Raw genomic sequence first — 57,671 nt, 5'->3', positions numbered from 1 at the left:
TAGATTGGCTAGTTCTGTCCAATCTGACTCATCATCATTAAGACGATACAATTTGTTATAGGCGGCAAAAACTTTTCCTACTGAATTGACTTCTAACGGTGTTACCCACTTTCCTGAAGATCCAGATGGCTGCTCTACAAAATTTGTTAAATTGTTTCCAGAATTGTTTGAAATACACAATAACCTTCCATTTTGAACAAAGCCATAGTATTTATTATCGTCAGTATTATCAATAGCAGTATCCATTCCATCAGCACCATAAAAATTCAACCAATTTCCGTTTTCGTTATAGGCATGACCACCATTATCCTGAAGCCCACCTACCATTTTATTGGCATCGTTTTTAGAAATTGCAATTTTATAGAATTGGCTTGCTTGTATACCAGCAGTGTAGTCTGTAAAATTAATTCCGCTATCTGTAGTTGAATAAATTCCGCCATCAGAACAAACAAATATCCTGTTGTCAAAGGCTCTTATCGTATGAATATCGGCATGGGTATAGGCGTTTGAATTTGGTTCGTTCCACTCATTAACCTTGGTAAAGGTGCTCCCTCCTGTGGTTGATTTCCATACATTTAGACAGCCTACAAAAATCTCTTCAGCATTAGTGGTAGATGCTCCAAGAGCTAAATCATAGTAAGCTTGCTCGCTTTCAATTACATCTGTACTTGTATTTCTAGAAGAAAAGGATGCTCCACTATCTATAGATCGGTATAGTCCATTAAATGTTTGATCATTTTTAACACTTAAAAGGTATACATAAGCAGTATTGGCAGGAGTAACGTCGATTACCATCCTACTACTGTTTTGAGGTAATCCTTGTGAAACTTGGGTAAATGAATTACCAGAATTAATGGATCTAAAAAAACTATTAGAGGTTACGGCATATATGATATTTGGATTACCAGGTTTTAATTTAAGGTCTAATACATTTCCGTGCATTGTGCGTGTCCAACTAGTCCCTGCATTTGTCGATTTGTAAACTCCTCTATTAGAAGCAATCCATAAAATATTCGAGTCAGATGGGTGGATATATATCTCGCTAATTATAGATGGTGTATTGCCTGGATGTAACCCTGTAGGATTCCAGGTAGTTCCTCCATCTGTAGATATGTAAACTCCTGCACTCAATGTGTCAGAAGCATCATCATCACCAGTAGCTATATAAATAGTATCCGAGTTTGAATAATCGATCGCAATTGCCGAAACTCCAATTTGGGGTAAGTTATCGGTTATAGGGATCCATGTATTCCCTGCATTGGTTGATTTCCATAGACCTCCTGCAGGAGTACCAATGTACCATACTTCGCTGTTATTTGGATCTACAATAATGGCATTAACCCTTGCTTGACCCGAAGACCAGGATCCTGTATTTGTATGAGATTGTGGTCCCATAGCAAACCAATTACTTTGATCTGTTGTATTTGACTTGTTTTGTAGTTTTTGTTTATTTTGCCAAGCATCCCATTGATCTTTTGTGGTAGGTAAATACCCTTTGTCATTTGCAACATCTTCCCATATATACTCCCATCGTTTAAAAGGTTTGTAACCACTCCCTTTTTTATTAGGATCTTTATTTTTCCAATATTCATTAAAAGCATTTTGAATCTTTTCGAATGTAATATCACCTTCTGAATTGCTTTTATTTTTAAATTGGTTTAACCAGGGAGCATTTGGATTAAATTGAGCGTTACTGGCTGCTATCATACAAAAGAAGGCAAATGCTATTAGGGGTGATTTTTTATGCATACTATGTTTTTGATTTTCAGGGACTGATTTGGGAAGAGATGAGGAGCAAATGTAATATTTTTATCTAATTGTTTGATATTAATTTGTAAGAATTTTTGAAAAAAAGTGTTTTTAATCTATTTTTTTTGTTTTTAAAAGTGTTTTTTGATTCTTTTTTAGTGTTAATGTAAGAAAATTAATTCAATATTAAACCAAAATTCACCGGTATCTTACAGGTTTACATGTAAGTTTTTTAGACTTTTTTAATTCTCTGAGGCTTGCCTAGAAATGTTAAAATTGTTTATCCGGCGGATGCCTTGAGCTTGTTTTGAGGTAGTTGACTTAGAATTCCCCGACGCTTGTATGGCTGGATAAGAGAAAAGTTTGAAAGCCTTAGGTTTTCATAAAACAAAAAATAAGTTTTTTCCCGTTAAATGTCTTGAGGGCTTGTCCCAAGTATCATGTACTTTGTTTTTTATGCTAGTTTACTTGTTATTAGGTGTTTTTCTGAGTTATTTCGCTTGCCAATTTTGTTCGTTTATTGGGATTAAAATACCTCTGTAAAACACCACCTTTTACATTGTTAACATCAAACTCTATTACAAAAGCGTTATGGTCTATTTTTTCGAGTAAGCGATATGTTTTTCTAATATCTATACGATTTACAATGGTGTGTATAATTCTAGTCTCGTTCTGTTGTCCCGATGTGCCGTAGCCAGAAACACCTTTGTATACCGTGACACCAACACCTATTTTTTGAGTAAGTCCTTTTTCAACAAGTTCTGCTTTACGCGAAATAATTGTAAATCCTATAAAATCCTCAAAGCCTTCGATTACCAGATCAATTACTTTTGCTGTAATAATATAGGTTAATATAGAATACATCGCGATTTCTTTAGAGATAAGAAGTGCAGTAATTCCAAAGAGTACTATATTAAATAAGAGTATTGTTTTTCCTATGGTCACACCAAATTTTTCGTAAATAAAAATACCCAAAATCTCTGAGCCATCTAGTACAGAACCGTTTCTTATAGATAAACCGATTCCTGCCCCTAAAAAGAGCCCACCAAAAATAGCTATGAGTAATTTATCCTCTGTAATTATAGGAAAGCTTTCTAGGCTGATTGAAATAGATAAAAGAACTATAGAAATAATAGATTTTATGAGTATCTCTTTTGAAATTGTGAATGCTCCAAGAATTAAAAAAGGAATACTAACCAAAATCAGAATTATGGCTATGTCCAAACTGATTTTTTCACTTAGTAGTATGGCAATTCCGGTTACTCCCCCGTCTAAAAATCCATTGGGTAATAAAAAAGCTTTCAAACCAATACTAGCAAGAAGAATACCGATAATGATTTGAATATATTCTTTAATAAAGTTAAGTATTGCTTTCTTTTTCATAGTTGTGGTGAATTCTAAATGAATAACAACATATGTGTTTTGATGCTGTTATAAATTCAAGATTATTTTGAGTCAAAAAATATCAATTTATAGAAGACTATCTAGCAATGATACCTATGACCTTTTTTTAGTGATTTACTGTTTTCTATAGGCGTTTTGTTTTGTGGTATTATCATACATTTTGATTTTTTAATTCATTATCTCTGGTTCTGAAATGCCCAGGGCGTTATACAAACTGGCATTTGCTTTTAAAAATTTAATTTGTAATGTATTGGCTTTTAATTGGGCTTCGATAAGTTTTTGCTCTCGTGAGTTTACTAAGAAAAGTGAACTCTCACCTAATTCAAACTTGCGTTCTTCTGCGGTAAGCATAGTTTTATAACTGATCACAATTCCTCTAATTAAGCTATTTTGTTCTTGTAATGATACAATCTCGGCATTTGCTTCAATAATTCTATTCTGAAGTGTAAGAGAGGTAGCTGCTCGTTCGAAATTTGCATCTTTTAATTTTAAATCTGCAAGTTTTACGTCACCTCGCTCTTTTCGTAAAAATAGCGGGATGCTAAAATTAACTCCTGCTTTATAATTTGCTGTATTAAAGCTATTAAGTTGGTCACCGTCGGGGGTGATAAAATTATACTGAAAATCCAATTTAGGTAATAACTTATTTCTTTTGAGTGAACGATCTATTCTTACTCCGTTTATTTTGGCGGTAATGGTGCGTATTTTGGGATGGTTTTCAAGAATTTTGAGATTATTTGTAATCCCTTCCAAATATAATGAATTTGATATCGCACTGCTATCTGGAAATACTGGGCTAACATTTTCTTTTATCTCTAGAGGTACGTCGTTTAGCCATAAAAAAGTACCAACTTTTAATGCGGCTTTTCTAGTTTTTAATCTTGCTGCTTCAAGATTAAGCTTTCTTGTTTCATACGTTATTTTAGCCTCTGTAGTATCTATTGATGCTTTGTCCCCCGATTCGACACTTCGTTTTATACCTTGAAAACGAAGCAGAGCATTGCTTAAAAAATCAGCATAAATTTCTTGTTCGGTATTGGCTTTTACCCATTTAAAATAAGCTAAGCTTGCTTCAAAAATTAGATGGTTAACGAGTAATTCTCTTTGTGCTTTTGTCTGATCTATAAAAAACCTGGCTTTTTTAAGCATGGCCATTCTTTCATTAATTAAGAAGCCTTGAGCCAATGAAAAAGAAACCCCTGCACTATATAATCCTCCGTCAGGTACTGTAAGGTTCGGATTTAAGAATTGGCCTGTGTTTTCTTCAAAATTAGCTTTAAACTCTATACCGTACCAAGTAGGTATTTTAAAGGTTGCATTGAGTTGATCATAGTATTCTGTTTGTTTAAATTTTTTACGGTCATAATCTACCGATACTTTTGGATCAAACCCTCCTCTGGCTTTCAATAAATTTGCTTCCCCAATACTGAGCTGCAGATTGGCTTGTTTTACTAATGGGTGGTATTGTTTTACATAGCCTAAGTATTCTTCAAAAGAAAGTACTTGTTGCGATGAATTTAGTTCGTTTTGGGCGAATGTAGTTTTCGCAAAAAGAAACAAAATTAATGCTGATATGTATTTTGTAGGTGCATTCATTACTGATTTACTTTGTCTTTTTTGTGCTTTCTTGAGGTGTATAATAATTTGGAGGAAAACCATTAAGCTGTCGCCAGATCTCATACCAAATAGGTACATCTTCTAGAAGGGCAATAGTCATAGCTCCTGAGCCAATACGTATATTTTTTGGCCATGCTTCGGCTTCTTTGTCTGGCGCGATCAATACCCTAAATTTTCCATTATCACTTATAAATGTCTCGATAGCGATGACTTTACCAGAATAGGTTCCGAAAGAAGCTCCTGGCCATCCGCTAAATACTATTGCAGGCCATCCATCAAATTGAATACGTACACTTTCATTGATATGAAGTAATGGTAAATCTATGGGTTCGACAAAAGTTTCTACAGCCAAATCATAGTTTGAAGGCATTATTCCTACTAGTTTTTCTCCCTCTTTAAAAGTTTCTCCAATACCATTTTTTATTGCCTTATTGATATATCCATTTTGTGGTGCAGTGATATACATCATTGCATTTCGCATTTCATAGTTTGTTGATTTGTTATCTAATTTGCTTACTTCTACTTCTGCTTCATATTGATTGGATTCTGCGGTAAAACGATCACTACTGGCTTTAGCGATCTTGTCGGCATAAGATGCGGCGATACGGCTTATCTCTACCTCGGCATTGATCACCTCGTTACGAGCAGCTAATAATTTATTCTCTTGCGATACAAGTTTGGCTTGGGTTTCCTGTAGTTTTAATCGTTTTTCTTCTACATCTTTCATTGCTTTTAAGCCTTCTTGTTGAAGTGTTTGGGTACGATTAAACTGTTTTTCGGCAATATTTTTGTTGGTACGTGCGGCCTGTAAATCGATACTGTCACTTTTAACCTTGAGACGCGATTGAATTACCTTGTTTTCGGCTTGTTGTAATTTTAGGGTACGCTCTCTGTTAAGTGCCGTAATCTGACCTTGCAATGCAGTAATTTTACCTTGATACGATGCAACAGATCTGCTCTTGGCTTCTCGCTGTAATTTGGTTCGTTCTACTAATTTGGGATCTTGATATTCATTTTTTATTTCAGAAATAAATAGAATGGTATCTCCTTTTTTTACAAAATCACCTTCTCTTACATACCATTTTTCAATACGCCCAGGAATTGGTGATTGTATTGTTTGTGGCCGTTGATCTGGTGTTAATGTGGTTAGATATCCTTTACCAGATACATTTTGAGTCCAAGGTAAGAATAGTATAACCATACCTAAGATGGCAAATGCCAATAAAAATCGATTAAAAACTTTAAAGTGGCGATTTTTAAAAGCTTTCGTAAAAGCACTATACCCCTCTAATGTGACTTTTTGATTAAGTTTATTATGTGAGATATTAAGCATTATTAGTTGTATTTAGGGTTCCTTGATGTAATTTTATGGTATGTGTACAATGTTTCCTCCATAATGGATTGCGAGACGATACAATAATCGCCCAAGGTTGTGATACATCTGTTAGATAATCGATAATTGATTTTGCATCTGAGCTTTCAAAATATTCTAAAGGATCTTTAAGCAATAGCATTTCTGGGTTGTGTACAATGGCTCTGGCAAGCATAATACGTTTTGAAATGGTGTAAGGTATTTGCTGCCCTTCTGGATATAACATAGTCTGTAAACCATTGGGTTGCTTCTTTATAAAAGGTAATAAACCAATATTGTGTAGTACTTCGTTAACTCTATCTCTAGATATATCAGGATCACCAAATGTTATGTTTTCTAGTATGGTTCCTTCGAATGGAGCTTGTTCTGGAAGTACTTGTCCTATTTTTCTTCGATAGCGATTAGGCCATATTCCTTTTATCGAAAAGTTATTGATATATAACGAACCTTGTGTAGGTAATAGTAATCCAGACAATAATTTTAGCAATGTGGTTTTGCCTGAACCCGATGTGCCATCAAGCAATAAACGATCTTGCTGACCAATAGTAATATTGATGTTTTTGAGAATAGAAATACCATCAGATGTTGTATAATCTACATCTTCTAATTCGACTTTTAAAGGTTGGGGCGTTTCAAAAGGATCTATTCCTTCTTGAGCTTCTAGTTTTTTATCGACTACCTGTCCAATTTTTTCGAGTGATGTTAGTACATCGTAGAAGGTCTCCAATCCTTTAATCAGCTTTTCTACAGAGCCTATTACCAAAAGTATAATGATTTCGGCTGCTACGAATTGCCCGATATTCATTTGTTGATTTAAGACTAGTAATCCACCTATTAATAAAAGCCCGGCCGTAACTAAAATTTTAAAGCCTATCATCTGGATGAATTGAGTGATTAACACCTTAAAATGACTCTCTCTTGCTTCCAGATAATCGGTAGTGAGTTTGTCATTACGAAGCATAGCAAGTTCTGTGTTTCCTGATAGCTTAAAACTTACCAGAGACCTTGATACTTCCTGAATCCAGTGTGCTACTTTATACTTCTTTTTTGATTCTAGTAAACTTGTTTCTAATCCCTTTGATGCTGTAAATTTAAATACGATATATATCAACAATATGAGTAGGATACCATAAATAATAAAAAAGGGGTGATAAAAAGATAATAGAATGATCCCAAAGATGATTTGAAGAAACGCCGCAGGAAAATCAATTAATATTTTTGATAATCCTTTTTGAACGGTTAGCGTATCAAAAAACCTATTAGCTAATTCAGGAGGGTAGTAGTTGCGAAGTTCATCGGCTTTTATTTTAGGAAATCTAAAAGCAAATTCGAAAGAAGATCGGGTAAAAATCTTTTGCTGGATACTCTCTAGAATACGAATTTGCATTAATTGAAGACCACCTTGAAAAACTACGCCCAAAGTCACCAGAGATACAAGTACCATCCATGATGAAGAAATCTGCGCGCCTTGAATCAAATTAATTATTGCTTGGATTCCTAGAGGTAATGACAAAGCCACCAAGCCCGCAAAAATAGCATAATAGAATATTTGCCTGATATCTCGTTTGTCAAGTTGTAACAGTCCAATAAGTCGTTTCCAAGGTGACATAATTTCTTTCATTAATCGGTTGTTTTAAGTGATGTAAATACAAGATTTGTATAAAAATCTGTAGGTGTTATTGTTTTATTACAATCTGTAATGGTTGGAAAATGCTCTTTTAAAAAGTGTTGGTGTAAAGAGCCTTCTATTATTGTACTCGCAAGCGTTGTTGGGTATTTATAGTTTGGATTTACAGCAGTTATAGCTTCCTTTATTCGGGTAATTAAGCGTTTGTAAATAAAGAAATACCCTTCTTTATTATCACTATCTACTTCTTTAGTAAGGAATGATTTTGAGTATTCGTTGATGACGATTTTATTTAATTTTACTTCGTCTATATGAGAGAAATTAGAATCAGATTCTATGGCTCGAGTGGTAAGCAGAATAATTTCTTCCAGCTTTTTCTTCGGATCAGAAATGCTAAAGGTTTTAATAACAATATGATATTCTATCCAGGCCCAATACCAAGCAGTGAGGTATAGTAAAAGTTTATGTTTATTCTCAAAATAACGATAAACAGAACTCTCGTTAGAATTTATTAATACTCCTAACTTCTTAAAAGTAAACGCTTCAAAACCTATATCATTAATTAAGGTGATACTATTTTCAATTATACGCTTACCTAAATTAGAAGATTCTGGATCTTTAATATAGGTCTTTTCATTCACCTTGATTTGTAAATTTCTAAGTAGCTCATGCATAATTATATATTTACTCTCAAAATTAATAGTATTACTTTTAAATACAGATAGTTTAACTTTTATTTGTGAGTGTATTGTGGTTGTTTTAAAAATGGTTTTTAGTACATAAATTTGGTAGTGGTATCAAGGTAGCTTTAAAAGGATCCCTTATGGCATTTAAAGGTCATAAACTAAATCGATTGAATATGTTTGCCATAATATACTTTCTTCTAAATGAGTGATATTTGTATGTAATAACTACTATGGCAAGTAAAATTACAAATATCAAAGACCACAAAATTTCTAAGTTCAAATGGTTATGTAATAACTCTAGCGCTCTTTTAAATACTGTTAATAATAGATAAAGAGCAATGAACTTAGAAGAATTTTGTGGTATACTCAGGTCACTTTTTAATTGAACGCTGACTAATTCTAAAAAGAAATATAGTAAAGTTGAGTTTGCTAAAAAATCAACCAAAAAGTGTACATCCATAAGTATATTATTTCTACGTTTTTACTCTTCAATAGCAATATCGATGATGCTGTTAATCTTAAGCTTTTTGCCTTTTATGTTCTTAAAGAAATCTTTGACAGTTTCTTGTTGAGTTAACAACTCGTTAATACGGTTATTATCATATTCACATAAATCGTCTGCATTTCCTTCTGTTATAGAAAGACGATGTAGTTTGTGAAAGTTTATTTTAATATTTAATACACTGTTTATGATGTCGCAAGCTTCAGCAGTAGTAAAGCATCCATCAATTAAATTTATTCTTTGTTCTGTAATTATTTTATTAGATATTTTCAAGGTTTCCATAATTGCTTTTTTGTTTTTTATTTGCCTGTTATGATATCAGGGACATCTGCAGTATGCCTTCTGAAACAAAAATTTATTTCAAAAAAGGGCTATTATTAATAACACTTAAAAACGCTAGAAGCACGTATGTTAACATCATAATAGCCCTTCAAAAAAAAGGGAGGGATAGTTTTGGCTTTAACTTATGGGGTAATACAATCACTTTTACTTGATTCTTAGTTATCTTTTTACTGTTAAAGCTTATCCCGTCTTTTTTTACAAAGATGAGGAGTATTGTTTATATATTTTTATTTATATTTATTATGTAATACATTAATATATTTTATGAACTATACATTGCACCAGTTAGAGATATTCAAAAAAATAGCTGAATTAAAAAGTGTTACGAAGGCTTCTGAGGCTCTTTTTTTAACTCAACCAGCGGTTTCAATCCAGCTTAAAAATTTTCAGGAACAATTTGATATCCCTTTATTTGAGGTAGTAGGAAGGAAGTTATATATTACCGAGTTTGGAGAAGAAATAGCGCTTGCGGCACAAAAGATTTTGGACGAAGTAAAAGCAATAAATTATAAATCCTTAAACTATCAAGGTAAGCTATCTGGAGCTTTGAAAATTGCAATAGTATCTACTGCCAAATATGCAATGCCTTATTTGCTTTCAGGTTTTTTAGATAAAAATGAAGGAGTAGACTTGACGATGGATGTTACTAATAAAGCATCAGTTATAAGAAGTTTAGAAAATAATGAGGTGGACTTTGCAATGGTTTCTACTATACCTAAAAAACTTGCCATAGAACGTATCGAACTTATGAAAAACAAACTGTTTTTGGTGGGTAGCAAAGAGAATATAGATGTTTCAAAAAACATTTCGAAAAAATCTTTTGAAAAATTACCGCTTATTTTTCGTGAAAATGGTTCTGCTACGCGATTAGCAATGGAAAACTATATAACAAAAAGTAAAATTAAAGTTTTTAAGAAAATGGAGCTTACTTCTAATGAGGCTGTAAAGCAAGCGGTAATTGCTGGTTTGGGTGTGTCAGTAATGCCTCTAATAGGTATCAAAAACTCTTTAAACATGTTTGAGCTGCAAATCATACCGGCAAAAGGATTACCAATTCAAACTAACTGGAATCTAATTTGGTTAAAATCAAAAAACTTATCAATGGTGGCAAAGTCATTTGTCGATTATATAAATGAAAACAAAGAATCTATAATAAACGAGCATTTCGGATGGTTTGAAAACTATTGATTGCATCTTTTTTACGGTTTGTTAGCACTTTTAGAAATCTCTTATTTTTATCTTGATGATTTTATATGGAACTTAAAATTAATCAATAAAAAAGAGGGTGCTCGAAAAACCAAGCACCCTCTTTTTACGAAATATTATAAAAATATTTACTTCACCAAAATATTAGGTTGTAAGTGATGATACATATTTAAATTACTTCATCACTTATTGTTTTATCTTCTATGATTGTATTTGTTGTATCAATTTCTTCTGTTGGTACAATTATTTCTTGTATTTCTTCCTTAGCTTTTTCTACTTCAACTATTTCTTTTGTTGCATCCACTTCAGAGCTTTCTTTTTCTTCAGATGTGTTTATTCGTAATGCTTTAAACTTATCTAATTGATCTTCTTCTCCTGTAAAATACGGAAATACATCCATGATCGGTGACTCTGCTATGGCAGGTATTGTATAATCGCCTGTAGTCCCTTTCATCGCAGCATTTGTATTGTCAAAAGCTTCTTTTACATCATTTGCTTGCACTAATAAGTACATATTTGTTTTTCTTTCCTTACCACTTTCTTCGTCATATGCTATTAACGAAACTTTGGATTTAAACCAACGATCAGAATTCTCTACCGGATGTATTTCTGCATAGTTCGCCACTTTGATATTCGTGATTTTAAATTCTTCACTTATATATGCAGACATTTCTTCGTTTATTCTTGTTTCTGCTTCCGTATAGGAGATGGCATCTACCAGATAAGGTTCTGTTGTGACCTTTTGCACTCCAGATTCATTTATTTTTCTATACTTTACTTTACATTCGTACCAAGTTGCGCTCATAGTTTTTTTTAAGGGTGTCAAATATAGATTTTATAATAAGTCCTTACATTACTATTTTGGAATAGATATTCACAAATTTTTAAATTATTGCAACTTAATGGTATCATAATTAATTTTCTGTTTCGACTAATTCGTCGGTTGGTGAGTTAGATGATGGTGTTGTTTTTTTCTTTCTTTTATGTTTATTATTAAAGTTTATAGGAATTGTTATGGCAGCTTGAAAAGCTAATCCTCCAACAGCATTTGCTCCCATGTCTCCCCAGGATGCATTACCTGATGATGCACTATCGATCATCTCTTTTATCGATCCAACCAACATGGTGGTAGAGAGAGATATGAGTCGTTTTTTGAGTTCTGGAAATTCTTTGTATTTGTTATGTATTGATAAAAATGTATAGGTTGCTGTACTGATACCGAAAGAACCAATACTGTGTTTAATTTTATCTTCTTGCCAAAAATCTGTGCTAGTTATGTTTTGGGCTTTTGCGCCAATGCAAATTATTAATGCGATAAATAGTACTGTTCTCTTCATAATTGTTGGTTTTTAGAATAGAACAATGGGGGTATTGACCATTGTTTTAATGTGTTTACTAAATATTGTTACGGTAAAACAGTTGTTTTTATACTGTTTGAGTGTCGAAAATACTTTTTTAAGACTTTGTTAAGAGTAAAATTTCGATGAAATGCAGATTTGTGTCGTTTAATGGTAGTTTTGTTCGATGAGTGGTAGTTGAATGATAGTTGTTAAAGAGTTTTTTTAAGAATATTTTATGGGTTCAAAAAAGTGAGGAAAGACAAAATAGATAATTGCTCTACCGATTTTTAGCATTGAACAGGGAGAGTTAAGTAGAAAGGCAGTGTGGAGAGGGGTATTATCAGGTTTACTAATGTAGTATACGTTCTGTAAGCCTATCTTTTTTTTAGATATATAAAACAAAAGACCGTAAAGAAATAAACTTTCTTTACGGTCTTTATTGGTATTGTTTTAAAAGCTCTTTAGCTGTTGCAAGCTTTTAAACAAGCGTCTCTTTCTATATTGCATATAAAATGAGAATTTTGCCACAGGCATTGAAACCAGCGTAGACCACAAAGGTCTCCGCATGATATATCACCTTGTCCATTGATTTTTTGTAGCTCAGATTTGCTAAGCACTTTTCCAAAAGAAGAAAACTTTTTTTTCATGTTTTAAGAGTTTTTTGGTTAATGATTTTTTTAAAAATAATTAAAAATCAAACGCTTAACTTCAGATTCGTTCTCTTAAAGGTTATTATTTAGATTTTCGCAATAATCGATCGATTCTTTTGTCATAAACGTACTTTTTAACAAACTTTTTGATCACGGTTTTCTCTTTATAATCAATGGATCTGATTTTTAATAAGAATCTAATTGACCAAAGAATTATAAAGGTAAAAAGGTAGTGTATTCACAATAGGGTAATTATTAGGCGCCTTTACTAATAATATCAAAAAACTCTTTTCTAAAATGAGGTTCTAAGAACTGTCCTCCGTATTCTATGGTAGTGGTAGAACTACTCTTATCCTTAATGCCTCTGGAAGAAACACATAAATGCTCGGCGTTGATAACAACAATTACATCTTGTGTTTGTAAAGTGTGTTGCAGGTCTTTAAGGATTTGTAAACAGAGTCGTTCCTGTACCTGAGGGCGATGCGCATAGTAATCTACTAACCTATTAATCTTGGATAATCCAACCACTTTGTCTCTTGGGATGTATCCTATATGAGCAGTTCCTACAATGGGTAAGAAATGATGCTCGCAAGAAGAATCGATCGTGATATTTTGTTCGACCAATATCTTTTGGTATTCGTATTTGTTTTCAAAAGTAGATACTTTTGGTCTGTTTTGAGGGTTTAAGCCATAAAACAATTCTTTTACATACATTTTGGCAACTCTATAAGGTGTTCCAGAAAGGCTGTCATCTGTCAGATCAAGTCCCAACTCTTCCATGATTTTTGAAAAGTGATGTTGAATGTTTTTAATCTTTTCATCATCAGGTTTTTCAAACGCATCTGTTCTTAATGGAGTTTGACTGTTGGTAGAAATATGTGCATCTCCAATCCATTCGATTTGATCTTTACTCATAATAAGGTTTCTAAAGTGTTTTGTTACTACAACATTTTTGATTTTGACATCTGCAATATTTCTGATTATAAAAATGTAAAACAACCAAAAATAGAGTGACTCCATAGATTATCTTTTCTGGTAAAAAGATAATGTGTAATTTTTCATTGATAATAATGAGGAGTAAAAGAAACCAGCTTATCCATAAAGCATATTTTATATGAGTTTTCGAAGTAGTTTTTACAGACCATCGAACTGCCATGAAGGATAGTACTAAGAAGACCATATCCAAAAGACCCCACCAAACCGGATGTTCACTGCTAAGTATACCTGTTCCGGTGGGCGTCAGAAAAAGAATAGGAGTAGCTAAGCAGTGTAGAAAACATAAGCTACTTGCTATAATCCCAAGAGTATCCGATTTTCGAGTTATGCTTGATATGTTCAAATCAAAAAATTGTTTACAGTAAGTTGCAAAGATAGTATCTTTTTTAAACGCAACAAAGTTGCGTTTAAAAATTTTGCCTTGGTAAAATTATTTTGAGTATTCGAGGGACTTTTTCTATTTTTTACATTTGTTACAGATACCGATTACCAAAAACTGAGTTTCAATTGGTGCAAATCCCGGTAGGTTGGGTATGGCTATTGTGTTTGGGAGACAAGTTACTTCTTCACATTCCTGGCATTCAAAATGTATATGGTTATGCATTTTGTGTGAATGGCCACAACCATCATTACACAATGCATAATAGGTTTTGCCATTTTTGCCAGTAACAAAATGAACATCTCCTTTTTCTATAAAACGATCTAGTATTCTGTAAATAGTAGTTTTATTAACTTTTATTGGCATTGCTGCCAGGATATCATCGGCAGACATTGTATGTTCTACTGTGGAGAGTATTTCTTTTACCAGCTTTTGTTTTTCGGTATTTCTCGTCCTTTTAGAGTTCATAATAGTTAACGTCAAAAAATAATAGCAAACATTAGGATTTATCTTCTCTATTTTGTGTTAAAAACGGATACAAATTAGTTGTTTTCTAACTTTGGAAGATGGATCAAACTTAATAAATATTATGAAATGAGCAATAAATTAATCTTGTCTTTATATAGAGAACTTGATAGAGAAGGTTTGATTTATGCTTGTAAGTATATTATAAAAGCAAAAAAGTCCAGTATTGCTACCGGACTTTTGCTCCCCCTCTTGGACTCGAACCAAGGACCCTCTGATTAACAGTCAGATGCTCTAACCAACTGAGCTAAGGAGGAATTTTAACTTGCAAATGAAAAATGTTTTTCTCGTTTTGCGAGTGCAAATATATACTATTTTTTATATCTCAAAAAGTTTTTTTTGATTTATTTAATCACATTTTTAAAATATTTTTTTCTTGATACTATAGATTTCTTGGTATGTGTTTGTGATATAGGGTTTTGTTGTTTTTTTTAACTCATTAGTTTTTTTTAAGAATTTCTAGAATTTTTAAACTTCCATGCTATTTCACAAAAAAGCCTTCCCAAATAGTAGAAGGCTTTTGTAAAATTGTATGTAACTGTATTTACTTAAATATCGCTCGATAAATATCGTTACCATTTGCAAACAACAGTAGTGAAATAAGAATAATAAATCCTACCAATTGTGCATACTCCATAAATTTATCATTTGGTTTTCTACCAGCAATGATTTCGTATAATAAAAACATTACATGTCCACCATCTAATGCCGGAATAGGCAATATATTCATAAAGGCCAAAACGATAGAAATAAAAGCAGTGATCGACCAAAAAGATCTCCAGTTCCATTTTTCAGGAAATAGATTTCCTATAGCACCAAAACCACCTACTTGTCCGGCTCCTTTTTTGGTAAATAGAAAGGGTAATTGAGCTATGTAATCTTTAAGTGTCCAATACCCCAATTCAAAACCTTTAGAAATGCTCTCTGCAAAACCATAGTCCATATGTTGTATTTTGATAGCATCTTTATCAGTAGGAGTCATGATAACACCAATTTTTTTGTCTTCATCTAATACAAGATCTACTTCATTTACAATACCACTACGTTCATATTTGATTACTGCTACACTATCATTTTTTCTATGATTATTAAGTGCATACCCAAAATCGGTTTGGTATTTAATAGGGTATCCACCTATTTCAATAATCTTATCGGTTTTTTTAAACCCTGCTTTTTCTGCAGCTCCACCTTCTACTATCGAATCTAGTTTAAAAGGATATCGATAGCTCATTGCCATCATTTGTCCAGATTCGAATATTTTGCTTCCTAAATCCTCTGGTAAGCTTAGAGTTTCTCTTTTTCCGGTTTCATGCTCTACTGTAATGGTTTTGATATCACGCATTAAAAGATGCTTCCCAATTTCGGTCGCATCAAACATAGGTGTTCCATTTACAGTAATTATTTTATCACCTTGTTTCAGTCCAAATTCTTCTAAGGTTTTGCTTACCCCAAACCCATACTTTACATCTTCGGTTTTCACATAGTCTTGCCCCCAGGTAAATACAATTGCGATATAGATCAAAAAACCTAATATGATATTTACGGTGACTCCTCCTAACATAATAATTAATCGTTGCCAAGCTGGTTTTGATCTAAACTCCCATGGTTGTGGTGGGCCAGCCATTTGCTCCTTATCCATGCTTTCATCAATCATACCAGATATTTTAACATACCCACCTAATGGTAACCAACCTATACCATAAACCGTTTCTCCAATTTTTTTCTTGAATAAAGAAAACTTTACATCAAAAAATAAGTAAAACTTCTCTACTCTGGTTTTAAATAATTTGGCAGGAATAAAATGCCCTAGCTCATGCAGTACAATAAGAAGAGATAAGCTTAATAGTAATTGAATAGCTTTTATAAAGAATGGACTCATATGTCGGTTTTCAAAATTAAATGACGCAAAAGTAACCTTTTAAGAGAGTATTTAAAAAAAATCTGTGATGCAGTTCGAGATATTTATAGATTTTTTAATAGAAACGATCATATTATATGATATAATCCTTGTAATTTTGTGGCCTCAAATGTAAGAATGCTTCAATTTTTTTCTAAATATAAATTTTTTGCAATTGTACTTTTCGTGCTTTCTGCAATCATTATTTCTATCATTTATTCGATTCTTAAGCCAAATAGGATATTGCCAGTATATGAGCCTAATATGGTACACACAGATTTAGTAGATTCTACGGTTCAATACGTACGTAAATATCATAAAATAGCAGATTTTAGGCTGATTAATCAAAATGGTAAAACAATAACACAAAAAGATTACGAAAACAAAATTTATGTAGCAGATTTTTTCTTTACCACCTGTCAAACGATTTGCCCAATTATGACAGATCATATGAAAGAAATTCAGAACCAATTGCAAAATGATCACGAGGTGCTATTGTTATCACATTCGGTGACACCACAAATTGATAGCGTAGCACGTCTGAAAAAATATGCAATTCAAAAAGGAGTCGATGATGCAAAGTGGAATTTGGTTACGGGAGATAAAAAAGAAATTTATGATCTAGCTCGTAAATCCTATTTGGCGGCAAAATCAGATGGAGACGGAGGCAAATATGATATGGTACATACCGAGAACTTTGTATTGATCGATACTAGAAAACGTATTCGAGGGTTTTATGATGGTACCAACCCAGAAGATATTGATCGATTATTAGAGGATATTGCTGTTCTGAAAAAAGAAAATAAGTGAAAACTATCGTTTCACAACGGTGTGATTCTCTTATTTTAAGAGTTTAGAGTTTTTCAGTAAGGTATTTTATCCTATTTTTGCGTTGTTTAAAATTAATCTAAATAAATACTTGAAGACTACAATTGCTAACCTCGAGCTTGGTCAGCGTGCGCTGATAAAAGAGGTTGATACAGATGCTGTTCCGTTAAAACTTCTAGAAATGGGATGTTTGCCTGGTAATGAAGTAGAATTACTGCAAATGGCTCCTTTTAAATGCCCCATGTACCTAGTTATAAATGGAAGTCATCTTGCCATACGAAGAGAGATTGCAGCCCGAATAGAAGTTAAGATTATTTAATAGTATTTTATGGGGAAGCAGATAAAGGTCTCACTTATTGGAAATCCTAATACCGGGAAAACGTCGGTTTTTAACTTGCTTACAGGTTTAAATCAGCAAGTGGGTAATTATCCTGGTATTACTGTTGATAAAAAGGAAGGTATATGTAAATTATCTAGAGGGGTTAAAGCACATATATTAGATCTACCAGGAACATATAGTCTTAATGCATCATCGCTTGATGAGAGTGTAGTAATTGAATTACTACTAAATAGAAACGATAAAGATTTTCCTGATGTAGCAGTGGTGGTAAGTGATGTAGAAAATCTTAAGCGAAATTTGTTATTGTATACGCAAATTAAAGATCTTGAGATACCTGTCATTTTGGTAATTAATATGGCAGATCGTATGAAACGAAAAGGGATTTCGCTCGATATCCCATTACTCGAGGAACAGCTTAATACTAAAATAGCATTGATTAGTGCACGTAAAGGTGAGGGGATAGACGAGTTAAAAAAACTTATAGAATCTTATACTTTATTGTCTAAAAAACCCTGTTTGGATGCGTTGTCTTTTGCTCCCGAATATTTTGAGAGGTTACAAAAAGTATTTCCTGATCAATCGATCTATAAACTTTGGTTGGTAGTAACTCAAGATGTTAACTTTAGGAAAGTTTATAAGCAAGAATTAGATGTTGCTCCTGATTTTAAGATTAAATCAGAAAGTGAACTAAAAAGATTACAACAAAAAGAAACCATAAAGAGATATCAATTTATAAATACAGTTCTTAAAAAAGGGCTTGCCATTGATAGTAATGCAGCGACAGGAACCAGAGAACGATTGGATAGAATTCTTACACATAAATTCTGGGGGTATTTTATATTTTTAGCAATACTCTTAGTAATATTCCAAGCAATTTATGATTGGTCTTCATATCCGATGGATCTTATCGATGAAGCTTTTGCCTGGACCAGCGAAACTGTAAAAGAAATGTTGCCTTCGGGACCTTTTGTAGACTTAATTACAGAAGGAGTTATTCCTGGGTTAGGAGGGGTCGTTATTTTCATTCCGCAAATTGCATTTTTGTTTTTGTTTATCTCTATACTAGAAGAAAGTGGGTACATGAGCCGTGTGGTTTTTTTGATGGACAGAGTGATGCGAAAATTTGGGCTGAGTGGTAAAAGTGTTGTACCGCTTATATCAGGTACAGCTTGTGCAATACCTGCGGTAATGGCGACGCGAAACATCGAAAACTGGAAAGAAAGATTGATTACAATTTTAGTAGTGCCATTCACAACCTGTGCTGCGCGACTACCTGTATATCTTATTATTATTGCATTGGTCATTCCCGATAAAAAAGTAGGGTGGATCTTTGGTTACCAAAGCCTAACCTTAATGATGCTTTATTTTTTAGGCTTTATAACTGCAGTAGGGTCGGCATGGATATTAAACAAAGTACTAAAAATAAAAAGCACTTCTTATTTTGTAGTAGAAATGCCAGGTTATAAAATACCGTTGTTTAAAAATGTAGCGATTAATGTGATTGAAAAAACAAAAGCTTTTGTTTTTGGAGCAGGAAAGATAATCCTGGCAATTTCGATTATACTTTGGGTATTGGCAAGTTTTGGACCTAATGATAAATTCGAAAAAGCTGAAGAAATAGTTGCCAATAACTATAGTGATTTATCGCAAGAAGAACGTGATAATAAGATTGCTTCCTATAAACTAGAGTATTCTTTTATAGGGTATGCAGGAAAAGCCATAGAACCTATTGTAGCTCCTTTGGGATACGATTGGAAAATAGGTATAGGAATCATTAGTTCTTTTGCGGCAAGAGAAGTTTTTGTTGGGACATTGGCAACTATTTATAGTGTGGGTAGTGATGAAGATGAGACAATTAAAAACAGAATGGCTGCCGAAATAAATCCAATCACAAGAGGACCTTTGTTTAATTTAGCAAGCGGAATCTCTTTACTTTTGTTTTATGCATTCGCAATGCAATGTATGAGTACATTGGCAATTGTAAAAAGAGAAACTAATAGTTGGAAATGGCCAATGATACAACTTGTTTTTATGAGTGTGTTTGCCTATGCGACGGCTCTTGCCGCATTTCAAATTTTAAAATAGTACCATGATTTGATAGCATCAAGTCAAAAAACAAATGATAGCTGCTTAGTAATTCGTATTTTTGTATTGTAATGAGTATCCTGATTCAGAATATATTAGTTTTTTTCGCGTTCTTGTTGGCCGTTGGTTTTTTGATTAAAAAATTCTTTTGGAAATCTACTGTCAAGAAGAAATCAAAGTCTTGTGGTAGCGGCGGTACTGATTGCGGGTGTCATTAGAAGTTATTTTTTAAACCAACGAAGTGGGGCACTACTTATTAAATAAACACCGCCAAAAATCAAGATACAACAAAGAAGTTTTACAATGGTAATATCTCCTTTATATTGACTGTCTACGATTAAATAGGATATAACAGCAACCAAAATCATCGCTACAGCTGGCTGTACATAGATATAACTACTGGCAACGGTTGGTTTTACATGTTGCAGGGCATACATGTTAAGAAAGTATGCTAAAAAAGTGGGACCAATCACTACATAAAATAATGAAACCCAATTAAAGGTAGCAAAAGCCGTAAAATCTGTAGATACCAATTTTTCTATGCAAAAAGGAAATATGTATATAAAACCAAAGCAAAATGTCCAGGCAATGACGGTTACTGGTTTGTACTTCGACATTAAAGGTTTAACAATTACAAGGTAGAATGCAAAAGATAATGCATTTATACAGATAAAAACATTTCCTAGTAATGAACCGGTTCCTAGACCAGAGTTTCCTAAATAAATAAGTAAAACTGCACCAGATCCCCCTAATATAACCCCTAGGACTCTTTGAAGGGTAAAAGGTTCCTTTAATAAAAAGTAACTAATTATTACCGTAAAGATAGGCATTGCGGTCACAATAATTGCAGCATCTACAGGAGAAGTAAGACTTAGTCCATTCATAGAAAAAAATTGATTGGTCGCTACTCCAAGAAGACCACATAATGCAAGTCTTGGAATATCTTTTTTATCTACAGGGTCCTTGATAAAATATTTAATAATGAGAAATAAAATACCTGCTCCGCTAATTCTAAGAAACACTAGTGCAGAAGCTTCTATTTTTCCAGGCATTAGCCCTTTGGCGACAAGATAATTTGCTCCATAAATTATATTGGTACTTAAAAGGGATAGATGCGCCTTTACTTTGTTTGAAGACATCTGACAAAGTAAAGAAATCTTTGGATCAATTATGTGTAGCTCACCTATTAAGTTTATGTTAAAGCCAAAACACTGACCAAACAAAAATTACTTAAACAATGCCACGTTCTTTTTTGATTAAATCATACGCATTTTGTACTTCTCTAAACTTGGCTTCGGCTCCTTTAATATAGATTTGATCCATGTGTTGTATTTTGTCTGGATGGTACTTTTTTGCCATCGCTCTAAATGCTTTCTTTACTTCGGCATCTGTTGCTGTTTTTTCTATTTCAAGTATTTTGTAAGCATGATCTCCAGTTTTAAAAAACATAGCTTTAATACTCTCATAATCTTTGAGATGTATACGTAAAAAACCTGCAATTTTTCTAATCTCTTCTGCTTCAGAAGTACTGACCATTCCATCGGCATTAGCAATTCCAAAAAGAAAATGTAAAATTTGTAATCTAGACGGGTATCGCGTATGTTGATTAATGTACATACAGATACGTTGTGCAGAGATTTCTCTGCTCTTTATAATCTCATTAAAAGTTCTAAACGTTGCATTTGCGCGCTCTTTTCCATAAGAACTTACAAAATACTGTCGAACATAATCAAGTTCTGTTTGATTTACTTTTCCGTCTGCTTTAATAACAATAGATGATAACGATAACAGATTAAGTTCGAAATCGGCAGGAGTTACTTTGGATTCTTGAGAAAAAACGGTTTTAAAACCTTCTCCGTTACTTGAACTTATCTGACTGTCAAGAAGACTACCCAGTATAAAACCTAAAATGGCACCGGGAACTCTAAAAAATATATACCCTAATATGGCAATAAACCATTTAATCATTCAAATCAATTTTTTGGCTGTAAAGATAATCGAATTATTAAAAGATAATTTTATGTTTTACGTTATATATAAAATGGGTTGCAATAAAAGCAACGTTTTGCAGAAAATCACTTTTAAAAATTGTAACACATGAAAAATCGAAATCTTATTTTGATACTCTGTCTGATACTAATGTCTTGTGATAACGATGATGACAATTCTTCTATTACAGAAGATAAAATTATAGGACGTTTTGTACATCAGATTCCTGATTGTATGGTTGGTCAAGATTCATTGTTAAATTGTACAGAATTTGTGGATTTTATAGATGATACCAAAGTAGATATCTTGATAGGAAGAGGGGATATTGTAAGAGAAACAACCTACGTTCGTGAAGGAAGCAAAATTACGTTAGATAAAAAAAATGGTTTGGGTAGTGATGTTTCATTTATGCTACAAAACGCAAACACATTAAAGCGAATTGAAGATAATACAATCTGGGTAAAATCAGATTAGAAAGCTTTTGTTCTTCTGAGACTTATGTCATTTTGTGATGTCATGAATAAGCAGAATATGGTCTTTGTTTAAAGACTACTTGTCAGGTGTTTTTATGTGGTACATAATTTGTAACTTTGCATAAAATTGTAATAAGAAAAAATAAAATATATGTATCCAGCAGAATTAGTAAAACCAATGCGAGAAGATTTAACCAGTATTGGATTTGAAGAATTGCATACGGTAGAAGCGGTAGATAGTGCTATTGCAAAAGAGGGAACTACATTGGTAGTAGTAAATTCGGTTTGTGGTTGTGCAGCAGCCAATGCAAGACCAGGAGCAAAAGCTTCTTTAGAGAATGAAAAGAGACCTGATAATTTGGTAACTGTTTTTGCAGGTGTAGATAGAGAAGCAACAGATAAGGCAAGAGGTTATATGGTTCCTTTTCCTCCTTCATCTCCTTCTATGGCCTTGTTTAAAAATGGAGAATTAGTGCATATGTTAGAGCGTCATCATATAGAAGGAAGACCTGCAGATATGATTGCAGAAAACCTTAGAGATGCATACAATGAACATTGCTAAATAATACTGGCTTTTATGCTAAAAAGAATTTTAAAAACCGTTTGTTACTACAGACGGTTTTTAATTTCTTAAAATTAAGATTTGCTAATAGTAAATGTTAGCATCTTTTTCAAAGGTTTTATATTTCAGTTAAAAATGAATAATGCCTTTGAAATCACACAAGTTGAATGAATTAATTTTTAGGAAAAAATGGGAGCAATTAAGAAGGTATTAAGTTATCCGCTTTCTATAATTTTTTATTTATGTTTTGGATTAACATTGGTTATTTTTCACCCATTACAATGGTTGGGTAAAAGGATCGGAGGAGAGTCTGGACATAGAGGGGTTGTCAATATTATGAATTTATGTTTGCTACGTTGCTTACACGTTCTTGGGTCAACTGTTAGTTTTAAAAATACTCATAAGTTACCTTTAGGCAAACCAATGATATTAGTGTCTAATCATCAAAGCATGTTTGATATTCCTTTAATATCTTGGTATTTACATAAATATAGGCCTAAGTTTATTTCTAAAATAGAATTAGGTAAAGGGATACCTAGTATTTCTTTTAATCTAAGACATGGTGGGCATGCATTAATAGATAGGAAAAATCCTAAGCAATCAATCCCTACACTATCAAGATTTGGTAAATTTATAACCCAAAATAACTTTTCTGGAGTTATTTTTCCTGAAGGAACCAGAAGTAGAGACGGGAAACCAAAAAGCTTTGCACCAACAGGGTTAAAAATTCTGTTTAAATATGCTCCTGATGCTGTGGTCGTCCCTCTTACCATTAATAACAGTTGGAAACTGTTGAGATTTGGTAATTTTCCTTTAGGAATAGGGGTGCATTTATCGTTAGAAGTACAAGAACCCATGTTAATTGATAAAGAACCAGAAATATTACTGGAAAAAATAGAAGAAAGGATTACTTTAGCAGTCAGAACTTAACACACAAGATAATGGCATTGGATAATATACGATTAGAGGTAATGCAACTACTAGAAAAGAAGGTAGACTCTTATATAGATAAATTTTTAATTCCAGTAGATAAGATATGGCAACCTACCGATTTTTTGCCTGATTCTCAGAATGAAGATACATTTTTTGATGAGGTAAAAGAATTGAGAGAGTTAGCCAAAGAATTACCGTATGATTTTTGGGTGGTGCTGGTAGGAGATACTATAACAGAAGAAGCATTACCAACTTATGAGTCTTGGTTAATGGATGTAGAAGGTATCGATCAACATGAAAAAGGAGGAAATTCATGGTCAAGATGGGTACGATACTGGAGTGGAGAAGAAAATCGCCATGGAGATGTGTTAAACAAATATTTGTATCTATCGGGAAGAGTGAATATGATTGAGGTAGAACGTACAACTCAATACCTGATTAATGATGGTTTTGATATTGGTACTGATAGAGATCCTTATAAAAATTTCGTTTATACTAGTTTTCAGGAACTGGCAACCTATATATCACATAATAGAGTAGCAAAATTGGCAAAGCAATATTCTAATAAGTCTCTGGCCAAAATGTGTAAGATAATTTCTGGAGATGAAATGCGTCATCACAATGCCTATAGCGAATTTGTAAGTAGTATTTTTGAGGTAGATCCAAGCCAAATGATGATTGCATTTTATGAAATGTTAAAATTTAAAATTGTCATGCCGGCACATTTTCTAAGAGAAACAGGAGGTGCGATTGGTAGTGCTTTTGAAGATTTTTCATGGTCTGCACAGCGTATAGGAGTATATACATCACAGGATTATGTTGATATTATGCAACGGCTTATTGATAGATGGGAAATTGACAAAATAATGAATCTTACCGACGAAGCAGAGAAAGCTAGGGATTACATTATGAAATTACCTGCAAGAATGCAGCGTATTAGTGAACGATTAGTAATTCCTGATGAGATTCATGAGTTTAAATGGGTACAGCCAGCTTTGATAAAATAGTACCGATTAGGGTATGAATCAAGAACTGATATTATCCAAAACAATTGATTTTGTAAAAGACACCCTTAATAATGCAGAGGGTGGTCATGATTGGTTTCATATTCAAAGAGTATATAAGAATACAAAGTTAATAGCCAAAGACGAAGCCGTCGATATACTTATTGTATCATTAGGAGCTTTACTACATGATATAGCAGATTCTAAATTTTATGATGGGGATGAAACTATAGGGCCTAGAATGGCTCGCGAGTTTTTGGTCGACCTACAGGTACAAAGTAGTGTTATTGATCACGTTATTAAGATTATAGAGAATATTTCTTTTAAAGGAGGCAATACGAAACAACATTTTAGATCCCCAGAACTAGAAGTAGTACAAGATGCTGATCGATTAGATGCGATAGGAGCGATAGGTATCGCAAGATGTTTTAATTACGGAGGGTTTAAAAACAGAGGCTTATATGATCCCCAAATACGTCCTAATCTTTCGATGAGCAAAGAAGAGTACAAAGCTTCGACTGCTCCCACAATCAATCATTTTTATGAAAAACTACTCTTACTAAAAGATAGAATGAATACAAAAACAGGTAAGAAAATTGCAGAAGAAAGACATCGTTTTATGGAGCAATACCTGGATCAGTTTTATAAAGAGTGGGAGGGAGAGCGATAACTAAAATAATCGTAATTGACTTGTTTTGTGGTGCTTGTGTAAGTCACAATTTAAATGAATTTTTTCTGATGAAGAAAAGTATTTTTGACGAGCAATGGTAAATTGTTGATGAATCTGATTGGCGATTGCTCCAGAACCTTTCATTCTTCTACCAAACTCACTATCGTTTAGAGTTCCTTGATGACATTGCATGATTTGGTTTAATATCTTATTTTTTCTTTCGGGTAATGTGTTTTCTAACCATTGAGTAAATAACCCGCCAATAGCACCATTCAACCTTATAACGGTATAACCAATCCCGTTTGCTCCTCTTTTTGAAACTTCTTGTGCCAATGGTAGTATTTCATGACTATTGATCGAAGGGATAATAGGAGCCATCATAACACCTACTGGTATCCCCGATGCATTCAAGGTTTCTATTGTCTCGAGTCGCTTTTTTATACTGGCAGTTCTTGGTTCCAGAATTCTTCTTATTTCTTCTTTTAACGAGGTGATCGAAAGAAAAACAGATACCAAATTGTCGTTCGCTAATTCTGAAAGGATGTCTAAATCTCTTGTGATTAATGAATTTTTAGTAATAATACCTACAGGATGTTTATACTTTAAAAATACCTTTAGTAAATCTCGAGTAATTTTTAGTCTACTTTCTATAGGTTGATAGCAATCTGTATTACCCGAAAGCGAGATGGGATATGCTTCCCATTTTTTGTGTTGTATTTTCTTTTCTAAAAGATCCGCTGCATTTTTTTTGATCAGTATTTTACTTTCAAAATCTAACCCTGCTCCATACCCCCAGTACTCATGGGAGTTACGTGCATAACAATATATACAACCATGTTCACATCCTTGATAAGGATTAAGAGAATACATCATTCCAACATCAGGACTAGTTACTTTGTTTACAATGGTTTTAGGAAAAGTTTCTATATACGTAGTTTTGACATCATTTATTGGGTCCCCCTCTTTAAGGCAATGGTTAATAAAATCATCTCTCAACTCATATTTATTTTCTGAAAATCGATTATGGATTTTACTTTGTGCTCCTCTTCCTTTAATGTGTTTTTGTGTTTTCATATTCTGAGTTGATTTGAAAATCAAAAATACCACTATATTGGAATAATTCCTTATTGTATTGGAAATATTCCAATAAAAAAGAATAAAGAACTAAAAAAAGACTGCCAATGGGCAGTCTCTTCTTTTAAAAACAAATTAGTAAACATTGTAATCAGACAAGTTTTATCTATAAGATTTAGATCTATTATTAGTGCGGTGATATTATAGAAATAGCTCTTTAAGTTTAAACTAAAACTAGTCAATAAATTTAGATTTTTGATCGATAATTGTATGAACGGTATGTTTCAGTGTATATAGTGTAGAAAATCACATTTAATTAGGTGTTTGTAAAAAATGTCGAGTAAAAGAATTGTGTTATTTTACTTACAATTTGTGAGTTATAATGGTGGTTTGACAATGGATTGTCTGTGTTTTATGTGATTATGATTTTAATTAACTTTTTTTTAACATATTAGAGTGTAAGGTTTAGTGTAAGGTTGCGATAAAGACTCTGACTTATACTAATTATCAATTGAAATAAACTAACTAAACTTGTTCATTAATTTTTTAGCATTCAAACTTAATTTTTTTGCTCTTAAACAAAGAGTAATCTGAAGCATTAAATAAATGTAGTTCCCCCCTCTTTGGTGTATTTTAATAAGTAACTAGTATTAAAATAAGTATTCACACATTTTAAACTCTAACTCAATGAGAAAGTTATTTCTTAAGGTCTTTCTATTTATGCTTGCGCTTACAGCATATGGCCAGACAACAGCGACTTATGACATCGTTTTTACGAGTAATTGGGAGGCACATGGACCATTACCCAATAATGCGCATTTTACAAGATTAGTGGGAGCTGCGCATAATAGTAACGTTACCTTTCTTGAAATGGGAGGTTTTGCAACTCCGGGTGTCGAACTAGTAGCAGAACTTGGATCTAATGGGCAATTTTCTAACGAAGTAAGTAGTGCCATTAATGCAAACAATGCAGATCAATTTATTAATGGCCCTGATTTATTTTTTAATGGCTCTGGAAGAACCATTACAATTAGCGATTTACAAATCGATGCTAATTTTCCCTTGATTACATTAGCATCTATGATTGCGCCCAGTCCAGATTGGTTTATAGCAGTAAACAGTGTTTCCTTGCTTGATGCTAATAATCAATGGATTTCTGAAATTACAATGGATATTTTTCCATATGATGCAGGTACAGAAGAGGGGAATTCGTATAGTCTTAATAATCCTGCTACGAACCCACAGGAACGTATATCAAGTTTAAGAGGCATAGCACCTTTCAATTCTCAAAAAATAGGAACGCTTGTTTTTACCAGAAAAAATATTCCACCAGTAGTGGAAGGTGGTATAGTATCTACTACAGATAATCAGACAGAAGTAACGATTACTGTTGGCGATGGTATTGCCGATGTAATTAGTTTTGCAACCACAAGTACTGCTACAGCAAATTATACGTATATCATTACCGATGGTTCAGGAAATATTCTAACAAACAATGATGTTTCTAATGATTTTGAGCCAGCACCAGCAGGAACTTGCAGAGTATATGGTATTTCATATAATGGCGAGTTAGCTATTACTGGTAAGAATATTGCAGATACAGGCTTAGCTACAGGAACGTATGATCTTTCAGACAACTCGATTACGGTTATCAGAGAAGCAGCTCCACCGGCAGTAGAAGGCGGAATGGTATCTACTACAGATAATCAAACCGAAGTAACGATTACTGTTGGCGATGGTATTGCCGATGTAATTAGTTTTGCAACTACCAGTACTGCTACGGCAAATTATACATATATTATTACTGATGGTTCAGGAAATATTCTAACAAACAATGATGTTTCTAATGATTTTGAGCCAGCACCGGCAGGAACTTGTAGAGTATATGGTATCTCTTACAATGGAGAGCTTGCAATTACCGGTAAGAACATTGCAGATACAGGCTTAGCTACAGGAACGTATGATCTTTCAGACAACTCGATTACGGTTATCAGAGAAGCAGCTCCACCAGCCGTAGAAGGAGGAATGGTCTCTACTACAGATAATCAAACCGAAGTAACAATTACTGTTGGTGATGGTATTGCCGATGTTATTAGTTTTGCAACTACCAGTACCGCTACGGCAAATTATACGTATATCATTACTGATAGTTCAGGAAATATTTTAACAAACAATGATGTTTCTAATGATTTTGAGCCAGCACCGGCAGGAACTTGTAGAGTATATGGTATCTCTTACAATGGCGAGCTTGCAATTACCGGTAAGAACATTGCAGATACAGGCTTAGCTACAGGAACGTATGATCTTTCAGACAACTCAATTACGGTTATCAGAGAAGCTACTCCACCAGCCGTAGAAGGCGGAATGGTCTCTACTACAGATAATCAAACAGAAGTAACAATTACTGTTGGCGATGGTATTGCCGATGTAATTAGTTTTGCAACCACAAGTACAGCTACTGCAAATTATACGTATATCATTACTGATAGTTCAGGAAATATTCTAACAAACAATGATGTTTCTAATGATTTTGAACCAGCACCGGCAGGAACTTGCAGAGTATATGGTATTTCATATAATGGCGAGCTTGCAATTACCGGTAAGAACATTGCAGATACAGGCTTAGCTACAGGAACGTATGATCTTTCAGATAACTCGATTACGGTTATCAGAGAAGCAGCTCCACCGGCAGTAGAAGGCGGAATGGTATCTACTACAGATAATCAAACCGAAGTAACGATTACTGTTGGCGATGGTATTGCCGATGTAATTAGTTTTGGAACCACAAGTACAGCTACGGCAAATTATACATATATTATTACTGATGGTTCAGGAAACATTTTAACAAACAATGATGTTTCTAATGATTTTGAGCCAGCACCGGCAGGAACTTGTAGAGTATATGGTATTTCATATAATGGTGAGCTTGCAATTACCGGAAAAAACATTGCAGATACTGGCTTAGCTACAGGAACGTATGATCTTTCAGACAACTCGATTACAGTTATCAGAGAAGCAGCTCCACCAGCTGTAGAAGGAGGTATGGTCTCTACTACAGATAATCAAACCGAAGTAACGATTACTGTTGGTGATGGTATTGCCGATGTTATTAGTTTTGCAACTACCAGTACTGCTACGGCAAATTATACGTATATCATTACTGATGGTTCAGGAAATATTCTGACAAACAATGATGTTTCTAATGATTTTGAACCAGCACCGGCAGGAACTTGTAGAGTATATGGTATCTCTTACAATGGCGAGCTTGCAATTACCGGTAAGAACATTGCAGATACAGGCTTAGCTACAGGAACGTATGATCTTTCAGATAACTCGATTACGGTTATCAGAGAAGCAGCTCCACCAGCCGTAGAAGGAGGTATGGTCTCTACTACAGATAATCAAACAGAAGTAACGATTACTGTTGGCGATGGTATTGCCGATGTAATTAGTTTTGGAACCACAAGTACAGCTACGGCAAATTATACATATATTATTACTGATGATTCAGGAAATATTCTAACAAACAATGATGTTTCTAATGATTTTGAGCCTGCACCGGCAGGAACTTGCAGAGTATATGGTATTTCATATAATGGCGAGCTTGCAATTACCGGTAAGAACATTGCAGATACAGGCTTAGCTACAGGAACGTATGATCTTTCAGATAACTCGATTACGGTTATCAGAGAAGCAGCTCCACCAGCCGTAGAAGGAGGTATGGTCTCTACTACAGATAATCAAACAGAAGTAACGATTACTGTTGGCGATGGTATTGCCGATGTGATTAGTTTTGCAACTACCAGTACTGCTACGGCAAATTATACGTATATCATTACTGATGGTTCAGGAAATATTCTAACAAACAATGATGTTTCTAATGATTTTGAGCCAGCACCGGCAGGAACTTGTCGGGTATATGGTATTTCATATAATGGAGAGCTTGCAATTACCGGAAAAAACATTGCAGATACAGGCTTAGCTACAGGAACGTATGATCTTTCAGACAACTCGATTACGGTTATCAGAGAATCCTCTGTACCAGACCCTACATGTAATGATGGTATCCAGAATGGAGATGAAACTGGAGTTGATTGTGGTGGTTCTTGTGAGCCTTGTAGTACCGTTGTGTATTGTGAGTCAAGTTCTAATACTACGGTAGACGAATATATTAGCAATGTTCAATTAGGAACAATAAATAATTCAAGTGCTGGATCGGTAAATGGTTATAGTGATTTCACTTCGATGACAACCAATTTATCGACGGGAACGTCTAATACGATAACCATTACCCCAAAATGGGCAGGAGTAATTTATAGAGAAGCATATAGTGTTTGGATCGATTACAACCAAGATGGTGATTTTACGGATAGTGGGGAACAGGTATGGAGTAAATCTCCATCAACAGACTCAGTAGTAAGTGGCACTTTTGTAGTTCCTGACAATGCCAAAGAAGGTAGTACTCGAATGAGAATATCTATGAAGTACAATGGTATTCCAACCGCATGTGAGTCTTTTAGATTTGGTGAGGTAGAAGATTATACCGTTGTGATTGGAATGGAAACAGATCCAACTCCAACATGTACAGATGGTATTCAAAATGGAGATGAGACAGGTGTAGATTGCGGCGGTTCTTGTGCTCCTTGCGAAATAAATGACGATAATGTTGTATATGTTGATATAGCTGATAAAACAGTAAGTTCGTCAAACATATGGTCACCTTTTCAGATAGAAGTAGGAGATTCAAGATATTTTGGACCATGGTTCTCAGGAAATATACTTCGATTGGTAACGTATGGAAAAAGTTTGGTAACAGAAGGAAATACCAATAATGTAACCGTTATTGCAGAAGGGACTCAAGTAGGTGCTTCTAGTGATTTCACTTTTGAGAATCATAGTTTTGTAGTAAGCTCAACTTCCTATACCAATTGGAATGGAAAATCTGGATATATTGGATTTAGCTTTAAAATAAAAGGAGCAACTCACTATGGATGGTTATATGCCACAGTAACAAATGATGGTAGGTCTTATACCATTACAGACTATGCATACAATACCAAAGCAGGAGAAAGTTTGATAGCAAAAAGACCTTCAGGAACTAAAAAATCTGGTGAGATAGGAAGATTAAGTGCTTTCCCAAATCCATTTAACAATCAACTTACAATTGACGTTTCTAAATTAAGTAGCGATACATTTACCGTTGAAATATATGATGTATTAGGAAAACAAGTATTCTCTCGAAGTTATACTAAAAACCCAGGTAGTTTTGAGTTAAAGGGTCAATTAAGAAGACCTGGAGCATATTTTGTGAAAGTAGTAACAAATACCGACTCTTCAACTTTACAAGTGATCAAACAATAACAATAGTTTTATAAATGATGATTTTAAAAAGACTGCCAAAAAAGGCAGTCTTTTTTTTGTTGGTAATATCACATTGTCTAAACGGATTAAATTCGATTTTTTTAAAACTTTTTTATACCTATTTGTTTTACATGTGTTTAGGTTCTTTATTACGGTTTAAAAGTAATTTTTTTGTTGGAATTTTTCCTATCATAAATGGAAATATTCCAAATAAAGAAAGTAATTTTGTAGTAGAAATATTTACAAGAAATTAGTCGGTTTTAGGTTAAAGGAAAAAGAGGTCAGTGATGAATAACAAGAACTATGAATATGATGTAGCTCTTTCTTTTGCCGGAGAGAATAGAGCATATGTAGAGGAAGTTGCAAATACCTTGAAAATAAGAGGTGTAAGAGTGTTTTATGATGTGTTTGAAGAAACAAATTTATGGGGTAAGAACTTATATGAATACTTATCAGAAATTTATCAAAACAAAGCTAGATATACAGTTATGTTTATATCAGCTTTTTATAATCAAAAACTTTGGACCAATCATGAAAGAGTGTCTATGCAAGCAAGGGCATTTCAGGAAAGTCGAGAATATATATTACCAGCCCGTTTTGACAATACGGAGATTCCTGGGGTATTAAAAACAATTGGATACATTAATTTAGAAAATAAAACACCAGAAGAATTTGCCGGTTTGATAGAACAAAAAATACAAAAAGAAACACCTTATTTAAAAAGCAGATGGTCTAAAATCACCACCCTGGTTAGCCCAAAGCCTTTTATTTTTACTATAAAAGTAATCAATGATAAAGAAGAGTTAATCAAAAATGCCAAAATAGTATTAGTGGCAAATAATGCTACGTACCTCGAAGGGTTTTCTGATGAAAAAGGATTGATACATTTTATAATTCGAACACGTAAACTTTATACGGTACTTATAGCTCATCCAGAATATCCTGCGGTTATGTTTACCGAAATTAATCCAAAGCAGGATATAGAAGTAACCATGGAAAAGGTAAAAAATACAGGTTCTATGATCCTAAATAAATCTGGGATGATACCTGGAATAACAGGGGCCATAGAACCACATAGTACAAATGGAGTGATGTCATTATATGCAGATAATATTGCAATAGAAGGAGGGACCTATCAGCCATACAACTTTGAGTTAAATAAATCTTTAACAATAGAAGATAATGGTGGAAATATTATACATTTAACCTTTAGGTTCTTTCAAGGAAGAATCGCATTAATAGATTATAGTAAATGAACGCTATTATACGTTTTGATCAACTCAAAAAAGTATAAAAGGGTTCATCAAAATCAGTATAAATCATGCAACGAATACTCATTTTTTTAAGCTTTATAGTGTTTTTGGCTTGTAAAGAACAGCCTAAAGAGACTACCGAAATTTCTAGCGTAGAAACTATCACGCAAAACACCGTAAAAAAGGGAGAAAATTTTGGAATAGTACTACATGGTGGAGCGGGAACAATTCTAAAAAAGAATATGACCCCAGAAAAAGAAGCGGCGTACAAAGCAAAGCTCGAAGAAGCAATAAAGGTTGGACATACGATTCTTAAGAATGGAGGAACCAGTCTCGAAGCAGTAGAGAAAACAATTAATATTTTAGAAGATTCTCCATTATTTAATGCAGGTAAAGGAGCTGTTTTTACAAGCGAAGGTACAAATGAGCTTGATGCTTCTATCATGGATGGAAGTACTTTGAATGCAGGTGCCGTGGCCGGAGTTAAAACGGTTAAAAATCCTATTAACCTGGCAAGAGAAGTAATGATCAATTCTCCGCATGTAATGCTTTCTGGTGATGGAGCAGCACTTTTTGCAAAAGGAAGAGGTCTCGAAATTGTAGATCCGGCCTATTTCTTTACCGAAGAAAGAATGAAAACTTTAGAAAAGGTAAAGGAGAAATTAAAAAATAAAGAAGCAAATAAAACTACAGCTTTTTATGATCCTGTTATCAAGGATTCGAAGTTTGGGACCGTGGGTTGTGCGGCATTAGATAAAAATGGTAACTTGGTAGCAGGTACTTCGACAGGTGGTATGACCAATAAAAAATGGAATCGTATAGGTGATTCACCTATCATAGGAGCAGGGACTTATGCAAATAATGCTACTTGTGCGGTATCCAGTACAGGATGGGGAGAGTATTTTATAAGAGGTATGGTAGCTCATGATATCTCTGCAATGATAGAATATAAAGGTGTTTCCTTACAAGAAGCAGCGCAAGAAGTAATCCAAAAAAAACTAACCAATTTAGGTGGTACTGGTGGAATTGTAGCAATTGATAACCAGGGAAATGTAACCATGGAGTTTAATACAGCAGGAATGTATAGAGCTACTATGAATGCCGAAGGAGAACTAGTGATTGGGATTTATAAAAAATAGTAACAACTAAAAATATAAAAACCCCAAAGGTATAGAAGCCTTTAGGGTTTATATTGTACTTTAAGATAAGATGTAATTTAATAATACACTTAACGACTTCTTTTATCTAGGAGCAGGACATTCAGGAGTTGCGTAGCAACATTGATACCTATAATGCCAGCAACATCTCATTTGAGGTCTTGGATTCCATTCGTAGTCTTCTGGACAACCCCCTACCGGTTCGTGCCCCCCTTTTACTTTTTTCTGTTGTGTTTTACTCAGAATCTTTCCTAGGGTAGAAATTTGTTGAATCATATTGTTGGTTTTAAGAGTGTTATTCAATTTAAAGATATGTATTTTGATTGGTATAATCTTTTTATTAACAGTATATTATAATGATGGATGTTTTTTTGAAGATTAGGTAATAGTGACATTACAAGGCTTAAAAAAAATAGCTTACATTTATAAAGTCAACTAAAACCAATCTTTCATGAATGTATCAAGAGTTCTATGTTTGTTACTATGTGTAACATTCCTATTTTCCTGTAAGAAAAAAGACCCAAGAGAATTAGCAGAAGAAAATGTTTCCACATTAAATAAATATAGAGCCTACATTTCCGATGTATCTTCAGGAATGATTTCTGTTTCAGATAAAGTATATGTTGTCTTGCAAAACCCTATTCAGGGTTGGGATGATAATCAAGAATTATCAAAAAAATTGTTTACTGTATCTCCTGGGGTAAAAGGAAAAGTAGTAGCAGTTAATAACAAAACAATTTCTTTTCAGCCAGACGAAAGTTTCGAAGAAGATACCGTATACACTTTTACGTTAGATTTAGAAGATTTAATCGAAGACCTTGAAGAAGGTTTAGATGATGAGTTTGTTTTTACAGTAAGAACGTTGAAACAACAATTTTCTGTTCTTACAGACAATATACAATCATATAGTAAAGACTGGCAATATCTCGATGGTACTATTAATACTAGTGATCAGTTAAGTTTTGATATTGCAAAACAACTTATTACCGCAAGTCAAAAAGGAAAAAATATTCGTGTAAAGTTTGGTGAGTCAGTAGACACAAGTAGACAATTTAGTTTTAGAATTGATAGCATTCAACGATTCGAAGAAGATTCTGAAGTATCGATTAGTTGGTCTGGAAAAGAGTTTGATATTGATACAGAAGGAGATGTCGTACTTTCAGTACCAGGAAAAAATAATTTTTCTGTAATGAGTGTTTCGGTTTCGAATGCAGAAAATCAATACCTTGAAATTAACTTCTCTGATCCACTAAAAAAGAACCAGAATTTTAACGGCTTAGTTACAATAGCAGGAGTAAGAAATTTAAAGTATACCGTAAACGGAAATGTATTAAACGTATATCCTAATAAAGAGCTTAAGGGTACATTAGAGGTAACTGTTTTCGAAGGAATCCAGAGTGAGGATAACTACAGATTAAAAAATGCTTATACAGAAAAGGTGTCTTTTCAACAACCAAATCCAGAAATTCGTTTGCTACAAAGCGGGGTGATTTTACCGACATCAGAAAATCTTAAATTTAATTTTGAAGCGATTAATCTGCGTGCTGTAGAAGTTCAGGTTGTTAAAGTTTTTGAAAATAACGTATTACAGTTTTTGCAAAATAATAATTTGGATGGATCAGGAAACCTAAGAAGTGTAGCTAGACCGGTTGCCAAAAAACTGATTAACCTTCAGGAAAACCCCTCTCTAAATTTAAGTAAATGGAATGCTTTTGCGGTTGATTTAAAAGAATTAATTACACCAGACCCGGGAGCCATTTATAGAGTAGAACTCGACTACCGTAAAGCATACTCCTTGTATAAATGTACAGGAGAGGCTGCCAGCGATACTCCAATTACAGAATTGGTAGCAGATTATGATCAGGAAGAAGAACCAAGTTTCTGGAACAGCTCACAATACTATTATGATGACTATTATGATTATAATTGGCAAGAAAGAGATGACCCCTGTAGCAATTCGTATTACAGAGATAAAAAAATTAGCGCGAATATCCTGGCTTCTAACCTTGGTGTAGTGGTAAAAAAAGGAGAGAATCATGCCTATATGGTTACCGTTAATGATATCCTAACTACGAACCCCATCGGTAATGTAGAGGTGACTTTTTATAACTATCAGCAGCAAGAAATGGGAGTAGCTACTACCGATTCTCAAGGGATGACAGGTTTTGATGCAGATCGACCTGCTTATTTTGCAGTAGCCAGATCAGGAAAACATCAAACATATGTAAAACTTAATGATGGAAACGTTTTATCTGTTAGCAAGTTCGACGTGTCAGGAGTATATCTGCAAAAAGGAATTAAAGGTTTTATATACGGAGAAAGAGGAGTTTGGCGTCCGGGAGATACCTTGTTTTTATCTTTTATGTTAAATGATAATGCGAACAAGCTTCCTCCAAAACACCCGATAAAATTCGAATTACGCGATCCATATGGTAAAGTTGTGCATCAGGAAACAACCAACGAAGCGATTAATAATTTTTACAAGTTTGTGGTAACCACCTCAGAAGAGGCTCCCACAGGAAATTGGCAGGCAAGCGTAGATGTAGGGGGTGCTAAATTTACCAAAGCACTAAAAATAGAAACAATTAAGCCGAATCGATTAAAAATCAAAACAGTTTTTGATGACGAGGTATTGGGAATAGATAAAAGCAGTAGCGGTAATCTAGAAGTCTTATGGTTGCATGGGGCAATTGCCAAGAATTTGCAAACCGATATCAATGTTAGATTTACAGCAAAGAAAACAAGTTTCAAAAAGTATCAGAGCTATGTCTTTGATGATCCATCCAGAAGATTTGGTACCGAAGAACAAGAAGTATTTAACGGAAAACTTTCTGAAGAAGGGAAAGTTGGTTTTTCATTAACACCGCAGTTAAATAATAGAGCAGCAGGAATGTTAAGAGCTTCTTTTATTACCAAGGTATATGAAAACGGAGGTGATTTTAGTACAGATGTAGTTTCAAAAGACTTCTCACCTTATAATACTTATATAGGGTTAAATGTTCCGAAAGGAGATAAAGCGAGAGGAATGTTACTTACAGATACCCAACATAATTTTGATGTAATTTCTGTTGATAAAAAAGGAAATCCTATTGCTACCAAAGATCTCGAAGTTTTCATTTATAAAGTCGATTGGAAATGGTGGTGGGACTCTTCTGATGATAATTTATCTACTTATAATAGAGGTACGCATAGAGATGAAGTGTTTAGGACAAAGGTGACTACAAATAGTAGTGGTAAAGCAAACTTTAAGTTTGAACTAAAATACCCAGAGTGGGGTAGATACCTAGTACGTGTGGTAGATCCAAATGGCGGACATGCCACCGGAAAAATAATGTATATCGATTGGCCTGGATGGGCAGGTAAATCACGAAAAAATGATCCATCTGCCGCGACTATGTTATTGTTTTCTACCGATAAAAACACATATTCTGTTGGAGAAAAAGCAATGGTTACTTTTCCTTCGAGTATAGGAGGAAGAGCATTGGTTACTGTAGAAAATGGGACAGAGGTATTATCGTCGCAGTGGGTGTTACCTCAAAAAGGAGAAACCAAATTCGAACTACCCATAGAAGCAATTTATACTCCTAATGTTTATATTCATATTACGCTGTTGCAACCTCATAACACTACAACAAATGATTTGCCAATACGTTTGTATGGCGTGGTACCAATTTCTGTCGAAAATCCAGACACACGCATTGTACCTACTATAACGATGCCCGATGTATTGCAGCCAGAACAGACAATTACCTTAAAAGTGGGAGAAAGCAAGGGCAAACCCATGACGTATTCGATTGCTATGGTAGATGAAGGACTGTTGGATCTAACCCGCTATAAAACTCCAAGCCCCTGGAATAATTTTTATGCCAGAGAAGCCTTGGGCGTAAAAACTTGGGATATTTATGATGACGTGATAGGAGCTTATGGGGGTAGCATAAATCAAATTTTTGCAATTGGTGGAGACGCAGAAGCAGGAGGTAGCAGTTCAAAAAAAGCCAATCGATTTAAACCCATGGTAATCTATAAAGGACCTTTTGAACTAAAAAAAGGAGAAACACGAACACATAAGATTAATATTCCTAAATATATTGGATCTGTACGAACCATGATTGTAGCTTCAGATGCCGATAAAGCAGCTTATGGTAAAGTAGAAAAGACAACCCCAGTTCGTAAACCACTCATGGTATTGACTTCGATTCCTAGAAAAATAACTCCGGGCGAAAAAGTGACCATACCAGTTACGGTTTTTGCAATGGAGAATAAGGTCAAAAATGTAACTGTTACTTTAAAACCAAATAAAGGGTTTAAAGTAGTAGGAGAAACACAACAAAGTTTGTCATTTTCGCAACCAGATGAGAAAATGGTATATTTTGATATCGAAGTGCTTGATGGGGCATCAATTACCGATATAGAAGTAATTGCCAAGGGCAACGGCGAAAAAGCATCGTATAATACACCAATTAATATTGTGAATCCAAATCCAGTGACTACCGAACTAATTTCGGTGGTGGTGGACCCAAATGGTAATCAGGAAGTAGATTTTGCCTCCTTCGGAATCAAAGGTAGTAATAGTGCTATAATAGAACTATCTTCTTTACCTCCCATGAATTTTGAAAGTAGATTACAATCGCTGATTCGCTATCCACATGGATGCATAGAACAGACGACTTCTGCGGCGTTTCCTCAGCTTTACTTAAGTGAAGTTTTTAGTATTTCTTCAGAAAAGAAACAGAAAATCCAAAAGCATATAGAAGCGGCTATTTATAAGTTGAAAAGATTTATACAACCAACAGGCGGATTGTCCTATTGGCCTGGATATAGTAACCCAAATGATTGGGGTACTAGTTATGCTGGGCATTTTTTATTAGAAGCCAATAAACAGGGATATGTATTACCTATTGGGTTTAAAAGCAATTGGATCAATTATCAACAGCAACGGGCCAAAAGATGGCGTAGTAATAATAACGACCTTGGGCAGGCCTATCGATTATATACCTTGGCACTTGCAGGAAGTCCAGACTTATCGTCGATGAATCGTTTGCGAGAGATGCCCGGTTTGTCAAATGACGCCAGATTGAGATTAGCCGCTGCTTATGGGTTGATCGGAAAAGAAAAAGCGGCAAATCAACTACTGAATAAATCAACGATCGATTTTGCAGTAAGAAGAAGTAATAGATGGACCTATGGCTCTGTAAATCGCAATCGGGCAATGGCTTTAGAAACGCTTATTGCTTTAAATCAAAAAGACAAAGCACAGAAAGTAGCCGTAACACTGGCAAAAGAAATGTCTTCAAAAAAATGGATGAGTACACAAACCACTGCATATGGACTATTGGCGATGGCCAAATATGCAAGTTTTGTAGGAGGAAAAGGTGTTGAGGTAAACTATACATTAAATGGTAATACAACCACCATTAATACAGAACGAGCAATAGCAACTTCAGGAGAAGTTGTTTTACTAGAAAACAATAAACTAGTCGTAAAAAATAATAAGGATAATACCATTTTTGTACAGATTACTGCCAATGGAATTCTACCCGTAGGAAAAGAGAAAACAGTTCAACGTGGGTTAAATGTGATCGTAGACTATAAAAATCGCGATGGTAAAATTATTAACGTTTCTAAACTATCACAGGGCACCGATTTTGTGGCAGAGGTTACCATTACAAACGCTTCTGGATCTGAAGTAAAAGATATTGCTTTGACAGAAATTTTCCCCTCTGGATGGGAGGTCGTAAATACACGTTTTACTGATTTTGGATCGTTTAAAGCTAATAAAGTAACACATACTGATATACGTGATGATCGTGTTAATTTTTACTTTGATTTAAAACCAAGGGAAAGCAAAAAAGTAACACTTTTATTAAACGCCTCTTATTTAGGGAGCTATTATTTGCCAGGAGTACAATGTGAAGCCATGTACGATTATGATTATTTTGTAAGAAACCAAGGAAAATGGGTTGAGGTTGTAAAATAGTTGTTAAGGCATAAAGGCTTTACTTATGTATAAACTTAACAGTCGAAATGGATAATGAAATTGGAATAAGGAATATTAGTAAAACAGATTCTCTTAGAATGGTTGAATTTTCTAAATAATAGAAAAGTAAAGTGAAAAACCCATGATATGAAATCATACCGATGGGTTTCAAGAGTATACTATAACTCAATGATTAATCCTTCCTAAATTGTTGGTTAAAGGATTAATTATAAATAGCTATATCAGATATTGGGGCATAGGCTTTGATTCCTCCGTCAAAAGATGCAAGAACTGTTAATTTGCGCTCAAGAGCTACCAAAACAAACTGTTCAAGATTTGCAGGAACAACCACCGTGTAATAAGTTTTGGGTTGACCACTTGGGTGAAAATTTGCAATTATTTTACCGTATGCGGTTCCAATACATCCAAAGGTTCCCCAAGGTCTGTCATTAGTGGTTGATTTTACTGCGTCACTTACCTGTGGAATTACTTCCTGTGCTATTGTATTACTCATAATATTTGGTTTTAATAGATATTCCTACTCTCTTTTATATAGGCTTTTCGGATTCGACCCTCATATAATCAAAATCGTATTGTAGCTACCCAATCGAAAAATGATGCTTTTGATTATATAATTTTTGTCTGTTGATACATAATTTATATATCGTCGACAATTCAAAATTGAGAAATTAAATGAGTGAATTTCTAGAAAATACCTTGAGCGTAAAATTTTTAATCTCTAGCGTATAAAATTGATATTCAAGCGTTGTTAAAGTATTTTGAAAACCGTGCAGAATTACAAGTGTTTTTTTTAAAATAGACCGTTACTTTTGAAAAGTATATAAATGTACTTAAGAAGTTAACAAGATGATATTAGAACAAGCAATTTTAAATATTAAGCCAGATCAATCAAAGACTTTTGAGGAAACTTTTAAAGAAGCTCAAAAAATCATTTCTTCTATGAAAGGATATATAAGACACGATGTTTTAAAATGCATAGAAGAGAAGGATAAATACCTGCTTCTTGTAGAGTGGGAAACCCTTGAAGACCATGAAATAGGCTTTAGAAAATCTGCAGAATACCAGGACTGGAAAAAATTATTACATCATTTTTATGATCCTTTTCCGGTTGTACAACATTATGAGTCTGTACTTAGAAATGGTTTATAAGGTAAATATTATTTTGAAGAAAGAATGGTATTATTCTTCACAAATGACCTCAATTGGATTAAAGCTTTAGAAATTAATCCAATTGAGGATAAACAGAGTTGTTTCTTTGATGAAATTTAGTTTTTAAGGATTTCACCACATCCAATTCTAGGCCCTGCAGCACCAGAGGGCTGAGAAGAAAAATCATCGGGACCTTCGTGAATAATGATTGCTTTACCTAAAATGTTCTTGGTTTCATCATCACAACCAATACACCATAAATCTGTTTTTCTTTCGATACTCCCATGACCATTACGACTAACAACGATATTTCCAATATCTCCAATATGAAAAGAATCTGAACCCCAGGCTCCGTGAGATACATTGGTAGGGTTCCAGTGTCCACCTGCAGAAGTACCATCGGCAGCGCTGCAATCTCCTTTTTCATGAATGTGTATTGCTTTATGACCGCTACCATCATAGAAAACATTAGCTACCATGGTTACAATTCCGTCTGTTTCAGAAAACACGACATTACCGACAAGGCCACTATCATTTTTCGAAACAATGATTGCAGTCGCTTTTAGTTCATCCGTGTCATCATCACAATCGCAAGATGTGAATAGTAAAAAGCAAAAAATAATAAGTCCAAAAATGTGTAAAACTTTTTTCATAATAAGTTGGTTTTAAGTTATTAATGTGGTGTATATAAGTTACAAATTCCCCGTTTTAAGAACTAGATTTTTATACAAACTTTAACCATGTTTTCATAGATTTATCCTATGATTTTTTTTAAAAGAGTAAATTCGTTTACTATAAAGTAAGTCTAGGGTTTGATTTAAATAGCATGTGTCATTGCTTATAGGTACATTTGATCAAAGAATGATAGCGAATAAACAATTAGAATATATATTGAGACATCCCAAACGTTTTATTGTTATTGGGGCAGTATGTATATGGTATTATTTTTCATTACCCAATCCATTATTTAACGATCCAACGGCAACGGTGTTAGAAACAGCTAATGGAGAATTATTAGGGGCAAAAATTGCAGCAGATGGACAATGGCGATTTCCAGAAACAGAGTGTGTTCCCAAAAAATTTAAGGCTTGCATTATTGCTTTTGAAGACCAACAGTTTTATAGACATCCTGGGTTTAATCCTGTGGCTATGTTGCAAGCAATAAGGGATAATATAAAAGCAGGAACCGTGGTAAGAGGCGGTAGTACAATTACCCAACAAGTAATTCGCTTGATTAGAAAGGGAAAGAAAAGAACATATGTCGAAAAATTTAAGGAATTAATACTTGCCACCCGATTAGAGATAGGTACCTCAAAAGAAAACATTCTAAAATTATATGCATCTCATGCTCCTTTTGGCGGAAATGTAGTGGGAATTGATATGGCCGCCTGGCGTTATTTTGGATTACCAGCATCTCAATTATCATGGTCAGAATGTGCTACATTGGCTGTATTACCAAATGCACCTTCATTGATTTACCCTGGAAAAAATCATACGAGATTATTGCAAAAGAGAAACCGGCTTTTAAAAACACTTTTACAACAAAAGACAATCGATTCTCTAACCTATGAATTGTCTATTAGCGAATCATTACCCCAAAAACCATATCCTTTACCGCAGATAGCACCTCATTTGTTACATCGAGTGACAAAGAAACAAGAAGGTAAAAGAGTACAAACCAATATTGATTTACTATTACAAAAACAAGTCAATCAAATTGTTGCAAAACACTATGAAATACAGTCGCAAAACGAGGTGCATAATATGGCAGTTTTGATCATTGATATTGATACCAGAAAAGTGCTATCTTATATAGGAAACACTTCAACCGATAGGGGACATCAAAAGGATGTAGATATTATTATGGCACCACGTAGTACAGGTAGTGTTTTAAAACCGTTTTTATATACCGCGATGATGGATAAAGGGGAGCTGCTACCCGAACAACTGGTAGCAGATATTCCCACAACTATTGCGGGATATACACCAGAGAATTATGATGAATCTTATAACGGAGCAGTGCCAGCAACAAGAGCATTGGCACGTTCGCTTAATATTCCTGCCGTTAGGTTGTTGCAGCAATATGGCTTGCAGCGTTTTAGAGATGAGCTAAATTCTTTTCAAATTAGAGATATACGATATAGTGGAGATCATTATGGATTGTCACTGATTGTAGGAGGAGCAGAAGGAAACCTTTGGGATTTGTGTAAAACATATAGTGGTTTGGCCAGTACTTTAAAGCATTATCAGAAATCCTCGGGAATGTATTTCGAAAATGAGTTTATGAATCCAGTTATTCATAAAACTGAAAAGGTTGATTTTGGAAAAAAAAGAAAACAAAAAAAACTATATGGAGCAGGAAGTATATGGTTGGCTTTTGAGGCTATGAAAAAAGTGAACAGGCCTTCTGAAGACGAAGCATGGGAATTTTATGACTCCTCTAGAGAGATTGCCTGGAAAACAGGAACTAGTTTTGGTAATAGAGATGCCTGGGCTATAGGTGCCAGTAGCAAACATGTTATAGGAGTTTGGGTTGGTAATGCTGATGGAGAGGGGAGACCCGAACTAACAGGTATTAATGCTGCTGCTCCCGTACTTTTTGATGTGTTTAATTTGTTACCTAATGCGAATTGGTTTCCTATACCTTATGATGATTTGACGGCAGTTACCGTTTGTACAAAAAGTGGTTTTCTGGCGAGTAATGAATGTCCTCAAAAAAATATATATGTTCCACCGTTGGGAGCAAAAGGACAACATTGTCCATATCATCGAATGGTACACCTGGATCAACAAAAAAAATATCGGGTAAACTCTTCTTGCGAACAGGTATCGAGTATGGTTCATGAATCCTGGTTTGTGTTACCTCCCTTGCAGGAATATTTTTTCAAATCAAATAACGCAACCTATCGCTCTTTACCTCCCTATAGAGAGGGTTGTATTAAAGAGAAAGAAACACCGATGGACTTCATTTTTCCGAAACCCAATAGCAGTGTATATCTACCCAAGGGATTTGATGGTAAAGCAAACGAGGTTGTTCTTAAAATTGCCCATATAAATCCAGAAACTACCGTATTTTGGTATATTGATGATCAATTTGTTGGAACAACATTACAATTTCATGAAATAGCAGTTTCTCCAAAGATAGGAGTACATCTAATTACAGTTCTGGACGAAAAAGGAAACGAATTAAAACGTAAAATTGAAATAAAAGAATAGTAGATTATCGTAAAGGGAACCCTTTTGCCGCCCACCATGGGTGTATTTCTATAACCAAACGATCCGCTTTTACCATAGGATCTGCATTGGCAAGACTATCGGCCATTTCTTGAGTAGGTGTATTATAAATAGTAATTCCTCTAATGTCTCCATCATCACCAAAAGGTCCGGAAATATCGGCATATCCTTTTTTGTACATTTCTCCCAGATGTGCCAGATGTAGATTTTGAAGACTATCTGTTTCTTCCTTGTTTTGAGATCGATTCCTACCTCTTTTCAAAAATGCGATAAAGTATTGTTGCATGATCACTGTATCACCTGTTTCCTCATCGACATAATCAAATATCTGGAAACCGTCTTTTTTTAGTTTTTCCTTAATCAATTTTACAGAAGGCTTAGTTTCTTTTTTAGGTGTTTCTGTGGTAGAAGTATCTTTAGGTTCTGTTATTTCCTGTTGTTGCTGACAGGCAAATAAGAAAAGCAAAACAAGCAATAATAATAGATTTTTCATGAGTTACGATTTTGGTTGTTTTCGAAGTTAAAATAGTGATTTTTAAAAGAAAATAACGGTTAACTAGCTTAACCTATTTTTTGAATTCAATTTTTATATGATGGTCTGTTTGTATACGTATGTTATTCTTAATGTCATTCCGAATTTATTTCGGAATCTAGCTACGGTCATAAGCAATAACGTATGATCAGAACCGGAAACTAGTTCTGGTTGATATCTACTTTTAGGTGTTCATTTTTTATAATAAAACACCCTGAAAGTACTTTCAGGGTGTGCTTAAATATCGATAGGATGAAATATTCAATAATAACTATTCGATTAGAAAACGTTTATTGATGGTATCGATATTTAATAGGTAAAAACTGGTTTTTAAGTTATCTATGTTAATCTGATGGTTAAAAGAGCCTTTTTGCACGGTTTGCCCTAGCATATTGATAATTTTATAGGTTTTAAAATCAAAGTTTTGAGTTTGGATTTGCAATCTTCAGTTTTTAATAGGGTTTAGGCTAATCGTAAAAAATATGTCTACATCAGTATTTTTGACATTGGCTTTTACAAGCCCTTAATCCTGTTGTTTTGTTATAGTAAAGCTAGGAAGAATATATAGCTTGTTTAGCAGATTTTACATAAACGACATGTTTAATTGTATAAAAGGTGTTTATTGATACATAAAGTGCAATATTAGGGGTAATGTAAAATAAAAAATCCTCTGTCTTAAAAAATCCTCTGTTTTTTTTAAGACAGAGGATAAAATGTTATACAACAAATAAAGTTCTGTTTTCTTAATTTGCTTTATATACGACTCCTACAGAAAATCCTGAATCTCTATTTTGGTTCCTACCCGTCATGTTTACTGCATATCCTCCAGAAATTCCAAAAGATTTATGGAAAGGAACATAAACATCAAAAAAGGCAGTAGCATAATCTACTTCTGTCTGAGGTAACCCAGCGGGGCCTCCTCCATCAACAAATTCTGGAGTTCCAATATCATATCCACTTAAAGAATTTTGTATTCCTATTTTGGCATGTGCATAGAACCATTTATTATAATATCCTAGCTTGGCACTATATAATAAGGCATTTGGAACATCTAAATCGTGATCAGGGTTTATGTTGTTCCTAAAACTATATAGCGCTTGTAACTCTAAGAAGAGATTAGATGCGGTTTTATATTGAGCAATAGCTCCGCCATCAACGGCAATAGCACCATTACCAATAGAAAGAATCCCTCTTTCTTCATAACCTCCTACAGGTACAGATGTTCCTAAGGTACCTCCAAAAGTAAATTCAGCATTGTTTTCGAATTGTTTTTTAAAAGCCCTTGCTTTTACAAACAAACTTAGGTCCTGCAAGCTATTGATTTCACTTTCTTGGTGAACTGGATCAGGTACATTGTTTTCGTTTTCTAGAGTAATATAAGGAAGTGTAGCAGTGGTAGATAACCAGTCTGATACACAGTATTCTGCATAAAGGCTATAGATGTTTGAAGATATTTTTCCCATCCCTGCTGGATTTCCAGGCGTAAGTTCTTTACCCCTATAAAAATTCTCAAAACTTTTACTAGCGTAAGAAACAGCTATTGTTAAATCGTTTTGTTTGTTGAAAAACCCGTTTAAAGGAGTTTGAGCAGAGGTTGTTAAAAAGACAAATACAACCATTACAGCTCCTAAAAGAGCTGTTTTAGATTTGTGTGACATTGATTTAAGATTTAAGTTAATCGAGCGCTTTAGTCGCAACTGAATCACCTTACCTTACTATCGAAAAAGTTAAAAATAAACTAAAAAAACAGCTATAATGTTAAAGTTTAAGCTAGTTTTTTCAAATTACCAATTTTTATATGGGTTTCTGCTAAGTTGAGCATTATAATAACGTGGATCTCCTGTAACTTCATTTCCTAACCAGTTTGGCTTTACAAATGTTTCGTTTTCATGTTGTAATTCAATTTCGGCAAGAATTAATCCTTTATTATCACCAAAAAATATGTCCACCTCGATGATATGCTTACCCATAGAAATTTCATGCCTGATTTTGTCAATAATACCTTTTTCACATAAATTAAGTAATTGTTCGGCTTCTTCTATTTTAAGTTCCTTTTCCCATTCAAAGCGAGAGGTGCCGGTATTGTTACTTTTTCCTTTAATGGTCAAAAAGCCTTTATCACCTTTAATACGTACCCGTACTGCACGTTCTGGATCAGAATTAAGATACCCCTGCACAATACGAGTACTTTTTTGTGCTTCTTTTATAAAAATATCAGAGGTTACCAGAAATTTACGTTCTATTTCGATCATTAGAAATTCTCTTAATTGAATTTCAAAAATATTCTTTTTTAAGGAGATAGTATATTCGTATACAAAGGTTCTATAAATTTTTGTTAACCTATTTGTGATGTATATTATTGCGATAATGCTTCAATCAATTTTTGATTTAGGCGTACAAAATCTTTGTTTTTTGATTTCTCAGACAGCTGTAAAGATTTTTGAGCTGCTGCGAGTGCTTCTTTTTCCCTATTCAGATCCTTAAGAATAAGAGCTTCTCTATATACCTGGAAAAATCTGGGATTAGACCCTTTGGTTACTTTCTGTATATAGGTAAGTGCGCTGTTTAAATCCTGTTGTGTTTGATGTAAGTATAACGCAGCTCGAAAATATTCACCATTACTGGGGCCAGACATCACTGTTTTAATGTTTTTTAAGATGCTATCTTTGTTTTGAGTAATAATAGGGATGGATATACCCGTGTTTTCCCAAAGAATACTAAGTTTTGCGCTATCCAGAGTGACATCATTTATTGCAATAGTAAAGCTTTCGGTTTTTTTAGGAGTTGTAAAGCTTTCGGTTGGTATAGTAGCAACTGGGGTATTGGTAATATAACTATTCCAATTTCTGGATTCATATGGATAAAAGTAAAGTGTCCAGGCATTTTCTTCTGGTTTGGTTAGGATAGTATAAGTCCCTTTTTTTAGAGGTGTATTAGCAATTACAACAGGATCAGAAAAAGTAATTTTGGTTGCCGCATTGGCACCGGTTCTCCAGAATTCACTGTAAGGTACTATGCCATCATCTCCAAAGATGATTCGGTTTCTGATATGAGGTCTTGAGTAGGTTACTTTAACTTCAGTAAGACCTATCATTTGGATGATTGTTGCTTCCGGACTAAGAGCAGGAGTGCGTAACTGTGCTTTTAATGAAGTAGTAAGAAAAATTCCTAAGAAGCAAAGAGTATATAGTTTATTCTTCATTTTTGATGATTTAAAAATTGTTATATTAGTTTTTGATAGATGATTGATTAAAATAAGCTTTGGGCGTAGCTCCCATTAGGCTTTTAAATGATTTATTAAAGGTGGTTTTTGAATTGAAACCAGCTTCTTGTGCTAAGCCAAAAAAAGTCATGTTTACAGCTTTTTCTGTTTTTGAAAGCGATATAAACTCTTTGATTCTATAATAATTGATATATTCAAAGAAATTCATGCCTATTCGCTCATTGAGTAAACGAGCCATTTCAGGATTGCTAACACCCAGCATTTGTGCCAATTCTGATTTTAATAATTTTCTATTCAGATACGGTTTCTTATACTGCATTAAGAGCTCCAGCCGCTCCTTTAAATCATCTAACTCTTTGTTTGAAAGTTTAGATAGAGCATATTTTTTAGAAACAAGAAGTGATGTAACCTTAAACAACTGTGGTTCTTTTATACTATAAAACGAAATGAAAAGAATAAGGATTGCAATACTAATCCATATTATTTGCCAGCTTATTTTGGTAAAAAAACCATAACCTATTACCCAATTTAAGAACATTAATGACCAACAAGACAGACAAATTCCGATAGCTATTAAAAAATTCATGAAAAACCTAGATTTTACCGTATAACTAAGTTCGTTTTGAATATTTCGTTTGAATTTTAAAAATATTCTTAAGCTTAATACCCAATAGGAAATGTTAAAAAGTAAACCTACGGCAATGAATAGTAATATAATTTTAAGTTGTATTCCACTTTCGGTTCTTTCTTTAAGGATCTCATCTGAAGGGATTATAAAAGCCACAGTAACAAAGAAATTATATATTAATGCAGGTAAATAATGAATCAATTCTTGATATGAAAAAGGTTTGTTGGATATACTAGATCGCGTAAATAGGTAAATCGTTGCACCAAATAATAAAGTAGCAAATTCTGAAAAAATAACCCAACGGTAATTATTAGAAACAATGCCAGAGAGATAAAGTGCACGGCCTGTCAAGCCTATTGCAAGCGCAAACACCAAAACAACGAGGTAGATATTTATGTTTTTCCTTACTTTAGAAAAAAAGTAAATAAATAGTAAAAACAAACTTTGAAAATATGCAAAATAAACAAGTTGATTTAAGAAGGTCTGCATAGTTTAGAATATCGTTTTTGTTCAAGATACTAGTTTAGGATAAATTGATTGACATGTAGTACCCCTTTATGATTCATTTTTAGGTTTTCTTTTCTAAAAGCTTCAAAGTCTTTTTTGCTATTCCAATGGGTAATCAATAAAATATCAGGGTTGTAGTGATACCCCATGGTGGATTTTCCGTTGGTTAATTGAAGGATGGTTGTGCCTCCTGTCAATTTTAACTTCTGTAACCAAAGCGTCATGAAGTTTTTGAATGAGCTATTTTCTTTTTTCCAATAAGCAGTTACCACATTGTATTTATCTTTATTAATAGTAAAAGAAATATCGCTAGGCATTTCATAATAGGTTAAATTGAATAAAGTCCATATATTTCTACGTTGCAGGTGAAAATCAGGTACAACACCTTCAATTTCTTCAATAAACTCTTCCCTGTTTTTTAAATTACTCCATTTGCTAAATATAAATGATGAGGGGTGTATATTACCTTGTGCATTTTCGACAATTTTAAAACTAGTTAAGGGTTGATATGTTTTTTTGAATGCAAATGGGAAAGCAGTTTTTTTATATTTTTCAAATGCTTTTTCAGTATCTGTTTTGGTTGTAAATAATAGAATGTCTAATATTTCACCTTTTTTTAAACTGATTGTTTTTATGTTCGATTGTGCGATAAGATCCGAGGTTAATATAAAGTAAAAGAATAGCGAAGAAAAGATTTTTAAATGCCTCATAAATTTTGATTTATAAATATTTGCAAAACAAAGGTAGAAGCGACCTACGAAAAAATGAAGGAAAACAAGGAGTTATAGGTATTGATACTGTATGCGTACTTAATTTATAGGCTATTTTTCATTAAAAGGAGTGTTGTGCTAGTTCTTTTATTTTTTCTGAAGAAATTCGGGTATCTAAAAATTCATTATTTGCTAGCCAAATCATACTCGAAACGATAGTTTCGGGTGCTATGGTTCTATATTTTTTGAAAGCGCCTATCAAAATAGGATTTAATAGTTTCATAAGTAATTTAAAAAAATACTCACCAGTTCTTTTTTCTTTACGATTTCCTCCGATAAGCGAAGGTTGTAAAATATGTGTTTTAGGAATAGGATAGTTTAACACAGCTTCTTCCATTTCGCCTTTGGTACGATTGTAAAATATGCTGCTTTTTGGGTTGGCTCCCAAAGCCGATACTACCAACAAAGTATTAATATTATTTTGAGAACAAAGTTTGGCTGCGGTAACAGGAATACCATAATCAATTTGATGATACAAGTTTTTGTCTGGTGTTTTTGAATGGGTCGTGCCAATACAGCAAAATACCTCATCGGCAACAAAGAGTTCTTTACTGTCTTCTAAGCAAAGAAGATCCACGATATATTCTGTAACTTTTGGATGTGATATTCCAATACTTTTTCTAGAAAACAGTTTAATTTTGCGATATCGATTATCCTCTAGTAATCTATCCAGTAGCATACCACCCGTTAATCCTGTTGCTCCTAGTATGATAGCTTGTTTCATGAGATGGTATGATGAGTTTATTGATACGATATAAAGATATTACAAATTAGAATGGCATTATCTGTTATTTTTGTAATGTGGAAGAAATGCTACCTCATAAAAAAATTATTCATGTCGATATGGATGCGTTCTACGCTTCTGTAGAGCAAATGGATAATCCAGATCTAAAAGGAAAGCCACTGGCCGTTGGAGGAGGAGGTAAACGTGGGGTGGTAAGTGCTGCCAGTTATGAAGCGCGTAAATTTGGAGTACGATCTGCTATGAGTGGCGCAATGGCAAGACGCCTTTGTCCAGATTTGATATTTGTTCGTCCGCGTTATGAAAGATATCAGGAAATCTCGTCTAAGATTAGAAAAATATTTTTTGAATATACAGACTTAGTAGAGCCTCTATCGTTGGATGAAGCGTATTTGGATGTTACTAAAAATAAAAAGGGAAACCCTAGTGCAACTTTAATCGCACAAGAGATAAGACAACAGATTTTAGAGAAGGTGGGTCTAACTGCCTCTGCTGGGATTTCGATCAGCAAATTTGTTGCTAAAATCGCAAGTGATTATAACAAGCCTAACGGGCAAAAGACAGTGGACCCAGAAGAGGTTATCGAGTTTTTGGAAGAGCTGGATGTTAAAAAGTTCTACGGAGTGGGGAAGGTAACCAGAGATAAAATGTATCAAATGGGGATTTATACGGGTAAGGATCTAAAATCTAAAACCGAAGAATTTCTAACCCAACATTTCGGTAAATCAGGAGGGCATTATTTTCGTATTGTTCGGGGGATTCATTTAAGTGAGGTAAAACCTAATCGAGAACGCAAATCACTGGCTGCCGAGCGAACATTTACAGAGAACATCTCTTCAGAAATTTATATGCTTGAACGATTGCAAAGCATTGCAGAAGAACTACAAAAACGTCTAAAAAGAAGTAAAGTTTCAGGTAGAACGGTTACTTTAAAAATTAAATACAGCGATTTTAGTCTGCAAACCAGAAGTAAAACCTTACCCTATTATGTAAGTGATGCCACCATTTTATTAGAAACGGCAAAAGAGCTATTGTATCAGGATACTATGAAAGACTCTGTAAGGTTGTTAGGGATTTCACTTTCAAATTTGAATACCGGAAAAAAAGACACACCAAAAAAAGAAAAAGAAGAGGTAGAGATTATTCAGTTAAAATTTGATTTTTAACCATCTTAAATATTACACAACACCTCTGCAGCTCTTTTTAAGGTATCATCTGTTTTTGCAAAACAAAATCGTAGTACTTTGTCGTCTTGTTGGTTAAGATTAAAGACAGAGACAGGAATCGAGGTAATTTTATGTTCTTTTGTTAATCTTTCAGCAAATTTTATATCGTTTTCATCAGTGATTGTAGTATAATTTAATAACTGAAAGTAAGTTCCTTTAGATGGGATATAGGAAAACCTGGAATCTTTAATTAATGATAAGAAAGTATCTCGTTTTTCCTGATAAAACGAAGATAGAGATAAGTAATTATTGGGTGTTTTTAGATACTCTGCCAAGGCATATTGCATAGGGTGGTTACAACAGAAAACATTAAACTGATGCACTTTTCGAAATTCTTCCATCAATGCTTTAGGGGCAATGCAATATCCCATTTTCCAACCCGTCGTATGAAAGGTTTTTCCAAATGAAGCAGTAATAAAAGTGCGTTCTGCTAATCCTGCAAATCGTGCTGCACTTTGGTGCTTTTGTCCATCAAAAACAATATGTTCATATACTTCGTCACTAAGTAAAATAATATTGGTGCCGCAAAGGAGCTTTTCTAGCTGAAGCATATCTTCCTTAGATAACACAGCTCCACCTGGGTTGTGTGGCGTATTAATAATAACCATCTTTGTCTTCGAATTGATCTTGGACGCAACTTCTTGCCAATCAACAGTAAAACTAGGGGCAGATAACTGTATAGGAACGACCGTTCCGCCAAATAAAGTAATGGCTGGCTCATAAGAATCATAAGCAGGTTTAAAAATAATGACTTCGTCTCCTTTAGAGACACAGGCCGCGATTGCTGTAAAAATAGCTTGTGTAGCTCCATCGGTCACTGTAACCTCGGTTTCGGGATGATAATTGCTTCCATAAAGAGAGTTAGTTTTATGAGCAATTGCCTCTCTTAATGATAACAAGCCAGGCATTGGGGCATATTGATTATGCCCTTTTAACATAGCTTGATGCACTAATTCTATTAATCTTTGATCTATTTTAAAGTTGGGAAACCCTTGTGATAGATTAATAGCATCATATTTTGAAGCAAGTTGACTCATAACCGTAAAAATGGTGGTGCCAACATTGGGTAGTTTGGATTTGATGTTTTGCATGCTCTAAAATAGTACTTATTTTGATTTAAAATGCTTCTTTTATCTGCTTTAAATCATGCAAAATAGGATCGATCTCTTTTTTATTTTTCTTTCTTTTTCTTTTAATACCTACAAAGCTAACACCTATTGCCCAACCAAATGTGAGGGTGTATGCCCAAAAGGAAAACCAAAAGTCAGCATCTTTAAGAATGGTCTGAAAGTAGGCAAAAAGAATAGCAGTCAATAAAACAGAATAGACAGGCATATAAATATTAGTAATCCATTTATAATAGGATAGTTTTTTGATCATAATAGTAGCAAAAGATTTTACATTTTTGTCTAATTCAGGGGTCTTCCAAAAAAGCACACGATACCAAAAGATCCCGATGGTAAAGAGTATTAAGATTGCAAGACAAAACAGACTTCCATAAAAGAGGGTATTCCCTTTTTCATAAGCAGTCCATAACCAACCCACCATAAAAATTGTAGGGATAAATAAAATGCTGGATATAATATTGCCTGTTATAATTTTGCGTTGTAGTTTTTTTAATCTTTCGATCAAAGAATTCGAATCATTCTTTAATTCTGTTTTGGTAGTCTTGACTGATTTCCAATCCTTTTTTAGTTTATCAAAATCATTCATTGTTGTATATTTTTAAGAGTTTCTTTTTCGTTCTGTTAATGCGTGCCCCTACATTACTGACTTCGATACCTAGTACATCTGCAATTTCTTTATAGCTTAATTCTTCGAGAACCAAACTGATTAGGATACGTTCTTCTTCCTTTAGTTTTTGTACACATTGCATTAGTTTGTTCACTCGGCATTCTTGCTGAGTTTCTGTAGTATCAATATTTTCGATAATATTTTCTGGGATACTATTTCCAAACAATTGCTGGTGCGTTTTGTTTTTTTTATTAAAAGTGATGGTCGTATTAAGGGTTACACGATATAGCCAGGTGCTAAGTTGGGCGTTTCCTTTAAATTTGTTTAAACCATTCCATACATTAATCAACACTTCTTGATAAAGATCTTCGACCGAATCTTTTTCGTATAAGTATGCATAACAAATACGATAAATTTTATCTTTATGAAGTGTAACAACCTCTGTAAATAGTTGTTCTCTCTCCTTGTTTTTCATTTATTTACTTATAAAGTTGGTTGCCGAAGTGTAAAAAGTTTCTGGGTTGTCTAACATAATAAAATGTTCTGCTTTTTCAATCATTTCGACAGTACAACTCGAACAGTTTTTATATTGTTGTTTATAAAGCGACAATTTGGTGTCTTTGGTAAAATTAGGAAATTGTGGGTGAATTTTATTCCAATTCGTCATTACCAAAGTTGGGATTTTGATGGCCGCGATAGCTATTCTTATGTCGTTACTCATCATTTCGAAAGCAGTAATACCCAGTGTTCTTCGGTCTGATTTTATAGCATCCTTCAGTACGTCATCAATCTTGGTGGTGTCCCGAATCATTCTAGTAAGCACGTTTTGAAGGTTTTGTTTAAGGGCCTCATCATTCATGTTTAAGTAAGAATCTTTCATAGATGTATAAGATGATTTGACCGTTTCTTCGGTAATACTGGGATTATTAAGACCCGCTAGAAATGGTAACGCATCTACCACTATAATTTTTGAAACGATAGTTTCATTATCAATAGCCAATAATAAAGACATAAATCCACCAATACTATGCCCCATTAAAATGCTGTTTTTGGATCTATGTTTAGTAATATATTTTATTAGATCTTTTTTGATAGTAGCTAAGATGTTATCTTCGGTAACAGGAGGTACTCCACCGTACCCGGCCAATGTAAAAGTATGAATTTCATAAGTATCTTTGAACTTGTTTATGGTTTCTTTCCAGACGTTGGCAGAACAGGATAAACCAGGAAGTAAAAAAAGAGTTTCTCCTTTACCTTCTACGGTAACATCAAATGAGTTATGGTGTGTTGTTTTTTGTGCCCAAAGAGAACAGGTTAAAAGAAAGCTGATAAAAGATAGTTGTAATGTTTTCATGATGATACTATTTATAATTTACTCTTTTAGTAAGGCCGATTTCATTTTATTACATCTTTATAGAAAATTTTATAAAAAATAGAGAGAACCAAAACAAAGTAGAATCTGTTTTTTAGGTCAAAAATTAAGATTTAAGTCTGGTAAGAGCTTCTTGTTAAATAATATACTTTTCTTCTTTATATTCATTATAAATAGCGAAATAAAGACTCTATAAAACTTGGCTAAAATGGCTTTGAACCCTATTTTTGCGCAACAACTAATTAAACATTTTAATAATGAGTGGATTGATAAAATCTTCAATAGCTAGAAAAGTTGCCATGGCATTATCCGGACTCTTCCTAGTTTTCTTCTTATTACAACACTTTACCATCAATTTTACTTCAATTTTTAGTGCAGATACATTCAATGACTTATCTCATTTTATGGGAACCAACCCAGTGGTTCAGTTTGTCTTACAACCTGTACTTATTTTTGGGGTGATTTTTCATTTTGTAATGGGGTTTGTATTAGAACTTAAAAATAAAAACGCTAGAGCGGTTAAGTATGCTAAGTATAACGGAGGGGCCAATGCATCCTGGATGTCAAGAAATATGATTTATTCTGGATTGGTGATTCTTGCATTTTTAGGATTACATTTTTATGATTTCTGGGTTCCAGAAATTGTGTATAAGTATGTAGAATTTGCTCCAGAAGATCCAACTCGTTATTACGGAGAGTTATTACACAAATTCGAAAGTCCGATCCGTACAGGATTGTATGTAATTTCATTTGTGTTTTTAGCATTGCACTTATGGCATGGATTTGCATCTTCATTCCAGTCTGTAGGATTTAATAATAAGTATTCTGTAGCTGCAACAAAATTTGCTAAGGCTTTTGCCATAGTAATACCTGTAGGGTTTATTATTGTTGCTTTAGTACTTCATTTTACGCATTAAAAACACCACTAGTATGTCAATTTTAGATTCTAAAATACCAGAAGGTCCACTGGCAGATAAGTGGACAAAACATAAAAATACCATTAACCTGGTAAATCCAGCCAACAAGCGTAATATCGATGTTATTGTTGTAGGAACTGGATTAGCAGGAGGAAGTGCTGCTGCTACATTAGCAGAACTTGGCTATAATGTAAAGACATTTTGTTATTCTGATTCTCCACGTCGTGCGCACTCGATTGCTGCACAAGGAGGAATCAATGCAGCAAAAAATTATCAAGGAGACGGTGATTCTGATTACCGTTTATTTTATGATACCGTAAAAGGAGGAGATTATAGGTCTCGTGAGGCAAACGTATATCGATTGGCAGAGGTTTCTGCAAACATTATTGATCAATGTGTTGCACAAGGAGTACCATTTGCAAGAGAATATGGAGGGTTACTAGATAACCGTTCGTTTGGAGGAGTATTGGTATCTCGTACATTTTATGCAAAAGGACAAACAGGTCAGCAGCTATTGCTAGGAGCATATTCTGCCATGAACCGTCAAATCAATAGAGGAAAAATACAGTCTTTTAACCGTCACGAAATGTTGGATTTGGTGAAAGTAGACGGAAAAGCAAGAGGTATTATCGCTCGTAATCTGGTTACAGGAGAAGTAGAGCGTCATGCTGCACATGCAGTGGTGTTGGCAAGTGGAGGATATGGTAATGTATTTTTCTTAAGTACCAATGCCATGGGAAGTAATGTGATGGCAGCCTGGAGAGCGCACAGAAGGGGAGCTTTCTTTGCGAACCCATGTTATACTCAAATTCACCCAACCTGTATTCCTGTATCGGGAGACCATCAGTCAAAATTAACATTGATGTCAGAATCATTGCGTAACGATGGACGTATTTGGGTGCCAAAACGAATAGAAGATGCAAAGGCAATTAGAGCGGGTAAATTAAAACCAACACAATTGTCTGAAGAAGAAAGAGATTACTACCTGGAGCGTCGTTATCCGGCATTTGGTAACCTGGTACCTCGTGATGTAGCTTCTAGAGCAGCAAAAGAGCGTTGTGATGCTGGTTTTGGTGTCAATAAAACAGGAGAAGCTGTTTATCTTGATTTTGCTTCTGCGATACAACGTTACGGAAAAGAAAAAGCATTAACTTCTGGTATAGAAAACCCTTCTGCAGCAGAAATAACTAAGCTTGGTGAAGAGGTAATCGAGAATAAGTATGGAAACCTTTTCCAGATGTATGAAAAGATCGTAGACGAAAATCCATATAAAACGCCAATGATGATCTATCCCGCGGTACACTATACTATGGGAGGATTATGGGTAGATTATAACTTACAAACTACGGTTCCTGGATGTTATGCGGCAGGAGAAGCAAATTTCTCTGATCATGGTGCTAACCGATTAGGAGCTTCTGCATTGATGCAAGGTCTGGCAGATGGATATTTTGTATTACCATATACTATCGGAGACTATTTGTCTAAAGATATTCGTACGGGAAAAATACCAACCGATACTCCAGAATTTGATCAGGCAGAAAAGGAAGTAACCGATCGTATCACCAAATTAATGGGTGGATCAGGACAGCATTCTGTAGATTATTACCATAAGAGATTA

51 protein-coding genes and 1 tRNA gene (2 of these 52 running past the window's edge) are annotated in these 57,671 nt (G+C 34.1%); 19 read left to right on the top strand and 33 right to left on the bottom strand.

Annotation, left to right across the window (positions count from 1 at the left end):
- The 8 genes from ABW636_RS05505 to ABW636_RS05470 form a co-directional block, all read right to left on the bottom strand.
- Positions 1 to 1,749, bottom strand: the beginning of a protein-coding gene (locus ABW636_RS05505) for a T9SS type A sorting domain-containing protein (protein ID WP_367588956.1). The gene continues 2,004 nt to the left of window position 1, outside the view; 1,749 of the gene's 3,753 nt are visible here — the first part of the coding sequence; its start codon is at positions 1,747 to 1,749; the stop codon falls past the left edge of the window.
- Between the two features lie 474 nt (positions 1,750 to 2,223).
- Positions 2,224 to 3,132: a YitT family protein gene (locus ABW636_RS05500; RefSeq protein ID WP_367588955.1), complete on the bottom strand. Its 909-nt coding sequence runs from the start codon at positions 3,130 to 3,132 to the stop codon at positions 2,224 to 2,226.
- 189 nt (positions 3,133 to 3,321) lie between these two features.
- Positions 3,322 to 4,749: a TolC family protein gene (locus ABW636_RS05495; RefSeq protein WP_367588954.1), complete on the bottom strand. Its 1,428-nt coding sequence runs from the start codon at positions 4,747 to 4,749 to the stop codon at positions 3,322 to 3,324.
- Positions 4,750 to 4,756: 7 nt separating this feature from the next.
- Positions 4,757 to 6,103, bottom strand: a complete 1,347-nt coding sequence (locus ABW636_RS05490; RefSeq protein ID WP_367588953.1) for an HlyD family secretion protein — start codon at positions 6,101 to 6,103, stop codon at positions 4,757 to 4,759.
- Complete coding sequence (locus ABW636_RS05485; RefSeq protein ID WP_367588952.1) at positions 6,096 to 7,763, bottom strand: peptidase domain-containing ABC transporter; 1,668 nt, start codon at positions 7,761 to 7,763, stop codon at positions 6,096 to 6,098. Before ABW636_RS05485 ends, ABW636_RS05490 begins: the two co-directional genes overlap by 8 nt.
- Entirely contained in the window at positions 7,763 to 8,443 is a 681-nt protein-coding gene (locus ABW636_RS05480; protein ID WP_367588951.1) for a TetR/AcrR family transcriptional regulator, read from the bottom strand. The genes ABW636_RS05485 and ABW636_RS05480 overlap by 1 nt, the downstream gene beginning before the upstream one ends.
- Before the next feature lie 163 nt (positions 8,444 to 8,606).
- On the bottom strand, positions 8,607 to 8,915 hold the full coding sequence (locus ABW636_RS05475) for a sodium-dependent bicarbonate transport family permease (RefSeq protein ID WP_367588950.1): 309 nt from the start codon (positions 8,913 to 8,915) through the stop codon (positions 8,607 to 8,609).
- A gap of 21 nt (positions 8,916 to 8,936) precedes the next feature.
- Positions 8,937 to 9,239, bottom strand: coding sequence for a hypothetical protein (locus ABW636_RS05470; RefSeq protein WP_367588949.1), 303 nt, complete (start codon positions 9,237 to 9,239; stop codon positions 8,937 to 8,939).
- 324 nt (positions 9,240 to 9,563) lie between these two features.
- On the opposite strand from ABW636_RS05470, the gene ABW636_RS05465 reads away from it, so the two are divergent.
- On the top strand, positions 9,564 to 10,487 hold the full coding sequence (locus ABW636_RS05465) for a LysR family transcriptional regulator (RefSeq protein ID WP_367588948.1): 924 nt from the start codon (positions 9,564 to 9,566) through the stop codon (positions 10,485 to 10,487).
- A gap of 187 nt (positions 10,488 to 10,674) precedes the next feature.
- Here the strand turns inward: ABW636_RS05465 and ABW636_RS05460 are convergent, their stop codons facing one another.
- The 7 genes from ABW636_RS05460 to rseP all read right to left on the bottom strand — a co-directional run bounded on the left by ABW636_RS05460 (position 10,675) and on the right by rseP (position 16,274).
- The gene (locus tag ABW636_RS05460) at positions 10,675 to 11,310 is read right to left on the bottom strand and encodes a DUF4494 domain-containing protein (RefSeq protein WP_367588947.1); all 636 of its coding nucleotides are present in this window, start codon (positions 11,308 to 11,310) and stop codon (positions 10,675 to 10,677) included.
- A 109-nt stretch (positions 11,311 to 11,419) separates the two neighbouring features.
- On the bottom strand, positions 11,420 to 11,842 hold the full coding sequence (locus ABW636_RS05455) for a hypothetical protein (RefSeq protein ID WP_367588946.1): 423 nt from the start codon (positions 11,840 to 11,842) through the stop codon (positions 11,420 to 11,422).
- 908 nt (positions 11,843 to 12,750) lie between these two features.
- Entirely contained in the window at positions 12,751 to 13,410 is a 660-nt protein-coding gene (gene folE, locus ABW636_RS05450; RefSeq protein ID WP_367588945.1) for a GTP cyclohydrolase I FolE, read from the bottom strand.
- 10 nt (positions 13,411 to 13,420) lie between these two features.
- Positions 13,421 to 13,834 (bottom strand): MerC domain-containing protein, encoded by a 414-nt coding sequence (locus ABW636_RS05445; RefSeq protein ID WP_367588944.1) that lies wholly within the window; start codon positions 13,832 to 13,834, stop codon positions 13,421 to 13,423.
- A 114-nt stretch (positions 13,835 to 13,948) separates the two neighbouring features.
- Positions 13,949 to 14,338 carry a Fur family transcriptional regulator gene (locus ABW636_RS05440; RefSeq protein ID WP_367588943.1) on the bottom strand — a complete coding sequence of 130 codons (390 nt, stop codon included), beginning with the start codon at positions 14,336 to 14,338 and terminating at the stop codon, positions 13,949 to 13,951.
- Positions 14,339 to 14,578: 240 nt separating this feature from the next.
- A tRNA-Asn gene (locus ABW636_RS05435) sits at positions 14,579 to 14,652 on the bottom strand.
- Between the two features lie 287 nt (positions 14,653 to 14,939).
- On the bottom strand, positions 14,940 to 16,274 hold the full coding sequence (rseP, locus tag ABW636_RS05430) for an RIP metalloprotease RseP (RefSeq protein WP_367588942.1): 1,335 nt from the start codon (positions 16,272 to 16,274) through the stop codon (positions 14,940 to 14,942).
- A 156-nt stretch (positions 16,275 to 16,430) separates the two neighbouring features.
- On the opposite strand from rseP, the gene ABW636_RS05425 reads away from it, so the two are divergent.
- The 4 genes from ABW636_RS05425 (at position 16,431) to ABW636_RS05410 (ending at position 19,763) form a co-directional block, all read left to right on the top strand.
- The gene (locus tag ABW636_RS05425) at positions 16,431 to 17,102 is read left to right on the top strand and encodes an SCO family protein (RefSeq protein ID WP_367588941.1); all 672 of its coding nucleotides are present in this window, start codon (positions 16,431 to 16,433) and stop codon (positions 17,100 to 17,102) included.
- Between the two features lie 109 nt (positions 17,103 to 17,211).
- Positions 17,212 to 17,439: a FeoA family protein gene (locus tag ABW636_RS05420; protein WP_367588940.1), complete on the top strand. Its 228-nt coding sequence runs from the start codon at positions 17,212 to 17,214 to the stop codon at positions 17,437 to 17,439.
- A 9-nt stretch (positions 17,440 to 17,448) separates the two neighbouring features.
- Positions 17,449 to 19,545 carry a ferrous iron transport protein B gene (gene feoB, locus ABW636_RS05415; RefSeq protein WP_367588939.1) on the top strand — a complete coding sequence of 699 codons (2,097 nt, stop codon included), beginning with the start codon at positions 17,449 to 17,451 and terminating at the stop codon, positions 19,543 to 19,545.
- Positions 19,546 to 19,616: 71 nt separating this feature from the next.
- Positions 19,617 to 19,763, top strand: a complete 147-nt coding sequence (locus tag ABW636_RS05410; protein ID WP_367588938.1) for a FeoB-associated Cys-rich membrane protein — start codon at positions 19,617 to 19,619, stop codon at positions 19,761 to 19,763.
- Positions 19,764 to 19,766: 3 nt separating this feature from the next.
- Here the strand turns inward: ABW636_RS05410 and ABW636_RS05405 are convergent, their stop codons facing one another.
- Both ABW636_RS05405 and ABW636_RS05400 read right to left on the bottom strand, forming a co-directional pair.
- Positions 19,767 to 20,684, bottom strand: a complete 918-nt coding sequence (locus ABW636_RS05405; protein ID WP_367588937.1) for a DMT family transporter — start codon at positions 20,682 to 20,684, stop codon at positions 19,767 to 19,769.
- Between the two features lie 91 nt (positions 20,685 to 20,775).
- Positions 20,776 to 21,513: a TerB family tellurite resistance protein gene (locus ABW636_RS05400; protein WP_367588936.1), complete on the bottom strand. Its 738-nt coding sequence runs from the start codon at positions 21,511 to 21,513 to the stop codon at positions 20,776 to 20,778.
- Between the two features lie 129 nt (positions 21,514 to 21,642).
- Between ABW636_RS05400 and ABW636_RS05395 the strand changes: the two genes are divergently transcribed.
- The 5 genes from ABW636_RS05395 to ABW636_RS05375 all read left to right on the top strand — a co-directional run bounded on the left by ABW636_RS05395 (position 21,643) and on the right by ABW636_RS05375 (position 25,176).
- Positions 21,643 to 22,008 (top strand): hypothetical protein, encoded by a 366-nt coding sequence (locus ABW636_RS05395; RefSeq protein WP_367588935.1) that lies wholly within the window; start codon positions 21,643 to 21,645, stop codon positions 22,006 to 22,008.
- A gap of 150 nt (positions 22,009 to 22,158) precedes the next feature.
- Positions 22,159 to 22,569, top strand: coding sequence for a BrxA/BrxB family bacilliredoxin (locus tag ABW636_RS05390; protein ID WP_367588934.1), 411 nt, complete (start codon positions 22,159 to 22,161; stop codon positions 22,567 to 22,569).
- Between the two features lie 189 nt (positions 22,570 to 22,758).
- Positions 22,759 to 23,499 carry a lysophospholipid acyltransferase family protein gene (locus ABW636_RS05385; protein ID WP_367588933.1) on the top strand — a complete coding sequence of 247 codons (741 nt, stop codon included), beginning with the start codon at positions 22,759 to 22,761 and terminating at the stop codon, positions 23,497 to 23,499.
- 11 nt (positions 23,500 to 23,510) lie between these two features.
- Entirely contained in the window at positions 23,511 to 24,509 is a 999-nt protein-coding gene (locus ABW636_RS05380) for an acyl-ACP desaturase (RefSeq protein ID WP_367588932.1), read from the top strand.
- Between the two features lie 13 nt (positions 24,510 to 24,522).
- The gene (locus ABW636_RS05375) at positions 24,523 to 25,176 is read left to right on the top strand and encodes an HD domain-containing protein (RefSeq protein WP_367588931.1); all 654 of its coding nucleotides are present in this window, start codon (positions 24,523 to 24,525) and stop codon (positions 25,174 to 25,176) included.
- Here ABW636_RS05375 and ABW636_RS05370 read toward each other — a convergent pair whose 3' ends face one another.
- Positions 25,177 to 26,250: a PA0069 family radical SAM protein gene (locus ABW636_RS05370; protein WP_367588930.1), complete on the bottom strand. Its 1,074-nt coding sequence runs from the start codon at positions 26,248 to 26,250 to the stop codon at positions 25,177 to 25,179.
- A 687-nt stretch (positions 26,251 to 26,937) separates the two neighbouring features.
- On the opposite strand from ABW636_RS05370, the gene ABW636_RS05365 reads away from it, so the two are divergent.
- The 3 genes from ABW636_RS05365 (at position 26,938) to ABW636_RS05355 (ending at position 34,003) form a co-directional block, all read left to right on the top strand.
- Positions 26,938 to 31,611: a spondin domain-containing protein gene (locus ABW636_RS05365; RefSeq protein WP_367588929.1), complete on the top strand. Its 4,674-nt coding sequence runs from the start codon at positions 26,938 to 26,940 to the stop codon at positions 31,609 to 31,611.
- A 287-nt stretch (positions 31,612 to 31,898) separates the two neighbouring features.
- Positions 31,899 to 32,867, top strand: coding sequence for a toll/interleukin-1 receptor domain-containing protein (locus tag ABW636_RS05360; RefSeq protein ID WP_367588928.1), 969 nt, complete (start codon positions 31,899 to 31,901; stop codon positions 32,865 to 32,867).
- Positions 32,868 to 32,932: 65 nt separating this feature from the next.
- Positions 32,933 to 34,003, top strand: coding sequence for an isoaspartyl peptidase/L-asparaginase family protein (locus ABW636_RS05355; RefSeq protein WP_367588927.1), 1,071 nt, complete (start codon positions 32,933 to 32,935; stop codon positions 34,001 to 34,003).
- A gap of 102 nt (positions 34,004 to 34,105) precedes the next feature.
- Here ABW636_RS05355 and ABW636_RS05350 read toward each other — a convergent pair whose 3' ends face one another.
- Positions 34,106 to 34,297, bottom strand: a complete 192-nt coding sequence (locus tag ABW636_RS05350; RefSeq protein WP_367588926.1) for a hypothetical protein — start codon at positions 34,295 to 34,297, stop codon at positions 34,106 to 34,108.
- 175 nt (positions 34,298 to 34,472) lie between these two features.
- On the opposite strand from ABW636_RS05350, the gene ABW636_RS05345 reads away from it, so the two are divergent.
- Positions 34,473 to 39,998 carry an alpha-2-macroglobulin family protein gene (locus ABW636_RS05345; RefSeq protein ID WP_367588925.1) on the top strand — a complete coding sequence of 1,842 codons (5,526 nt, stop codon included), beginning with the start codon at positions 34,473 to 34,475 and terminating at the stop codon, positions 39,996 to 39,998.
- Positions 39,999 to 40,221: 223 nt separating this feature from the next.
- Here ABW636_RS05345 and ABW636_RS05340 read toward each other — a convergent pair whose 3' ends face one another.
- Positions 40,222 to 40,512 (bottom strand): hypothetical protein, encoded by a 291-nt coding sequence (locus ABW636_RS05340; protein WP_367588924.1) that lies wholly within the window; start codon positions 40,510 to 40,512, stop codon positions 40,222 to 40,224.
- A 353-nt stretch (positions 40,513 to 40,865) separates the two neighbouring features.
- Between ABW636_RS05340 and ABW636_RS05335 the strand changes: the two genes are divergently transcribed.
- Positions 40,866 to 41,168: an antibiotic biosynthesis monooxygenase family protein gene (locus ABW636_RS05335; protein ID WP_367588923.1), complete on the top strand. Its 303-nt coding sequence runs from the start codon at positions 40,866 to 40,868 to the stop codon at positions 41,166 to 41,168.
- A 116-nt stretch (positions 41,169 to 41,284) separates the two neighbouring features.
- Here the strand turns inward: ABW636_RS05335 and ABW636_RS05330 are convergent, their stop codons facing one another.
- Positions 41,285 to 41,821: a superoxide dismutase family protein gene (locus ABW636_RS05330; RefSeq protein WP_367588922.1), complete on the bottom strand. Its 537-nt coding sequence runs from the start codon at positions 41,819 to 41,821 to the stop codon at positions 41,285 to 41,287.
- Positions 41,822 to 42,029: 208 nt separating this feature from the next.
- Between ABW636_RS05330 and pbpC the strand changes: the two genes are divergently transcribed.
- Positions 42,030 to 44,384, top strand: a complete 2,355-nt coding sequence (pbpC, locus tag ABW636_RS05325) for a penicillin-binding protein 1C (RefSeq protein ID WP_367588921.1) — start codon at positions 42,030 to 42,032, stop codon at positions 44,382 to 44,384.
- A 4-nt stretch (positions 44,385 to 44,388) separates the two neighbouring features.
- Here the strand turns inward: pbpC and ABW636_RS05320 are convergent, their stop codons facing one another.
- The 8 genes from ABW636_RS05320 to ABW636_RS05285 form a co-directional block, all read right to left on the bottom strand.
- Positions 44,389 to 44,895 (bottom strand): YciI family protein, encoded by a 507-nt coding sequence (locus ABW636_RS05320; protein ID WP_367588920.1) that lies wholly within the window; start codon positions 44,893 to 44,895, stop codon positions 44,389 to 44,391.
- Between the two features lie 310 nt (positions 44,896 to 45,205).
- A complete protein-coding gene (locus tag ABW636_RS05315) occupies positions 45,206 to 45,376 on the bottom strand; it encodes a T9SS type A sorting domain-containing protein (RefSeq protein WP_367588919.1) in 171 nt (56 codons plus the stop codon).
- Positions 45,377 to 45,677: 301 nt separating this feature from the next.
- Positions 45,678 to 46,592 (bottom strand): transporter, encoded by a 915-nt coding sequence (locus ABW636_RS05310; RefSeq protein WP_367588918.1) that lies wholly within the window; start codon positions 46,590 to 46,592, stop codon positions 45,678 to 45,680.
- Between the two features lie 126 nt (positions 46,593 to 46,718).
- Positions 46,719 to 47,186, bottom strand: a complete 468-nt coding sequence (locus ABW636_RS05305) for a CYTH domain-containing protein (protein ID WP_367588917.1) — start codon at positions 47,184 to 47,186, stop codon at positions 46,719 to 46,721.
- Between the two features lie 104 nt (positions 47,187 to 47,290).
- The gene (locus tag ABW636_RS05300; protein ID WP_367588916.1) at positions 47,291 to 48,136 is read right to left on the bottom strand and encodes a DUF2911 domain-containing protein; all 846 of its coding nucleotides are present in this window, start codon (positions 48,134 to 48,136) and stop codon (positions 47,291 to 47,293) included.
- Between the two features lie 25 nt (positions 48,137 to 48,161).
- Positions 48,162 to 49,274 (bottom strand): helix-turn-helix domain-containing protein, encoded by a 1,113-nt coding sequence (locus ABW636_RS05295; RefSeq protein ID WP_367588915.1) that lies wholly within the window; start codon positions 49,272 to 49,274, stop codon positions 48,162 to 48,164.
- Between the two features lie 29 nt (positions 49,275 to 49,303).
- Positions 49,304 to 50,002: a hypothetical protein gene (locus ABW636_RS05290; RefSeq protein ID WP_367588914.1), complete on the bottom strand. Its 699-nt coding sequence runs from the start codon at positions 50,000 to 50,002 to the stop codon at positions 49,304 to 49,306.
- 121 nt (positions 50,003 to 50,123) lie between these two features.
- Positions 50,124 to 50,786 (bottom strand): Rossmann-fold NAD(P)-binding domain-containing protein, encoded by a 663-nt coding sequence (locus ABW636_RS05285; RefSeq protein WP_367588913.1) that lies wholly within the window; start codon positions 50,784 to 50,786, stop codon positions 50,124 to 50,126.
- 86 nt (positions 50,787 to 50,872) lie between these two features.
- On the opposite strand from ABW636_RS05285, the gene dinB reads away from it, so the two are divergent.
- Complete coding sequence (gene dinB, locus ABW636_RS05280; protein WP_367588912.1) at positions 50,873 to 51,970, top strand: DNA polymerase IV; 1,098 nt, start codon at positions 50,873 to 50,875, stop codon at positions 51,968 to 51,970.
- Positions 51,971 to 51,975: 5 nt separating this feature from the next.
- Here the strand turns inward: dinB and ABW636_RS05275 are convergent, their stop codons facing one another.
- Genes ABW636_RS05275 through ABW636_RS05260 form a run of 4 tightly spaced genes read right to left on the bottom strand, consistent with a single transcriptional unit; the run spans position 51,976 to position 55,118 of the window.
- The gene (locus ABW636_RS05275) at positions 51,976 to 53,121 is read right to left on the bottom strand and encodes a methionine aminotransferase (RefSeq protein WP_367588911.1); all 1,146 of its coding nucleotides are present in this window, start codon (positions 53,119 to 53,121) and stop codon (positions 51,976 to 51,978) included.
- Between the two features lie 25 nt (positions 53,122 to 53,146).
- The gene (locus tag ABW636_RS05270) at positions 53,147 to 53,743 is read right to left on the bottom strand and encodes a hypothetical protein (RefSeq protein ID WP_367588910.1); all 597 of its coding nucleotides are present in this window, start codon (positions 53,741 to 53,743) and stop codon (positions 53,147 to 53,149) included.
- Entirely contained in the window at positions 53,736 to 54,239 is a 504-nt protein-coding gene (locus tag ABW636_RS05265; RefSeq protein ID WP_367588909.1) for an RNA polymerase sigma factor, read from the bottom strand. Before ABW636_RS05265 ends, ABW636_RS05270 begins: the two co-directional genes overlap by 8 nt.
- Positions 54,240 to 55,118, bottom strand: a complete 879-nt coding sequence (locus tag ABW636_RS05260; protein WP_367588908.1) for an alpha/beta fold hydrolase — start codon at positions 55,116 to 55,118, stop codon at positions 54,240 to 54,242.
- Positions 55,119 to 55,393: 275 nt separating this feature from the next.
- Here ABW636_RS05260 and ABW636_RS05255 point away from each other — a divergent pair, with 275 nt between their 5' ends.
- Positions 55,394 to 56,053: a succinate dehydrogenase cytochrome b subunit gene (locus tag ABW636_RS05255; RefSeq protein ID WP_367588907.1), complete on the top strand. Its 660-nt coding sequence runs from the start codon at positions 55,394 to 55,396 to the stop codon at positions 56,051 to 56,053.
- Positions 56,054 to 56,066: 13 nt separating this feature from the next.
- Positions 56,067 to 57,671: the 5' portion of a fumarate reductase/succinate dehydrogenase flavoprotein subunit gene (locus ABW636_RS05250; RefSeq protein ID WP_367588906.1), read on the top strand. Its footprint extends 411 nt past the window's final position; 1,605 of the gene's 2,016 nt are visible here — the first part of the coding sequence; the start codon lies at positions 56,067 to 56,069; the stop codon falls past the right edge of the window.

It is taken from the genome of Aquimarina discodermiae (assembly GCF_040786235.1).
Taxonomy (GTDB): Bacteria; Bacteroidota; Bacteroidia; order Flavobacteriales; family Flavobacteriaceae; genus Aquimarina.
Note: the sequence above shows the minus strand (reverse complement) of the source record. Positions and strands in the feature narration are given on the sequence as shown.

Coding starts and splice junctions, on each gene's coding strand:
- ABW636_RS05500 (WP_367588955.1), bottom strand. CDS start 3,132: ATGAAAAAGAAAGCAATACTTAACTTTATTAAAGAATATATTCAAATC.
- ABW636_RS05495 (WP_367588954.1), bottom strand. CDS start 4,749: ATGAATGCACCTACAAAATACATATCAGCATTAATTTTGTTTCTTTTT.
- ABW636_RS05490 (WP_367588953.1), bottom strand. CDS start 6,103: ATGCTTAATATCTCACATAATAAACTTAATCAAAAAGTCACATTAGAG.
- ABW636_RS05485 (WP_367588952.1), bottom strand. CDS start 7,763: ATGAAAGAAATTATGTCACCTTGGAAACGACTTATTGGACTGTTACAA.
- ABW636_RS05480 (WP_367588951.1), bottom strand. CDS start 8,443: ATGCATGAGCTACTTAGAAATTTACAAATCAAGGTGAATGAAAAGACC.
- ABW636_RS05475 (WP_367588950.1), bottom strand. CDS start 8,915: ATGGATGTACACTTTTTGGTTGATTTTTTAGCAAACTCAACTTTACTA.
- ABW636_RS05470 (WP_367588949.1), bottom strand. CDS start 9,239: ATGGAAACCTTGAAAATATCTAATAAAATAATTACAGAACAAAGAATA.
- ABW636_RS05465 (WP_367588948.1), top strand. CDS start 9,564: ATGAACTATACATTGCACCAGTTAGAGATATTCAAAAAAATAGCTGAA.
- ABW636_RS05460 (WP_367588947.1), bottom strand. CDS start 11,310: ATGAGCGCAACTTGGTACGAATGTAAAGTAAAGTATAGAAAAATAAAT.
- ABW636_RS05455 (WP_367588946.1), bottom strand. CDS start 11,842: ATGAAGAGAACAGTACTATTTATCGCATTAATAATTTGCATTGGCGCA.
- folE (WP_367588945.1), bottom strand. CDS start 13,410: ATGAGTAAAGATCAAATCGAATGGATTGGAGATGCACATATTTCTACC.
- ABW636_RS05440 (WP_367588943.1), bottom strand. CDS start 14,338: ATGAACTCTAAAAGGACGAGAAATACCGAAAAACAAAAGCTGGTAAAA.
- rseP (WP_367588942.1), bottom strand. CDS start 16,274: ATGAGTCCATTCTTTATAAAAGCTATTCAATTACTATTAAGCTTATCT.
- ABW636_RS05425 (WP_367588941.1), top strand. CDS start 16,431: ATGCTTCAATTTTTTTCTAAATATAAATTTTTTGCAATTGTACTTTTC.
- feoB (WP_367588939.1), top strand. CDS start 17,449: ATGGGGAAGCAGATAAAGGTCTCACTTATTGGAAATCCTAATACCGGG.
- ABW636_RS05410 (WP_367588938.1), top strand. CDS start 19,617: ATGAGTATCCTGATTCAGAATATATTAGTTTTTTTCGCGTTCTTGTTG.
- ABW636_RS05405 (WP_367588937.1), bottom strand. CDS start 20,684: ATGTCTTCAAACAAAGTAAAGGCGCATCTATCCCTTTTAAGTACCAAT.
- ABW636_RS05400 (WP_367588936.1), bottom strand. CDS start 21,513: ATGATTAAATGGTTTATTGCCATATTAGGGTATATATTTTTTAGAGTT.
- ABW636_RS05395 (WP_367588935.1), top strand. CDS start 21,643: ATGAAAAATCGAAATCTTATTTTGATACTCTGTCTGATACTAATGTCT.
- ABW636_RS05390 (WP_367588934.1), top strand. CDS start 22,159: ATGTATCCAGCAGAATTAGTAAAACCAATGCGAGAAGATTTAACCAGT.
- ABW636_RS05385 (WP_367588933.1), top strand. CDS start 22,759: ATGGGAGCAATTAAGAAGGTATTAAGTTATCCGCTTTCTATAATTTTT.
- ABW636_RS05380 (WP_367588932.1), top strand. CDS start 23,511: ATGGCATTGGATAATATACGATTAGAGGTAATGCAACTACTAGAAAAG.
- ABW636_RS05375 (WP_367588931.1), top strand. CDS start 24,523: ATGAATCAAGAACTGATATTATCCAAAACAATTGATTTTGTAAAAGAC.
- ABW636_RS05370 (WP_367588930.1), bottom strand. CDS start 26,250: ATGAAAACACAAAAACACATTAAAGGAAGAGGAGCACAAAGTAAAATC.
- ABW636_RS05365 (WP_367588929.1), top strand. CDS start 26,938: ATGAGAAAGTTATTTCTTAAGGTCTTTCTATTTATGCTTGCGCTTACA.
- ABW636_RS05360 (WP_367588928.1), top strand. CDS start 31,899: ATGAATAACAAGAACTATGAATATGATGTAGCTCTTTCTTTTGCCGGA.
- ABW636_RS05355 (WP_367588927.1), top strand. CDS start 32,933: ATGCAACGAATACTCATTTTTTTAAGCTTTATAGTGTTTTTGGCTTGT.
- ABW636_RS05350 (WP_367588926.1), bottom strand. CDS start 34,297: ATGATTCAACAAATTTCTACCCTAGGAAAGATTCTGAGTAAAACACAA.
- ABW636_RS05345 (WP_367588925.1), top strand. CDS start 34,473: ATGAATGTATCAAGAGTTCTATGTTTGTTACTATGTGTAACATTCCTA.
- ABW636_RS05340 (WP_367588924.1), bottom strand. CDS start 40,512: ATGAGTAATACAATAGCACAGGAAGTAATTCCACAGGTAAGTGACGCA.
- ABW636_RS05335 (WP_367588923.1), top strand. CDS start 40,866: ATGATATTAGAACAAGCAATTTTAAATATTAAGCCAGATCAATCAAAG.
- ABW636_RS05330 (WP_367588922.1), bottom strand. CDS start 41,821: ATGAAAAAAGTTTTACACATTTTTGGACTTATTATTTTTTGCTTTTTA.
- pbpC (WP_367588921.1), top strand. CDS start 42,030: ATGATAGCGAATAAACAATTAGAATATATATTGAGACATCCCAAACGT.
- ABW636_RS05320 (WP_367588920.1), bottom strand. CDS start 44,895: ATGAAAAATCTATTATTATTGCTTGTTTTGCTTTTCTTATTTGCCTGT.
- ABW636_RS05310 (WP_367588918.1), bottom strand. CDS start 46,592: ATGTCACACAAATCTAAAACAGCTCTTTTAGGAGCTGTAATGGTTGTA.
- ABW636_RS05305 (WP_367588917.1), bottom strand. CDS start 47,186: ATGATCGAAATAGAACGTAAATTTCTGGTAACCTCTGATATTTTTATA.
- ABW636_RS05300 (WP_367588916.1), bottom strand. CDS start 48,136: ATGAAGAATAAACTATATACTCTTTGCTTCTTAGGAATTTTTCTTACT.
- ABW636_RS05295 (WP_367588915.1), bottom strand. CDS start 49,274: ATGCAGACCTTCTTAAATCAACTTGTTTATTTTGCATATTTTCAAAGT.
- ABW636_RS05290 (WP_367588914.1), bottom strand. CDS start 50,002: ATGAGGCATTTAAAAATCTTTTCTTCGCTATTCTTTTACTTTATATTA.
- ABW636_RS05285 (WP_367588913.1), bottom strand. CDS start 50,786: ATGAAACAAGCTATCATACTAGGAGCAACAGGATTAACGGGTGGTATG.
- dinB (WP_367588912.1), top strand. CDS start 50,873: ATGCTACCTCATAAAAAAATTATTCATGTCGATATGGATGCGTTCTAC.
- ABW636_RS05275 (WP_367588911.1), bottom strand. CDS start 53,121: ATGCAAAACATCAAATCCAAACTACCCAATGTTGGCACCACCATTTTT.
- ABW636_RS05270 (WP_367588910.1), bottom strand. CDS start 53,743: ATGAATGATTTTGATAAACTAAAAAAGGATTGGAAATCAGTCAAGACT.
- ABW636_RS05265 (WP_367588909.1), bottom strand. CDS start 54,239: ATGAAAAACAAGGAGAGAGAACAACTATTTACAGAGGTTGTTACACTT.
- ABW636_RS05260 (WP_367588908.1), bottom strand. CDS start 55,118: ATGAAAACATTACAACTATCTTTTATCAGCTTTCTTTTAACCTGTTCT.
- ABW636_RS05255 (WP_367588907.1), top strand. CDS start 55,394: ATGAGTGGATTGATAAAATCTTCAATAGCTAGAAAAGTTGCCATGGCA.